The 42,989-nt window shown below is 64.0% G+C and carries 41 protein-coding genes (1 of these 41 running past the window's edge); 15 read left to right on the top strand and 26 right to left on the bottom strand.

Annotated elements, in window-relative coordinates:
• Nucleotides 1-304: 304 nt before the first annotated feature.
• Nucleotides 305-1,525 (bottom strand): alanine racemase, encoded by a 1,221-nt coding sequence (locus LCM4577_RS17575; protein WP_071072496.1) that lies wholly within the window; start codon nt 1,523-1,525, stop codon nt 305-307.
• A gap of 207 nt (nt 1,526-1,732) precedes the next feature.
• On the opposite strand from LCM4577_RS17575, the gene LCM4577_RS17570 reads away from it, so the two are divergent.
• Nucleotides 1,733-2,653 carry a DMT family transporter gene (locus LCM4577_RS17570; RefSeq protein WP_071072494.1) on the top strand — a complete coding sequence of 307 codons (921 nt, stop codon included), beginning with the start codon at nt 1,733-1,735 and terminating at the stop codon, nt 2,651-2,653.
• A gap of 369 nt (nt 2,654-3,022) precedes the next feature.
• Here the strand turns inward: LCM4577_RS17570 and metF are convergent, their stop codons facing one another.
• Together metF and LCM4577_RS17560 are read right to left on the bottom strand one after the other, a co-directional pair.
• Nucleotides 3,023-3,940: a methylenetetrahydrofolate reductase [NAD(P)H] gene (gene metF / locus LCM4577_RS17565; RefSeq protein ID WP_071032088.1), complete on the bottom strand. Its 918-nt coding sequence runs from the start codon at nt 3,938-3,940 to the stop codon at nt 3,023-3,025.
• The gene (locus LCM4577_RS17560) at nt 3,940-4,962 is read right to left on the bottom strand and encodes a metalloregulator ArsR/SmtB family transcription factor (protein WP_040988091.1); all 1,023 of its coding nucleotides are present in this window, start codon (nt 4,960-4,962) and stop codon (nt 3,940-3,942) included. Before LCM4577_RS17560 ends, metF begins: the two co-directional genes overlap by 1 nt.
• A 140-nt stretch (nt 4,963-5,102) precedes the next feature.
• Between LCM4577_RS17560 and tsaA the strand changes: the two genes are divergently transcribed.
• Both tsaA and LCM4577_RS17550 read left to right on the top strand, forming a co-directional pair.
• Nucleotides 5,103-5,609, top strand: a complete 507-nt coding sequence (gene tsaA / locus LCM4577_RS17555) for a tRNA (N6-threonylcarbamoyladenosine(37)-N6)-methyltransferase TrmO (protein WP_071032131.1) — start codon at nt 5,103-5,105, stop codon at nt 5,607-5,609.
• Nucleotides 5,606-5,920 (top strand): DUF2293 domain-containing protein, encoded by a 315-nt coding sequence (locus LCM4577_RS17550; RefSeq protein ID WP_040988087.1) that lies wholly within the window; start codon nt 5,606-5,608, stop codon nt 5,918-5,920. The genes tsaA and LCM4577_RS17550 overlap by 4 nt, the downstream gene beginning before the upstream one ends.
• Nucleotides 5,921-5,923: 3 nt before the next feature.
• Here the strand turns inward: LCM4577_RS17550 and LCM4577_RS17545 are convergent, their stop codons facing one another.
• Nucleotides 5,924-6,553 carry an MOSC domain-containing protein gene (locus LCM4577_RS17545; protein ID WP_071072492.1) on the bottom strand — a complete coding sequence of 210 codons (630 nt, stop codon included), beginning with the start codon at nt 6,551-6,553 and terminating at the stop codon, nt 5,924-5,926.
• Between the two features lie 180 nt (nt 6,554-6,733).
• On the opposite strand from LCM4577_RS17545, the gene LCM4577_RS17540 reads away from it, so the two are divergent.
• Nucleotides 6,734-7,300: an isoprenylcysteine carboxylmethyltransferase family protein gene (locus tag LCM4577_RS17540; RefSeq protein ID WP_071032132.1), complete on the top strand. Its 567-nt coding sequence runs from the start codon at nt 6,734-6,736 to the stop codon at nt 7,298-7,300.
• Between the two features lie 16 nt (nt 7,301-7,316).
• Here the strand turns inward: LCM4577_RS17540 and LCM4577_RS17535 are convergent, their stop codons facing one another.
• From LCM4577_RS17535 to ettA, 3 genes are all read right to left on the bottom strand, one after another.
• Nucleotides 7,317-8,438, bottom strand: coding sequence for a beta-ketoacyl-ACP synthase III (locus LCM4577_RS17535; protein WP_071072490.1), 1,122 nt, complete (start codon nt 8,436-8,438; stop codon nt 7,317-7,319).
• Nucleotides 8,439-8,556: 118 nt separating this feature from the next.
• A complete protein-coding gene (gene tam / locus LCM4577_RS17530; protein ID WP_071032091.1) occupies nt 8,557-9,324 on the bottom strand; it encodes a trans-aconitate 2-methyltransferase in 768 nt (255 codons plus the stop codon).
• A gap of 41 nt (nt 9,325-9,365) precedes the next feature.
• Nucleotides 9,366-11,015 (bottom strand): energy-dependent translational throttle protein EttA, encoded by a 1,650-nt coding sequence (ettA, locus tag LCM4577_RS17525; RefSeq protein ID WP_071072489.1) that lies wholly within the window; start codon nt 11,013-11,015, stop codon nt 9,366-9,368.
• 259 nt (nt 11,016-11,274) lie between these two features.
• Between ettA and LCM4577_RS17520 the strand changes: the two genes are divergently transcribed.
• A complete protein-coding gene (locus tag LCM4577_RS17520; RefSeq protein WP_083354750.1) occupies nt 11,275-12,552 on the top strand; it encodes a diguanylate cyclase in 1,278 nt (425 codons plus the stop codon).
• Between the two features lie 24 nt (nt 12,553-12,576).
• Here LCM4577_RS17520 and LCM4577_RS17515 read toward each other — a convergent pair whose 3' ends face one another.
• The gene (locus tag LCM4577_RS17515; protein ID WP_071072487.1) at nt 12,577-13,584 is read right to left on the bottom strand and encodes a ribonuclease T2 family protein; all 1,008 of its coding nucleotides are present in this window, start codon (nt 13,582-13,584) and stop codon (nt 12,577-12,579) included.
• Nucleotides 13,585-13,778: 194 nt separating this feature from the next.
• Between LCM4577_RS17515 and LCM4577_RS17510 the strand changes: the two genes are divergently transcribed.
• The 3 genes from LCM4577_RS17510 to LCM4577_RS17500 all read left to right on the top strand — a co-directional run bounded on the left by LCM4577_RS17510 (nt 13,779) and on the right by LCM4577_RS17500 (nt 17,612).
• Entirely contained in the window at nt 13,779-14,711 is a 933-nt protein-coding gene (locus LCM4577_RS17510; RefSeq protein WP_071072485.1) for an alpha/beta fold hydrolase, read from the top strand.
• 79 nt (nt 14,712-14,790) lie between these two features.
• Complete coding sequence (locus LCM4577_RS17505; RefSeq protein WP_071072483.1) at nt 14,791-15,966, top strand: CaiB/BaiF CoA-transferase family protein; 1,176 nt, start codon at nt 14,791-14,793, stop codon at nt 15,964-15,966.
• On the top strand, nt 15,963-17,612 hold the full coding sequence (locus LCM4577_RS17500; RefSeq protein ID WP_071072481.1) for a thiamine pyrophosphate-binding protein: 1,650 nt from the start codon (nt 15,963-15,965) through the stop codon (nt 17,610-17,612). The genes LCM4577_RS17505 and LCM4577_RS17500 overlap by 4 nt, the downstream gene beginning before the upstream one ends.
• A 45-nt stretch (nt 17,613-17,657) precedes the next feature.
• Here the strand turns inward: LCM4577_RS17500 and LCM4577_RS17495 are convergent, their stop codons facing one another.
• The 5 genes from LCM4577_RS17495 to LCM4577_RS17475 form a co-directional block, all read right to left on the bottom strand.
• Nucleotides 17,658-18,104 carry a CHRD domain-containing protein gene (locus LCM4577_RS17495; protein WP_071032134.1) on the bottom strand — a complete coding sequence of 149 codons (447 nt, stop codon included), beginning with the start codon at nt 18,102-18,104 and terminating at the stop codon, nt 17,658-17,660.
• Between the two features lie 165 nt (nt 18,105-18,269).
• The gene (locus LCM4577_RS17490; RefSeq protein ID WP_071072479.1) at nt 18,270-19,241 is read right to left on the bottom strand and encodes an ABC transporter substrate-binding protein; all 972 of its coding nucleotides are present in this window, start codon (nt 19,239-19,241) and stop codon (nt 18,270-18,272) included.
• A 39-nt stretch (nt 19,242-19,280) separates the two neighbouring features.
• Nucleotides 19,281-20,435, bottom strand: a complete 1,155-nt coding sequence (locus LCM4577_RS17485; RefSeq protein WP_071072477.1) for an ABC transporter permease — start codon at nt 20,433-20,435, stop codon at nt 19,281-19,283.
• The gene (locus LCM4577_RS17480; RefSeq protein ID WP_071072476.1) at nt 20,432-21,310 is read right to left on the bottom strand and encodes an ABC transporter permease; all 879 of its coding nucleotides are present in this window, start codon (nt 21,308-21,310) and stop codon (nt 20,432-20,434) included. Before LCM4577_RS17480 ends, LCM4577_RS17485 begins: the two co-directional genes overlap by 4 nt.
• A gap of 415 nt (nt 21,311-21,725) precedes the next feature.
• Nucleotides 21,726-22,517 (bottom strand): ABC transporter ATP-binding protein, encoded by a 792-nt coding sequence (locus LCM4577_RS17475; protein ID WP_071072472.1) that lies wholly within the window; start codon nt 22,515-22,517, stop codon nt 21,726-21,728.
• 116 nt (nt 22,518-22,633) lie between these two features.
• On the opposite strand from LCM4577_RS17475, the gene LCM4577_RS17470 reads away from it, so the two are divergent.
• Nucleotides 22,634-23,038 (top strand): cupin domain-containing protein, encoded by a 405-nt coding sequence (locus LCM4577_RS17470; protein ID WP_071072470.1) that lies wholly within the window; start codon nt 22,634-22,636, stop codon nt 23,036-23,038.
• An 83-nt stretch (nt 23,039-23,121) separates the two neighbouring features.
• Here LCM4577_RS17470 and LCM4577_RS17465 read toward each other — a convergent pair whose 3' ends face one another.
• The 3 genes from LCM4577_RS17465 to LCM4577_RS17455 form a co-directional block, all read right to left on the bottom strand.
• Complete coding sequence (locus LCM4577_RS17465; RefSeq protein WP_071032102.1) at nt 23,122-23,499, bottom strand: hypothetical protein; 378 nt, start codon at nt 23,497-23,499, stop codon at nt 23,122-23,124.
• A 2-nt stretch (nt 23,500-23,501) separates the two neighbouring features.
• Complete coding sequence (gene hydA / locus LCM4577_RS17460) at nt 23,502-24,953, bottom strand: dihydropyrimidinase (protein ID WP_071032103.1); 1,452 nt, start codon at nt 24,951-24,953, stop codon at nt 23,502-23,504.
• Between the two features lie 62 nt (nt 24,954-25,015).
• Entirely contained in the window at nt 25,016-26,266 is a 1,251-nt protein-coding gene (locus LCM4577_RS17455; protein WP_071032104.1) for a Zn-dependent hydrolase, read from the bottom strand.
• A gap of 121 nt (nt 26,267-26,387) precedes the next feature.
• Between LCM4577_RS17455 and LCM4577_RS17450 the strand changes: the two genes are divergently transcribed.
• Entirely contained in the window at nt 26,388-27,026 is a 639-nt protein-coding gene (locus tag LCM4577_RS17450; RefSeq protein ID WP_040988054.1) for a TetR/AcrR family transcriptional regulator, read from the top strand.
• Nucleotides 27,027-27,120: 94 nt separating this feature from the next.
• On the opposite strand, the gene LCM4577_RS17445 is transcribed toward LCM4577_RS17450, so the two are convergent.
• Entirely contained in the window at nt 27,121-28,449 is a 1,329-nt protein-coding gene (locus LCM4577_RS17445; RefSeq protein ID WP_071072468.1) for an aspartate aminotransferase family protein, read from the bottom strand.
• 235 nt (nt 28,450-28,684) lie between these two features.
• Here LCM4577_RS17445 and LCM4577_RS17440 point away from each other — a divergent pair, with 235 nt between their 5' ends.
• Nucleotides 28,685-29,314 carry a TetR family transcriptional regulator C-terminal domain-containing protein gene (locus LCM4577_RS17440; RefSeq protein WP_041012267.1) on the top strand — a complete coding sequence of 210 codons (630 nt, stop codon included), beginning with the start codon at nt 28,685-28,687 and terminating at the stop codon, nt 29,312-29,314.
• A gap of 332 nt (nt 29,315-29,646) precedes the next feature.
• Here the strand turns inward: LCM4577_RS17440 and LCM4577_RS17435 are convergent, their stop codons facing one another.
• Nucleotides 29,647-30,519 carry a helix-turn-helix transcriptional regulator gene (locus LCM4577_RS17435; RefSeq protein ID WP_071072466.1) on the bottom strand — a complete coding sequence of 291 codons (873 nt, stop codon included), beginning with the start codon at nt 30,517-30,519 and terminating at the stop codon, nt 29,647-29,649.
• 103 nt (nt 30,520-30,622) lie between these two features.
• On the opposite strand from LCM4577_RS17435, the gene LCM4577_RS17430 reads away from it, so the two are divergent.
• Nucleotides 30,623-31,468 (top strand): SDR family oxidoreductase, encoded by an 846-nt coding sequence (locus tag LCM4577_RS17430; protein ID WP_071072465.1) that lies wholly within the window; start codon nt 30,623-30,625, stop codon nt 31,466-31,468.
• Entirely contained in the window at nt 31,465-32,187 is a 723-nt protein-coding gene (locus LCM4577_RS17425; protein ID WP_071072463.1) for an SDR family oxidoreductase, read from the top strand. The genes LCM4577_RS17430 and LCM4577_RS17425 overlap by 4 nt, the downstream gene beginning before the upstream one ends.
• A gap of 43 nt (nt 32,188-32,230) precedes the next feature.
• Here the strand turns inward: LCM4577_RS17425 and LCM4577_RS17420 are convergent, their stop codons facing one another.
• The 5 genes from LCM4577_RS17420 to LCM4577_RS17400 form a co-directional block, all read right to left on the bottom strand.
• Entirely contained in the window at nt 32,231-32,689 is a 459-nt protein-coding gene (locus tag LCM4577_RS17420; protein WP_071032109.1) for a carboxymuconolactone decarboxylase family protein, read from the bottom strand.
• Between the two features lie 34 nt (nt 32,690-32,723).
• Nucleotides 32,724-33,242, bottom strand: coding sequence for an Rrf2 family transcriptional regulator (locus LCM4577_RS17415; protein ID WP_071032136.1), 519 nt, complete (start codon nt 33,240-33,242; stop codon nt 32,724-32,726).
• A gap of 332 nt (nt 33,243-33,574) precedes the next feature.
• Nucleotides 33,575-34,888 (bottom strand): NAD-dependent dihydropyrimidine dehydrogenase subunit PreA, encoded by a 1,314-nt coding sequence (preA, locus tag LCM4577_RS17410; protein ID WP_071072462.1) that lies wholly within the window; start codon nt 34,886-34,888, stop codon nt 33,575-33,577.
• 2 nt (nt 34,889-34,890) lie between these two features.
• Nucleotides 34,891-36,255: an NAD(P)-dependent oxidoreductase gene (locus LCM4577_RS17405; protein ID WP_040984178.1), complete on the bottom strand. Its 1,365-nt coding sequence runs from the start codon at nt 36,253-36,255 to the stop codon at nt 34,891-34,893.
• Between the two features lie 114 nt (nt 36,256-36,369).
• Nucleotides 36,370-37,104 carry a gamma-glutamylcyclotransferase gene (locus tag LCM4577_RS17400; RefSeq protein WP_071072459.1) on the bottom strand — a complete coding sequence of 245 codons (735 nt, stop codon included), beginning with the start codon at nt 37,102-37,104 and terminating at the stop codon, nt 36,370-36,372.
• A gap of 179 nt (nt 37,105-37,283) precedes the next feature.
• Between LCM4577_RS17400 and LCM4577_RS17395 the strand changes: the two genes are divergently transcribed.
• The gene (locus LCM4577_RS17395) at nt 37,284-38,060 is read left to right on the top strand and encodes a VOC family protein (RefSeq protein ID WP_071032113.1); all 777 of its coding nucleotides are present in this window, start codon (nt 37,284-37,286) and stop codon (nt 38,058-38,060) included.
• A 26-nt stretch (nt 38,061-38,086) separates the two neighbouring features.
• Here LCM4577_RS17395 and LCM4577_RS17390 read toward each other — a convergent pair whose 3' ends face one another.
• Complete coding sequence (locus LCM4577_RS17390) at nt 38,087-38,578, bottom strand: hypothetical protein (protein WP_071072458.1); 492 nt, start codon at nt 38,576-38,578, stop codon at nt 38,087-38,089.
• 200 nt (nt 38,579-38,778) lie between these two features.
• Between LCM4577_RS17390 and LCM4577_RS17385 the strand changes: the two genes are divergently transcribed.
• Nucleotides 38,779-39,171: a DoxX family protein gene (locus LCM4577_RS17385; protein WP_071072456.1), complete on the top strand. Its 393-nt coding sequence runs from the start codon at nt 38,779-38,781 to the stop codon at nt 39,169-39,171.
• A gap of 83 nt (nt 39,172-39,254) precedes the next feature.
• Here LCM4577_RS17385 and LCM4577_RS17380 read toward each other — a convergent pair whose 3' ends face one another.
• Together LCM4577_RS17380 and LCM4577_RS17375 are read right to left on the bottom strand one after the other, a co-directional pair.
• On the bottom strand, nt 39,255-41,684 hold the full coding sequence (locus LCM4577_RS17380) for an FAD-dependent oxidoreductase (protein ID WP_071072454.1): 2,430 nt from the start codon (nt 41,682-41,684) through the stop codon (nt 39,255-39,257).
• 65 nt (nt 41,685-41,749) lie between these two features.
• Nucleotides 41,750-42,989, bottom strand: the 3' portion of a protein-coding gene (locus LCM4577_RS17375; RefSeq protein ID WP_071072452.1) for a trimethylamine methyltransferase family protein. Its footprint extends 296 nt past the window's final position; only the last 1,240 of its 1,536 coding nucleotides appear in the window; the start codon falls outside the window, past its right edge; it ends in the stop codon at nt 41,750-41,752.

Here is a 42,989-nt window from a genome sequence, read left to right as displayed (position 1 = left end):
CTTCGCGGGAGGTGGGCATGAGCAAAGGTGCGCCTACAATCCGCCGGGGCTGCCTGCCAGAACCGCCAAATGCCCCACAAGACCGCCGAAAACCGTTCCGCTGCCCTTTTAAAAAGCTCTATTAACACACCGAACCCGACTTCGCTTCCCGTGCAAAGCCCTCCTTGTGGGAGAAGGTGGATCGGCGCGCAGCGCCGAGACGGATGAGGGGTGTTCCAGCGGAGTGAGACGTTGGCTTTCCCTGGAGCACCCCTCATCCGTCGCCTTCGGCGACACCTTCTCCCACAAGGGGAGAAGGTGGAGCCTAATCCGCCATCGTCTCCAAGCTCGCGAACCCCTGCGGCGCGTCGCCTTCGTCGAACGGCGTCGTCACCTCGACGAACGTGTCGGGGAAGAAGCCGTTGAAGCGGGTCCTGAGCGACAGCGAGTAGGCGCCGATATGGCCGATTTCGATCCAGTCGCCGGTGTCGACCGTTTCCGGCAGCCAGAACGGCCTGGACAGGATGTCGACGGAATCGCAGGTCGCGCCGCAGACCTTGAACGGCACGATGGTCTTCTCGTCGCCATTGCGCGCGCGGATCGCGGGATCGGGGATGAAGCGGGCCGGCAGCGTGATCTTGCCCGTCCATGAATCCGACAGCGAGGCCCAGATGCCGTCATTGATGTAGAGCCGCTTGCCCTTGCGCAACAGCACCCGCACGATGAGCGACAGGCAGCGCGCCACGATCACGCGGCCAGGCTCGGCGACCAACGGCATCTGGTCGAACTGATACTCTTTCAGGTCGCCGGCAAGCCGCGACATAAGCTGGCCGAGCGACGGCATCTCGACCTGCTTGCGGTTGGGATCGTGGCCGTATTCGGCGGGAAAGCCGCCGCCGACATCCAAGCCCGCAATGTCGAAGGTCAGGCGGTTACGCACCCAGTCGGCCGAGGCCAGCGCCCGCTCATAGGTGTCGGGATCCTCGATCTGGCTGCCGACATGGAAGCATAGGCCGACCCTGTAGCCGGTGCGGTTCAGGCGTTCGGCAAGCTCGACCGCATTGGCCGGCCCGGCGCCGAACTTCTTCGACAATTCGTAAGCAGCGTGGCCCTTGGTCTGGATGCGCACGAAGACGGTGATGGCGCCGGGGTCGATGTCGAGCGCCCGCACCACCCGCGTCAGCTTGGTGATCTCGTCCTCATGGTCGAGCGAGATTACCCGGATGCCGTATTTCTCCAGCGCCAGCTTGATGTCCGACTGCGCCTTGACCGGATGCATGTAGAGCATCTCGGCATCCGCCGAGACCGCGCGCACGGCCGCGAACTCGCCGGGCGAAGCGACGTCGAAGGTGCTGACGCCGGCTTCCACCAGCGTCTTCAGCACGATCTGCTCGCCGTTGGTTTTCACCGCATAAGCGGTCTTGCCTGGGAACATGCCCATGAACTGCAGGGCATCCGCCTTCAGCACCTGCGGGCGGAAACAATAGACCGGATCGTCGGGACGAAGCGCCAGTGCCGCATCACGGGCATTTTCGAATCGCTGCATGGACGAATCCTCAGGTCTGGAGCGCGCACAATTAATCCTAGCTAGCCGCCAAAGAAAACAGTTCTGTGTCTGGCGACCCGGAGCGGCCGGTCGCACATTTTGCCAACGCTAAACCAGCAGTCAGGTTTCGGGTGGTCCTTGCCGCCGAACTCGATATCGGTTGGTGAAATGTTGACGGGCTGCGATCGGCCCGGGGAGGAACAGGACATGTCCACTATGGCCGGCGCCGTGCCGACGCGCGGACCGATGACGCTCAAGGATTGGACGCAGCTTCTCCTGCTCGGCGCGATCTGGGGCGGCTCGTTCTTCTTTGCCCGCATTGCGGTGTCCGAGATCCATCCACTGGCGCTGGTGCTGTTTCGCGTCGCCATCGCCGCGATCGCGCTCCAGCTCTATCTGGCGGTGCGCGGCCCGTCGTTCCGGCTCGCCTTCCCGCATGCCGGCATGTTCTTCCTGCTGGCCCTCACCAACAATGTCGTGCCCTTCTCGCTGATCTTCGCCGGCCAGACGCAGCTCGGGGCAGGTGTCGCCTCCGTGCTCAATGCGACGACGCCGTTCTGGACGCTGGTCCTGGCCAATGCGCTCACGACCGACGAGAAGCTCTCCTGGAACAAGCTGGCCGGCATCGCGCTCGGCGTTGCGGGAACAGCCGTAATGATCGGCCCGGGCCTTGTTGCCGGTCTCGGCGGACCGGTCTGGGCCAAGTTTGCGCTGATCGGCGCCTCGGTGTCGTATGCGATCGCCTTGATGATCSCGCGCCGCTTCAAGGGTGTGCCCTCGCCGGTCATCGCCACCGGGCAGTTGACCGCCTCGACCATCATCATGATCCCCATCGTGCTCATTGCCTATGGGCCGGCGGGCTTGTTCTCGGCCTCGCCACCGGTCTGGGCCGCGGTGCTGGGGCTGGCGCTGCTCTCCACCGCCTTTGCCTATATCCTCTATTTCAACCTCGTCGCCTCGGCCGGCGCCACCAATGCCTCGCTGGTCACCCTGATCGTGCCGGTCAGCGCGGTGCTGCTCGGCTTCCTCTTCCTCGGCGAACGGCTGGCGCTGTTCGAGATCGGCGGCATGACGCTGATCGGTTTAGGCCTGATCACCATCGACGGGCGGTTGTTCGGCAAATGGTAGCGGTGTCATGCCACACCGCCGCCACAATTTATTCACAACGGCGAAGCCGGCTTTTGCCGAAGAGTTTCAACGGCTAACGGCAAATTCCAGGTCGCAAATTCCACAATCATGTCGCATTGCAGCACGTTTTCCGCTTGCCTGTGGCACAAATGACCCTAGACTCCTGCCATAGCTCTGAAGAGGAGGCTATGACATGGGACTGACGAGGCCGATCAACGCTTTGATGATTTGTGCCGCATTCGCATTCATCGGTGCCCTTATCATAGGCGTTCTTCCCTGACCCGCCAAAGCCGGGAAGACCAGCACCGAGAATAGTCCAACAGTTCGAGAAGGCCGGGTTCTACCCGGCCTTTTCCATTGCAGCCCGCCTTATGCGGCAGCCGAACCGGCCGCCTCTGCTTCATGCGAGCGGATGCCGATCATGTGGCAGACGGCAAAGACGAGATCGGCGCGGTTCATCGTGTAGAAATGGAAGTCGCCGACGCCGCGTTCGACAAGGTCGAGCACCTGCTCGGCCGCTACGGCCGAGGCCACCAGCGCATGCGTCTGCGGGTCGTTCTCCAGCCCTTCGAAACGTTCGGCGAGCCATGCCGGCACCAGCGCGCCGCAGCGCGACGAGAAATTGGCGACCTGGGTGAAATTATGCACCGGCAGGATGCCCGGCACGATCGGGATATAGATGCCGGCGCGTCGCGCCCGCTCGACATAGCGCTCAAAGAGATCGTTGTCGAAGAAGAACTGGGTGATCGCCCGCGTCGCGCCATTGTCGACCTTGCGCTTCAGCATGTCGATGTCGGTGGCGAAATCCGGGCTTTCAGGATGCTTTTCCGGATAGGCCGAGACCGAGATGTCGAAATCGCCGACGCTCTTCAGCGCCCCGACCAGTTCGGCGCCGTTGGCATAGCCGTCGGGATGCGGGCGATAGCTCGTGCCGACGCCGGCCGCCGGATCGCCGCGCAATGCGACGAAGCGCTTGACCCCCATGTCGGCGAACTCGCGGATGACCGTGTCGACCTGATCGCGCGCGGCGTCGACGCAGGTCATATGCGCCGCCGGCGTCAGCGACGTCTCGTTGAGGATGCGCTTGACCGTGCGCGCCGTGCGCTCGCGGGTCGAGCCGCCGGCGCCATAGGTCACCGAGACGAATTTCGGCTTGAGCGGCTCCAGCCTTGTGACCGTGTCCCAGAGCCTTGCTTCCATCTCATCGGTCTTCGGCGGGAAGAATTCGAACGAGACCCGGACCTTGTCGCCAATATCGGGGCGGCGGGAAAAGCGGAACTGGTTCATCAGGCGGTTTCCCCCATTGGGTATGTCTTGGCAGGTAGCGGGTCGTTGGACGGATCGGCAATCAGCAGGCGGCGGTCGCGGCCGAGCCAGAGCTTGACGGTGAGCCTTGCCTCGTTGCCGCCACGCGGCTCGAACTCCTGGCTGTCCTCGAGGTCGAGCCCGGCCTCCGAGAACCAGTCCGACATCTGCCGGTCGGAGAAGCCGAGCCGCATATGGGCGTGCTGGTCGCGCAGGAATTCGAGATTATGCGGCGCGAAGTCGACGACGATCAGCCGGCCCGATGGCCTGAGCAGCCGCGCCGCTTCGGCGATGGCGCGGGCGGGGTCGTCGAGATAGTGCAGCACCTGGTGGATGGTGACGAGATCGAAGGCGTTGCGCTCGACCGGCGGCGAGAAAATGTCGCCCTGGCGCACCTGCGCATTGGCGATGCCGGCCTTGTCGAGATTGGCGCGCGCCACGCTCAGCATCTCGCGTGACATGTCGATGCCGACGCCGCGCCGGTAGAGCGGCGCGAAGATCTCGAGCAGCCTGCCCGTGCCGGTGCCGAGGTCGAGCATCGACTGAAACGGCCGCTTGCCGACGAGCCTTATGAGCGCGGCTTCCACCGCCCTGTCCGGCACATGCAACGAGCGGATATGATCCCAGCTCGCGGCATTCTCGGAGAAATACTCGGCGGCCCGGTCCTGCCTTTTGCGCTTCACCGCCGCCAGCCGCTCGAGATCGCGCACCACCTGCGGATCGGCCTCGCTTATGCCCGACACCAGGCGCTGCACGAAATCGCGCGAATTATCGATGTCTGTCAGCCTGAAGAAGGCCCAGGACCCCTCTTGGTAGCGGCCGATCAGCCCGGCATCGAGCAAAAGTTTCAAATGGCGAGAGACCCGCGGCTGCGATTGCCCAAGGATTTCCGTGAGGTCGGAAACGGTAAGATCACCGCGCGAAAGCAGCACCAGGATGCGGAGCCGGCTGGATTCGGCAGCCGCCTTCAATGTATCTACCATTGTGTCGAGCGAGACATGCATGAGCGGGTTCTCGTTGAAAGATATAAAGATATGTTTATGTCGATTTTGAAACCCTGGCAAGTGCTATGTCGCTTCCGGACAAGAAAATGGCGCAGCCGTGATCCGCGCCTGGCAGACGGTTCTTCAGCGGGATGGTGAGGATGTTCGAGACGCGCGAAGGTGAAACGCTTCTTGCAGCCGATCCGGCAAAGTTGCGGCCGGACGGCCATGTCGTCTTCATCGGCCGCATCGTTTCGCCGTGGGCCAGTCGCGGGGATTGCCCCAAGAACATGCGCACAGCCCGCGAAACCGGGCGGGCCGCGACGGTTCTGATCGATGAGCCCTATCGTCCGGGGCTGCAGGACCTGGAACGCGCCAGCCACATCGTCATCCTGTCCTGGCTCCATCACGCGCCGCGGAATCTGATTGTGCAGAAACCGCGCCATGCGGCTGAACCGAAAGGCGTTTTCTCGCTACGCTCCCCTGCCCGGCCGAACCCTGTCGGCCTGCATGCGGCGAAGCTTGTCGGCCTCGACGTCGAGGCCGGCCGGATCGGGATCGACGCCATCGATGTGCTGGACGGCACACCGATCATCGACATCAAGCCTTATTATGCTTCCACGGATGCCTTCCCCGAAGCGACCATTGCCGGGCGCGGCGAGAAATGAGCGCCCCCACTGGCCGACGCCGCGCCATCGCCAAGGCGCTGACTGCGCTTCTTCCCCTCGCGCCCTATGCCGACATGGAAAAGATCCGCGCCGACGCCGGTTCGGTGCACATGAAGACCCTGCCGCCGACGATCGCGGTGTGGCTGGCGACCATCGCCCATGTCCGCCATGCCCACACCGACTACGAAAAACTGCTCGCCGAAGGCTATGACCGGGATTCGGCACGCTTCTTCGTCATCGAGCAGACCAATGTAGTGCTGACCCGATGGCGGGCCACGCGCCTGCTCGAGGAAGACGACGAGGACGAATAGGCGTCAGGTCCGATAGATCCACTGCTCGGGCACCCGCACGGAAATCTCTTCGCCGGCGCGAATGACGCCCGGCTTCTCGACCCAGGCGACAAGGCCGCGCAGCCGCTTCGCCTCCTTCGGGAAAAGCAGCGCCGTGGCGTTGAGATCCGCAGCGCCGACATGCTCGGCGATCGACTGTCCGGCAACGCGGCACGGCTTGTTCTGGCCGTCGACCTTGAGCGTCACGCCACCCTTGAAGAACAGGAGCGAACCGGCCGGCAGCATCGACAGATGCGGCACGCCTTCGATCACAAGATTGGCGCCGATCCACTCCGGCTTGATCTCCTTGAGCCCCATGCGTTGGGCGACGGTCTCGAGCTCGTCCGCCGCGACCAGCGACAATTGCCGTTCATTGCGCATCTCGGTGCCGCGCGGATACCAGGGCTCGCGCCCGCCGGAACGCCGCGTTGCGCCTGCATGGAAGTCGCCTGCGATACCGTCGAAGCCGAGCTTCAGTTCCTCGACTGCCTGCGTCTCGAAATGATCGTGCGGGGCGGCATAGAGCGCCGCCGCCTTTGCCGTCAGCTTGCGGCCCGGCACGATGTCGGCCGCCGGTTCCGCCACGGGGAAAAGCTCAAGGTTCGTTTCCTGCATGCCGCTGGTCTAAAGGTGCCAACGAATACGGTCCAGTCGAAAGCGCTGATGATCCGATCACACCGTTTGATAGCGATCACGATCTTCTTACCGCAAGTCCCTTTCGTCGGCCGCGGCAAGCCGCAATGCTGCCGCGCCGGCCGCATAGACGATCGCGCGCAATGGGGAGGAGGCTCGATCATGCAGGTTGGACACACTGTCGCGGCGCTCTGGCTGTTCTGGGTGGTATCCTGGCTTCTCGCCGCTGCCTGGGCAGATCCCGCGCAAAAGCGCGCAGATATCAAGTCGGAGGCGCGCTACCGCGTCTTTTGGGTGGCCGGCACCGTGCTGATGTTCGTGCCGGCACACGGCTATGTCGGCAGGCTGCGACTCTGGACGCCGACGCTCACCGAGGCCTGGATTTGCGTTGCGCTTATCGCCATCGGCATCGCCTTCGCGTGGTGGGCGCGCCTGCATCTCGGCCGCTTGTGGTCCGCCAACGTCACCGCCAAAGCCGATCACCGCGTGGTCGATACCGGCCCCTATGGCCTGGTGCGCCACCCGATCTATACCGGACTGATGCTGTCGGTGCTGGCCACAGCGGCCGTCAAAGGCACGATATGGGGTATCGCAGGCGCGGCGCTGCTGCTCGTCGGCGTCGTCATCAAGGCCAGGCTGGAAGAGAGTTTCCTGCGCGGCGAGCTCGGCCCGGCCTATGACGATTACGCCAGGCGCGTGCCGATGCTGGTGCCCTTCGCACCAGCTTGACGCTGCAGGACGTGCTTCACAGCATCCTGAGCAGCGCGCCGCCGATCGAATAACCGGCGCCGAAGGCGCAGATCAGGCCGAAATCGCCGGCCTTCATGTCGGCATGGTTCTCCGACAGCGCCACGATCGCGCCGGCGCCGGCGGTGTTGCCGAGCCGCTCCAGCACCATCGGCGCGCGGTCATGGTCGACATCGTGGCCGAAGGACAGTTTCAAGATCATCGCATTCATGCGCGCATTGGCCTGATGTAGCCAGAAGCGGCGGATGCCCTCCGGCGTCAGGCCATGCTCGGCCAGGAACTCGACAATGAATTTCTGCCCGGCGACGGTGACTTCCTTGAACACCTTGTTGCCGACCTGCTTGATGAGGTTGCCTTCCAGGTTGATCATGTAGGGATCGTTCTGGGCGGTGCGCGTGTGGTAGCCGAGATTGGTGCGGATGTTGTTCGACATCTGCGTCCAGGTGCGCGTGTCAAGCACCTCGAACCGCCCGGGCCGCTTTTCGCCCTGCGCCAGCCCCTCGACGACCATGGCGACCGAGGCGTCGCCGAAGATGAAATGCGTCTGCCGGTCGCGGAAGTTGAGATGCCCGGTGATGATCTCCGGCGTCGACACCAGGATGCGCTTGTGCGCCCCTGCCCTCACCAGGTTGACCGCGACATGCAGCGCCGCCGCGGCGGAGGAGCAGCCGAGCCCCATGTCGAAGCCAGCGCCCTTGGTCCCCAAGGCCTCCTGCATCTCGATGGCAATGGCCGGATAGGGCCGCTGATGATGCGAGGCCGAGCAGATCACCAGATCGATGTCCGACCCGTCGACGCCTGCATGGGCAAGGGCCTTCCTGGCCGAGGCGATGCCGAACTCCGCCTCCAGCGACAGCGCGTCGTCCGGCCGCGCCGGAATGCGCGGCGCCATGCGGGTCGGGTCGAGGATGCCCTCGCGCTCGATGACATGGCGGCTCTTCACGCCCGAGGCATGCACGATGAAGTCGCTGTCCGATTTTTGCAGCAGCGGCTCGCCGGTTTCGGCGCGGCGCGCATTCTCCGCGTCCACCCAGCTGTTGAAGCTTGCGACCAGCTCTTCATTGGTGATGACGGGTTCAGGGATTTCGGCGCCGATGCCGCTGATGATGACGCGATGCATGTCCTATCCGTCCGAGGGGAAGCAAGTCGTGCCGAGGCGAGGCGCTACACTTGTCGCATTTGCCGGGTTTATTCCAGCTTAATTCGACAACCGCCGCTGGCATTCAGGTGGTGGATGCTCAGGCGCGCTTAGCGACGATGAATATCCGTGGAAAGCGCAGCAGCACCTTGCCGCTCGCGGTCTTCGGATAGGCCTTGGCGATCTTGGCCGTGTAGCTGTCCAGAAACAACTTCTTCTCACCCGGATCGAGCGGATCGAGGAACGGCTTCAACCCGGTCGACTTGACCCATTCGACGATCGCTTCGGCATCGGCCAGCGGATGGTTGTAGATGGTGTGCCATATGTCGAGCCGGTCGGCGAGCGGCGACAACAGATCGTAATAGAAGGACACCGGCGGCAGCGGGGCGCGCGCGGCGCCCTTGAGCTTGGCCGCGAACGGCACTTCCGTCGCTGTCTCGCGCATCAGCTGGTGYGAGGCTTCGCCGAGATTGTCGGGCATCTGGACAGCCAACGCACCGCCCGGCGCCAGAAGTCCCATCAGCCGTTGGAACACCGCCGGATGCTCCGGCAGCCACTGGAAGACGGCATTGGCGAAGATGACGTCGACGGGATGCTCGGGCTGCCATCCGGCGGCATCCGCCAGCTCGAAATTGACGTTGGGCAGCCGCGCCCTCGCCTTCTCGATCATGTCCGGCGAGGTGTCGAAGCCGCTGACCTGAGCATCCGGCCAGCGCTCGACCAGAAGCTCGGTGGAGTTGCCCGGGCCACAGCCGATGTCGACGACGCGACGCGGAAAATCGACCGGCACCTGCGCCACCAGGTCCCGCGCGGGCCGCGTGCGCTCATCCTCGAACTTCAGATATTGGGCGGCGGACCAGTCAGCCATTTGAGAACCTCGCTCTTGTTCGCCGCCCTTTTGGACCGATGCTACCGCGTCAGCCGCTTGTGCGTCATGCGGTGCGGGGCGGCCGCTTCGGCGCCGAGGCGGCGCAGCTTGTCCTTCTCATATTCCTCGAAATTGCCTTCGAACCATTCGACATGCGCGTCGCCCTCGAACGCGAGCATGTGGGTCGCCATGCGGTCGAGGAACATACGGTCGTGGCTGATGATGACGGCGCAGCCGGCATAGGCTTCGAGCGCGTCTTCCAGCGCGCCCAGCGTTTCGGTGTCGAGGTCGTTGGTCGGTTCGTCAAGCAGCAGCACATTGCCGCCCCCTTTGAGCATCTTGGCCAGGTGGACGCGGTTGCGCTGGCCGCCCGACAGGTTGCCGACCTTCTGCTGCTGGTCGCCGCCGCGGAAGTTGAAGGACGAGCAGTAGGCGCGGCTGTTGACCTCGTGCTTGCCGAGCTTGATGACCTCGGCGCCGCCGGAGATCTCTTCCCACACCGTCTTGTTCGGGTCGAGCGCGTCGCGGCTCTGGTCGACATAGCCGAGCCGCACCGTCTCGCCCTTGCGGATCGAGCCGGCATCCGGCGTCTCCTGCCCGGTGATCATCTTGAACAGCGTCGTCTTGCCGGCGCCGTTCGGGCCGATGACGCCGACGATGCCGCCCGGTGGCAGTTTGAACGACAGGTTCTCGATCAGCAGTTCGTCGCCAAAGCCCTTGTTGAGGCCTTCGACCTCGATGACGACATTGCCGAGGCGCTCGCTCGACGGGATGACGATCTGCGTGTCGGTCGGCTTGCGGCTCTGCGACTGCTCGACCAGTTCCTCATAGGCCTTGATACGCGCCTTGGACTTGGTCTGGCGCGCCTTGGGCGAGGACTGGATCCACTCGCGCTCGCGCCAGATTGCCTTCTGGCGGGCATCGTCCTCGCGGCCTTCCTGGATCAGGCGCTTGGCCTTGGCGTCGAGATATTTGGTGTAGTTGCCCTCGTACGGAATGCCGCGGCCGCGGTCGAGCTCAAGGATCCAGCCGGTGACGTTGTCGAGGAAGTAGCGGTCGTGGGTGATGATCAGCACCGACCCCGGATAGTCGCGCAGGTGCTTTTCCAGCCATTGCGTGGTCTCGGCGTCGAGATGGTTGGTCGGTTCGTCGAGCAGCAAGAGGTCGGGCTGTTCGAGCAGCAGCCGGCACAGCGCGACGCGGCGACGCTCGCCGCCCGACAGGTTGGTCACTTCGGAGTCCGGCGGCGGGCACTGCAGCGCGTCCATGGCCATCTCGACCTGCTGCTCCAGGTCCCACAGGTTGAGGCGGTCCATCTCGTCCTGGAGCTTGGCCGACTCGTCGGCCGTCTCGTCGGAATAGTTCATCATCAGCTCGTTGTAGCGCTCGATGATGGCCGTCTTCCTGGCGACGCCGTCCATGACGTTTTCGCGCACGGTCTTGCCTGCGTCGAGCTGCGGCTCCTGCGCCAGGTAGCCGACGGTCGCGCCCTCGGCCAGCCACGCCTCGCCCTGGAACTCCTTGTCGAGCCCGGCCATGATGCGCAGGATCGTCGACTTGCCCGAGCCGTTGGGGCCGAGAATGCCGATCTTGGCGTCCGGATAGAAGGACAGGTGAACATTATCGAGCACCTTCTTGGTGCCATAGGCCTTCGACAGGCCGGACATGTGATAGATGAACTGGCGAGCCACGCGCGCTTTCCCTGGAAACTGAAGTGTCAAGGTGGATGGGGGTTTGCGCGCTATGTAGGCGATGAAGCGCCGAACGGCAATCGCTTTCGGCACGAGACGGCCAATCCGCGCATTTGCCGGTTTGCCCCAAAGTCCGTCGACAGCTTTCGTCGCCCCCCCAATCGTGCGAAAGAAGCGGTTAACCATTCGCCTTCAAAACGATGCTAGGCTGGGAAATCGCGGCCCTGCCGCGGTTTCGGGGAAGGATCGGATCGACGACGTGCTGAACGGTGCCTTGCTCCTTGCCGAAGCGGTTCTCTATTTCGGCGCCATGGTCACGCTTTTCCGCTTCCGGCGCCGCATCGGGCTTGGCGTGTTCATCTGCGCGCTCGGCGTCATGCATTTCCTCGAAACCTATCTTGCCAGCGTCTTCTATGTCGCGCTGCCGTTCGGGCTGGTGTCGCCGGGTTCCGCGGTGCTCTTCTCCGGCAAGCTGGTGATGATCCTCCTGCTCTACATGAAGGACGATGCGGCGACCGTCCGCCAGCCGATCTACGGCCTTCTCCTCGGCAACGCCCTGATGATCGGCCTGGTGCTGATCCTGCGCCTGCACGCCGTTTCCACGCTTCCCGACGGCAGAATGCCCAACATCGCCTTCATCGACGAGATGGGCTGGCTGATGGTCTGGGGCACCTCGCTGCTCTTCATCGACGCCATCCTGATCATCCTGCTCTACGAGAAGCTCGGCGCCTATCTGCGCGCCAGGCCGTTCATGCGCATCCTCGCATCGGTCGCCTGCGTGCTCACCTTCGACCAAGCCGGCTTCTTCACCGCGCTGCATTTCGTCGCCGGCGCGCCCATCGAGGTCTTCTTCGGCGGCTGGCTCGCCAAGATGGGCGCAGCACTTGCCTATAGCGGCATGCTCGTCGCCTATCTCAAATGGGTCGAGGACAATGATGTCGCGGTGCCGCGCGGCCTCTCCGACATCTTCGACACCCTCACCTATCGCGAGCGCTACGAAGCGCTGATCAAATATGTCGGCCGCGACGGCCTCACCGGCTTGCTTCATCGCGGCAGCTTCGATGCCGACGGCGAGTCCGCCGTGTCGGCCGCCATCAGGATGGGCAAGCCGCTCAGCCTGCTCATCGTCGACGTCGACCATTTCAAGTCGATCAACGACCGCTTCGGCCACGCCGAGGGCGACAAAGTGCTGAAATCGATGGCTGTGCTGCTGGCCGAGACGGCCGGCGGCAACGATCAGGTGTTCCGCATCGGCGGCGAGGAATTCGCTGTGCTGACGCAACAGTCGCACGCGCCCGCCAGGCTGCTCGGCGAGACCATCAGGAACGCCGTCAAGACCTCGGCGCACACCAACCGTTTCAACATCACCGTAAGCGCCGGCGTCTCCACCGTCAGCGAAACGACGCGCTGCCTCGCCGACATTTTCGCGCTCGCCGACCAGCGCCTCTACAAGGCCAAGCTGAGCGGCCGCGACCGCGTTGTCGGCGAGCCCGGCAGCGAGGCGATCATCTTGCAGGCGGCCCCAAAATCGGCCTGACTTCGGCCTGACCGAAACTGCCGCTTACTGGAAGCCGATCGCGTCGACCGTGCCCTTCGGGCAACCGGCCTTGGCTGTCGGCGCCGACGCCATCAGGAGATCGGCGAGCTTGCTGTCGGCGTTGATCGGACCAGACAGGCCGAGCGTGATCTCACCGATCAAACGCCTGCCGCTCGAGGGGTCGACCAGACAGGACACGCGCACGCGGTCGCCCGCGCCGGCGCCGAAGGCTTCGTTGAAAGCGCCGCGGATTTGGTCCGAGGTCAATTGCTTGCCGATGTTCTTGTTGAAGAGATCGCGCACTGCGGAGGCGTTCACCGCGCGCATCAGATTGAGCGCGTCTGAAAAATACTCCTGCTGGTTCTTGCCGTAGCAGGTGCCGTGCTTGATCCATTCGTGGCGCTCGAGCTTGGAGGCCGTGCCCGGCATCACCTGGTCGAGCTCGGCGCGCGTGTTGGCGTCGAGATCGACCGGCGGCAGGTCTCCCCAATGCGCCGGATTGTCATTGGCCTTGTCGCTCGCCGACACCTGGCAATAGAAATTGCCGTTCGGCTGCGGCCATAGCCCATGCAGGGTGAAGTGCGACGCATCGAACTCGCTCGGGCTCTGGGCCTTGCATTCGGGCTTGCTGGCCTTGGTCTCGCAGAAAGCCGGCTGCCAGCTCAGCGCAAAAACATATTCAGGTTTTCCGGAGGCTGACGACGGCTTGGTCTGGCTGGAGGGCGCCGGCGTGGCGGAAGCGCTGCCGCCGGTGACATGGCCGCAACTGATCTTCACCCAGCGCCGCTCCGGATCAGCTCCAGGCACCTGGATCAGATAATGGGTGGGCTCGTCCTTGTTGCCGGCAAGGAGATCGTAGCTCTTCCCGGCTTCGGTCGAGATGTTGCCTGGATTCTTGCCGCTCTTGATGGCCTGCGTCGCCGGACACGCGCTATCGGACACGAAAGTGCCGCTCATCTTCACGTCGGCATGCGCCACTCCGGCACCAGCCACAGTCAGCGCTATCGAACCCCACAATGCCCAAACCCGCATCCCGCTCTCCCGGCGATCATTGAACCGTATTGGATTCGTCACACTAGAACAGCCGACGTGTCAGAATTGCGATCTTTTTCGCCGCGCGAAAAAACAATCCCCAGCTGAACGCTTTCGTCGGCGTGTCCGCAAGCACGCTTGTCCACTTGACGCCGGCAAAGCCGTCGCCCAACAGTCTCCGGGGGGAGCGAGACATGCCATTCGACAAGCAAACCAGCCTGGCCTCACCGACCGGGGCTGAGCTCAACCTTTATGTGAGAGAAGCCGCCGGAAATCCGTGCGCCGTGGTCCAGATCAACCACGGCCTGGCCGAGCACGCGGCGCGCTATGCGCGCTTTGCCGATTTCCTCAGCCAAAGAGGTTTCCACGTCTATGCCCATGACCATCGTGGCCATGGCGCGACGAAGGCGCCCGACGCGCCGCTCGGCAAATTCGCGGATACCGGCGGCATCGCCAAGGTGATCGCCGATGTCGACGCCGTTCACGACCTGATCGCGACCGAGCATCCGGGCTTGCCGGTGATCGTTTTTGGACATTCGCTGGGCGCGTCCGTCGCGCTCAACTTCGTGCTGCGCCACTCCGGGCGTGTCCATGCCGCCGCGATCTGGAACGGTAATTTCTCGCAAGGCCTGCTCGGCCAGCTGGCGCTTGGCATTCTAGGCTGGGAGCGGATGCGGCTCGGCTCCGACGTGCCCTCGCGCCTTCTGCCCAAGCTCACCTTCCAGGCCTGGGGCAAGGCGGTGCCCAACCACCGAACCCTGTTCGACTGGCTGTCGCGCGACCCCGTCGAGGTCGACAAATATGTCGCCGACCCGCTCTGCGGCTGGGACGCCTCCATCTCGATGTGGCGCGATGTCGTCAATATGGCGCAGCACGCCGGTAAGGATTCCAGTTTCGCCGGCGTCCGGCGCGACCTCTTCGTCAATCTTGTCGGCGGCGAGAAGGACCCGGCGTCGGACTACGGCAAGGCCGTCCATCACCTGGCGAAGCGCATGCGGGCAATGGGCTTTTCGAATCTGGTTTCAAAGGTTTACCCGGAAACGCGGCACGAAAGCCTGAACGAGGTCAATCGAGACGTCGTCATGGACGATTTCGCCRCATGGGCCGACGGCGTGCTGAAATCCTGACGCGGTGGCCTATCGCATGGGTCGTGACACGGCGGGTGCGTGTTGATAGAGGCTGCGCTTTGTTTAACCACGGTGATCCATGGCAGAACCTCCGCTGAAAGGCATCCGCGTTATCGAACTCGCCCGCATCCTGGCCGGTCCCTGGGCCGGGCAGTTGCTCGCCGATCTCGGCGCCGATGTTATCAAGGTCGAGAGCCCGGATGGCGGCGACGATACCCGCAAATGGGGTCCGCCCTTCGTCATGAGCCATGACGGCGAGAACCTCTCGGCCGCCTATTACCACTCCTGCAATCGCGGCAAGCGTTCGATCGCCGTCGACTTCTCCAGGCCTGAGGGCGCCGAGACGCTGCGCAAGCTGGTCGCCACCGCCGACGTGCTGATCGAGAACTTCAAGCTCGGCGGCCTGAAGAAATACGGCCTCGACTATGACAGCCTGAAGGCGATCAATCCGCGCCTCGTCTATTGTTCGATCACCGGCTTCGGCCAGGACGGACCCTATGCGCCGCGCGCGGGCTACGATTTCATCATCCAGGCCATGGCCGGCATGATGTCGATCACCGGCGAGCCGGGCCGCGAGCCGCAGAAGGCCGGCGTCGCCATCTCCGATATCTTCACCGGTCTCTATTCGGTGATCGCCATCCAGGCGGCGCTTCGCCATGCCGAAAAGACCGGCGAGGGCCAGCACATCGACATGGCGCTGTTCGACAGCCAGATCGCCGCGCTCGGCAATCAGAACCTCAACTATCTGGTTTCCGGCAAGTCGCCGGTGCAGATGGGCAATGCGCATATGAACATCGCCCCTTACGAGGTCCTGCCGGTGCGGGATGGCCACATCATCCTGGCGGTCGGCAATGACGGGCAGTTCGGCAAGTTCTGCGCCGCTGTGGGCCTTACAGATCTACCCGCCAATCCGGATTTCGCCACCAACCCGGCCCGCGTCGCCAACCGCGTGAAGCTGCGCCAGACGATCGTCGAAACCCTCGCCACTTGGGATCGCGATCCGCTTTTGGCAAAGCTCGAGGCAGCCGGCGTCCCGGCGAGCCCGATCAACACGATCGGCCAGATGTTCGCCGATCCGCAGACGATCGCGCGCGGCATGCGGCTCGACCTCGACGACGGCCATGGCAATCGCCTGCCTTCGGTGCGCGCGCCGATGGTGATGTCGGGCACGCCGCTCGTCTATGAGCGCCCCTCGCCGCGCCTTGGCGAGYACACGCAAGAAATCCTTGCCGAACTGGAGAGATCAGCAAAATGAAGACCGGCGGACAACTGATCGTCGAGGCGCTCGAGGCGAACGGCGCCGACCGCATTTTCTGCGTTCCCGGCGAATCCTATCTCGCGGTGCTGGACGCCCTGCATGACTCTTCGATCCGCACCATCGTCTGCCGCCAGGAAGGCGGCGCCGCGATGATGGCCGACTGCCAGGGGAGGCTGACCGGCAAGCCCGGCATCTGCTTCGTCACCCGCGGCCCCGGCGCCACCAACGCCTCGGCCGGCGTCCATATCGCCATGCAGGATTCGGTGCCGATGATCCTGTTCATCGGCCAGGTCGCCAGCCATGCCAAGGAGCGCGAAGCCTTCCAGGAGGTCGACTACAAGCGCTTCTTCGGCGACATCGCAAAATGGGTGGTCGAGATCGACGATGCCGCGCGCATCCCCGAATTCGTCACCCGCGCCTTTGCAGTCGCGACCTCGGGCCGTCCCGGCCCGGTTGTCATCTCGCTGCCGGAAGACATGCTGACCAGCGAGGTCGAGGCACCGCAAGCGCTGCCGCACACACCGGTCGAGACACGTCCGGGCGAAGCCGAGCTCGATGCGCTGCAGATGCTGCTCGCCAATGCAAAGCGTCCCTTCGTCATTCTCGGCGGCACGCGCTGGAACGAGGAAGCCGTGGCGCATATGCGCACGATCGCCGAGGCCTGGTCGCTGCCGGTCGGCTGCTCCTTCCGCCGCCAGATGCTGTTCGACCATCTGCATCCGAGCTACGCCGGCGATGTCGGTATCGGCATCAATCCGAAGCTGGCGGAGCGGATCAAGCAGGCCGACGTGGTGCTTTTGATCGGCGGTCGCCTGGGCGAGATGCCGTCCTCGGACTACACGCTGCTGAAGAGCCCTTATCCCGACCAGGCGCTGGCGCATGTCCATGCCGATGCCGGCGAGCTCGGCCGCGTCTACCGGCCGACGATAGCCATCAACGCCTCACCCGCCGCCTTCGTCGAGGCTTTTGCCAAGCGCAAGCCCGCCGCTAGCCCTTCCTGGGCGGCAGAGACGGAAAAGGCGCATACCGCCTATCTCGAATGGTCGACGCCGCCGCAGACCGGCCCTGGCCCAGTGCAGATGGGTCCGATCATCGAGCATCTCGGAAGAATCCTGCCGGAAGACGCCATCCTCACCAACGGTGCCGGCAACTACGCCACCTGGGTGCATCGCTTCTACCGCAACCGCCGCTTCGGCACCCAGGCCGCGCCCACATCCGGCTCGATGGGCTACGGCACGCCAGCCGCGGTTGCGGCCAAATCACTGTTCCCGGACCGCACCGTGGTGGCCTTCGCCGGCGACGGCTGCTTCCTGATGAACGGCCAGGAGTTCGCGACGGCCGTCCAATATGACCTGCCGATCATCGTGATCGTCGTCAACAACGGCATTTACGGCACGATCCGCATGCATCAGGAACGGGAATATCCGAGCCGCGTCGTCGCCACCGAGCTCAGGAACCCGGACTTTGCGGCGCTGGCCCGCGCCTATGGCGGCCATGGCGAAACGGTGGAAAAAACCGCCGACTTCGCGCCGGCCTTCGAACGCGCGTGCGCCAGCGGCAAGCCGGCGATCGTCGAGATCAAGCTCGATCCCGAGGCGATCACGCCGACCCGCACGCTGACGCAGATACGCAATAAGGCCTGAGCGCCGGCCCGCCGACTTCCGAATGGATCGCGATTCTGTCGGGCGCTACATCGCTTCGCCTGACTTCTCGATCTGCCCGCGGATCTCGCCGTCCTTGTTCTTGGCGGTATGGACGTTGACGTAGTATTTGCCGGCCTCCAGGTCGGCCGCTTGCGCGTCCGTCAGCGTCGCCGATCCCTTGATCGGGCTTTTCAGCTTCTTGAACGGGATGACCGGATCCGCATTCGCGCCCATATCCGCCGGCCCGTGGATGTGGGCGGCCACGGCAGGCCCGCTGAGGCCGGAATATTTGACGTTCCAGCTGAGCTTCTTGCTGGTGGTGTCGAAGGTGAGCGTCGCGGTGCCCTTGCCCTTGGTGGTGACGGGCGGGCTCTGCTGGCTGCCGTCGAGCGTCGCCTTGAACTTCATCGTCTCGGCCATGGCCGGCGATGCGAGAAGTAAGGCGGTCGAAGCAGCCAAAGCCGAAAGCATCGGTACGGATAGGATGCGCATGAAGACCTCCGTTGATTGCAGCATCCTTGGCGGCTCCCCGGCGCACGGATGCGCCAATTAACGGCTGGATCGCAGGAAGTATCCCGGCACACGCACATTTTACCGGCGGGCACGAAAAAGGGGCGGTCGCCCGCCCCTTTCCACCTTCCGCGTTGAGAGCCGAGCTTACTTGATCGCCTTGTCGGTGATCGCGGTCGTGTAGGCGCCGCTCGCCTCCTTGCTGATGATCTTCTGGTCGAGCAGCGCCTTGGCGGTGCGCTCGTAAGCGGCCGGGATCAGCTTGCCGTCGGCATTGTCGATCAGCTTGGCCACTTCCTTCATCATGAACTTCTGGTGGTTCTCGTCCTGGCCGCCGGCGTCGACGACGATCTCAGYCGCCTCGTCGGTGTTCTCGGTGGCGTATTTCCAGCCCTTCATCGAGGCGCGCACGAAACGTACCATCTTGTCCTCGAAGGCCGGGTCCTTGAGCTTGTCCTCGAGCGTGTAGAGCCCGTCCTCCAGAAGGTCGTTGCCCATCGCCGAGTAGTTGAACACGACAAGGTCTTCCGGCTTGTAGCCGGCGTCCAGCACCTGGCCGTATTCGTTATAGGTCATGACCGAGATGCAGTCGGCCTGCTTCTGGATCAGCGGCTGCACGTCAAAACTCTGCTTGAGCACGGTGACGCCGTCCGGGCCGCCATCGGTCTTGAGGCCGATCTTGTTCATCCAGGCGTAGAACGGATATTCGTTGCCGAAGAACCAGACGCCGAGCGTATGGCCCTTGAAGTCGGCTTCCGTCTTGATCGGCCCGGCCTTGGGGCAGACCAGTTCCATGCCCGCCTTCTTGAACGGCTGGGCGATGTTGACGAGCATAACGCCCTTGTCGCGGGCCGCGAGCGCGCCGCCCATCCAGTCGACGATGACGTCGGCGCCGCCGCCGGCGATCACCTGTTCCGGCGCGATATCCGGGCCGCCCGGCTTGATGTCGACGTCGAGGCCTTCGGCGTCATAGAAGCCCTTGGCCTTGGCGACATAGTAGCCGGCGAACTGGGCCTGCGTGACCCATTTCAGCTGCAGCGTCACCTTGTCGGCGGCCATCGCCTGGAAGGCGGCCAGCGACATGGCGCCGGCCAAAGCAGAAATCAGCAGTCTTTTCATGTTGTTACCCTCTGAAGTTAGCACCCAAACCCACCGCCCCTATCCACCTCGGACAGAGGGATGCCAAAACGTGACGGCTCTCTCGACGAGAGCGACCACGCCATAAAAGACCGAACCCGCAAGGGCTGCAACTGCGATTTCGGCCCACACCATGTCGATGTTCATCCGCCCGACTTCCGTCGAAATGCGGAATCCCATGCCGACCACGGGCGTGCCGAAGAACTCCGCGACGATGGCGCCGATCAGCGCCAGCGTCGAGTTGATCTTCAGCGCGTTGAAGATGAACGGCATTGCCGCCGGAAGCCTGAGCTTCAGCAAGGTCGGCCAATAGCCCGACGCATAGGTGCGCATCAGATCGCGCTCCATATGCCCGGATGCGGCGAGCCCCGCGACCGTGTTCACCAGCATCGGGAAGAAGGTCATGATGATGACGACCGCGGCCTTGGACGGCCAGTCGAAGCCGAACCACATGACCATGATGGGCGCCACGCCGATGATCGGCAGCGCCGAGACCATATTGCCGATCGGCAGCAGCCCGCGCCGCAGGAATGGCACGCGGTCGGCGAGGATGGCGACGGCGAAGCCGGCGAGATTGCCGACGATGTAACCAATGAGCACCGCCTTGAAGATCGTCTGCCGCACGTCCGACCCCAGGATCGGCAGCGAGTTGGCGATGCGCGCGCCGATGGCGCTCGGCGGCGGCAGAAGGATGAAGGGGATGCCGGCGCCGCGCGTCACCGCTTCCCAGATGATCAGGATCCAGGCCCCGAAGATCGCCGGGATGATCAGGCGCAAGGCGTTCCTTGAGACGCTTTCGCTCGGACGTAACGAGGCGAGCAAGGCAACGCAGCGCCAGGCAAGCAGCCAGGCAGCGGCGAGCAGCAGGAAATACGGCGCCAGCGCCGTGCCTTCGAAACCGGCTATGCCCTTGATCAGGAGCCAGGCGGCGGCATGGGCGCCGACGAACAGCACGATGGCCTCGACCATCGGCGTCAGCTTTGTGACCGAGACCAGTGCCGCGAGGAGCAACAGCCCGATGATCAGCCCCTTCGCGCCCATATAAGGATACGCGAGCGTTGCGGCCGGCTCTGCCAGCGCGGCGGCTTCCGGCTTCGTCATTGCGCCGAGCGCGAAGGCGATGAGGCTGAGCGCAATCGCCAGCACCGATTGCCAGGACGGTTTCAACCAGATCATGCCGGCCTCCCGCCCATGGCGCGGTCGACAAGGCGGCCGGCGACGCCGACCACCATCACCAGCAGCGCCGCGACGATGGAGCCCGCGACCAGAGCCGACCAGATATCGATGGTCTGGCTGTAATAGGCGCCGGCGAGCAGCTTCGCGCCGATGCCGGCGACCGCTCCCGTCGGCAATTCACCGACGATGGCGCCGACCAGGCTTGCCGCCACCGCCACCTTCATCGAGGTGAACAGGAACGGCACCGACGCCGGCACGCGGAGTTTCCAGAAGGTCTGCGAAGCGCTGGCATTGTAGGTATGCATCAGGTCGAGATGCATGAGCTCGGGCGAACGCAGGCCCTTCACCATGCCGACAGCCACGGGGAAGAATGACAGATAGGTCGAGATCAGCGCCTTGGGGATCAGGCCGGTGATGCCGATCGCCRCCAGCACCACGATGATCATCGGCGCCACCGCCAGGATCGGAATGGTCTGCGAAGCGATGATCCACGGCATCAGGCTGCGGTCGAGCGTCGCCACATGCACGATGCCGACCGCGATGAGGATGCCGAGCGCCGTGCCGAAGGCGAAGCCGAGCAGCGTCGAGGACAGCGTCACCCAGGCGTTGTAGACCAGGCTGCGGTTGGACGTGACGGACCGCAGGAAGGTGTTTTCGAAGAAATTCACCGCCACCTGATGCGGCGCCGGCAGCGTCGGTTTCGGCTGCGACAGCGTCTTGCCGATGAACTCGACCGCGCCGGGCGTCTCATTGCCTCGTTGATCGAGATCGCGCTGGAACGGCGCGTTGAGGATCACGGCAAAGACGTACCAGAGCACCACCACGCCGGCGAGGATGGCGGTGACGGGGATGATTTTCGAGCGGAAGGAGTCCATCTAGCGGCGCCCTCCTCCTCTCCCCAGCGGGGAGAGGGTGGCCGGAGCGAAGCGAAGGCCGGGAGCCTTGGTTGCCATTGCGGCGGCGCTAGCGCTCTTCGTCATCCTAGAGCGGAGCAGGTATGTAGCGGCCTGCGCGACTGGAGCCGCCCACCGCCATCTCGTCATCCTAGGGCGGAGCAAGGAGCGAAGCGACGCAGCGCAGACCCTAGGATCCATGCCGTTACTTCTCCGCTCCGCAGCGGTGCAGAATACAGCTCCCCGCGCCCTGCGGCGGTTAGCGACCATTCTGCACCGTTTGGACCCTTCGGCCGGCGCCACGGCATGGATCCTAGGGTCTGCGCTCCGCTTCGCGTCGCTCCGCCCTAGGATGACGAAGGCGTGGGAGCTTCGTCCGCACTGATTCGCCCTCCCCTCAATCATCATAGCTGTGCCCAGCCCTCAGGCCATCCCGCACGCGCGCGGCGATCGCCAAAAACTCCGGCGTCTCGCGGATGTCGAGCGGGCGCTTCCGCGGCAGCGTCGATTCGATGATGTCGGTGACGCGGCCGGGCCGCGGCGACATCACCACGATGCGGGTCGACAGGTACACCGCCTCGGGGATCGAATGGGTAACGAAGCAGATCGTCTTGTTGGTCCGCGCCCAGAGGTCGAGAAGCTGCTCGTTCAGATGGTCCCGCACGATCTCGTCCAGCGCGCCGAACGGCTCGTCCATCAGGAGCAGGTCCGCATCGAAGGCCAGGGCGCGCGCGATCGAGGCGCGCTGCTGCATGCCGCCGGAAAGCTGCCAGGGATATTTCTTCTCGAAGCCCGAGAGGTTGACGAGCGCCAGCGTGCGCTTGATGCGTTCCGCCTGCTCGGCCTGGCTCAGGCCCATGACCTCCAGCGGCAGCGCCACGTTGCGCTCGATCGTGCGCCACGGGAACAGGGCGGCGGCCTGGAACACATAGCCGTAGGAGCGCTTCTCGCGCGCCTGCTCGGGCGTCAGCCCGTTGACGGAGATCGTCCCCGAGGTTGCCTTCTCCAGGTCGGCGATGACGCGCAGCAAGGTGGTCTTGCCGCAGCCGGACGGCCCGATGAAGGAGACGAATTCGCCCTTGCCGATGGTCAGATCGACATTGGACAGCGCCTGCACCGGACCGTCATTGGTCTGGAAGGTAAGGCCGAGCTTGCTTGCCGAAACGACGGCTGGCGGCTGTTCGATCATTGGCTGCAGCCTGCCTTTCGCAGCCGCCGCGGCGCTGTCCGCAATCCGGTTGATTTTATGATAGCGTTGCTTTCCACTCGTCCTGTCCCACCCGATCGACGCCCGGAGCCTTGCCGATGCCGCCTAAACCCACCTGTCATCTCATTCGCCCGGAAAGCACCTATCAGGGCAAACAGGGGCTGAGTTATTTCGCCGGCATCGCCGCCGAGACTGTCGGCTCGTCCGGCATCTGCATGCATCTTCTCACCATGCCGCCCGGCGCCCGCGCCAAGGCGCATATGCATGAAAGCCATGAGACGGCCATCTACGTGCTCTCGGGCGAAGTCCACACCTGGTACGGCGACCGGCTCGAGCATCACATCGTCGTCAAGGCCGGCGACCTCTTCTATATTCCGGCGGGCGTTCCCCATCTGCCGGCCAATCTGAGCGGCGCCCCGTCCTCGGCGGTCATCGCCCGCACCGATCCCAACGAACAGGAAAGCGTCGTCCTGCTGCCGGAGCTGGATGGGCTTGTTGCCTAGGGCATTTTGCAGCCAAGCGGCGCTTGGCGTCGCATAAATGCGGCCGGAACGAATACGTCTCACAGGAACTGACGGGATCGCCGTCATTTGCATCGCGCGACTTCGCCCATCACATTGCCGTCCTCGTCGGACACCACCAGCTTCTTGGCATTCTTCGCACTGCGCTTGATGGTGAATTTGGCCGGCGCCTGTCCCTCTTCGCCTTCGGCCTCGCATTTTGCCGTCACCACCAGCGATCCGTCGGCCTGGGCCTGCTTGTCGCTGAAGGTGCAGGCGCTGGCCGCCGTGATCAGTTCCTTGTCGGTCAAAAGCAGCATCTTGTCGGCAGCCACTTCCTGGCCGTTCTTGTTGATGCAGCCATATTTGTCGCCATAAGGCTTGCTGAGGTCTATGCCCCCAGCGACTGCCTGGCTGGCGGCCAGCACAGCAGTCGCCGCGATCGCAAGATGAAGAGCCCGCATGGTCAGACGCCGGTGGCCGGAATGCCGGTCCGCTCCACCTTGCGCGGCGCGGAAATCTCTTTCCAGGTCGACAGCGCCCGGTTGACCGCGGCGTTCGGCTCGCGAGCGACGAACTCGCCATGGCCGGCCTTGGCCTTGACGTCCGCTTCCTCGGTCGAGAGTTCGCCGCGCGAGAAGACGAAGCGCGGCAGGCCGGTCACCTCGACGCCTTCGAAGACATTGTAGTCGATCACCGATTGCTGCTTCTTGGCCGAGATCGTCTTCTTGCGCTTCGGGTCCCAGACGACGATGTCGGCGTCGGCCCCTTCGACGATCGCGCCCTTCTTCGGGTACATGTTGAGGATCTTGGCGATGTTGGTCGAGGTCACCGCGACGAACTCGTTCATCGTCAGCCGCCCGGTGTTGACGCCTCTGGTCCACAGCACCGGCAAGCGGTCTTCGAGCCCGCCCGTGCCGTTCGGGATCTTGGTGAAGTCGCCGACGCCGTTTCTTTTCTGCTTGGTGGTGAAGGCGCAGTGGTCGGTCGCCACCACCTGCAGCGAGCCGGCCTGCAGGCCGGCCCACAGCGAGTCCTGGTGCAGCTTGTTGCGGAAGGGCGGGCTCATCACACGGCGCGCCGCGTGGTCCCAGTCCTTGTTGAAATACTCCGTCTCGTCGAGCGTCAGATGCTGGATCAGCGGCTCGCCGAACACCCGCATGCCCTTCTGGCGGGCGCGGCGGATCGCTTCGTGGCTCTGCTCGCAGGAGACATGCACGACATAGAGCGGCACACCGGCCATGTCGGCGATCATGATGGCGCGGTTTGTCGCCTCGCCTTCCACCTCCGGCGGACGCGAATAGGCATGGCCCTCGGGGCCGTTGTTGCCGGCGGCCAGAAGCTTTTGCGAGAGCGCCGCGACAACGTCGCCATTCTCGGCGTGGACAAGCGGCAGCGCGCCGAGATCGGCGCAGCGCTGGAACGACGCATACATCTCGTCGTCGTCGACCATCAGCGCACCCTTATAGGCCATGAAGTGCTTGAACGAGGTGATGCCCCGGTCGACGACTTGAGCCATCTCGTCGAACACCTGCTTGCCCCACCAGGTGATCGCCATGTGGAAGGAATAGTCGCAGGAGGCTTTCGACGTCTTGTTGTCCCACATCTGCAGCGCTTCGAGCAACGACTGCTGCGGCGCCGGCAGGCAGAAATCGACCACCATCGTCGTGCCGCCGGAGAGCGCGGCGCGCGTGCCGGATTCGAAATCGTCGGCCGAATAGGTGCCCATGAACGGCATTTCGAGATGGGTGTGCGGATCGATGCCGCCCGGCATGACATAGCAGCCCGTGGCGTCGAACTCGTGGTCGCCGTGCAGATTGGAGCCGATGGCGACGATCTTGCCGTGCTGCATCAGCACGTCGGCCTTCCACGTGCGGTCGGCGGTGACGACGGTGCCGTTGCGGATGACTTTGGTCATATCTGTTCCCCTGTTCTTTCGCGCTTCTTGGCGAGCGGCGTTTCGAGGTGACGTCTATTCGATCATTCGACGATCCCCGCCGTTTCGACCACCGCGTGGAACAGCACGTCGGCGCCCGCCGCGGCCCATTCCTTGGAGATTTCCTCGGCCTCGTTGTGGCTGAGACCGCCCACGCAGGGGCACATGACCATGGTCGCGGGCGCGACCTTGGCCGCCCAGCAGGCATCGTGGCCGGCGCCCGAGATGATGTTCATGTGGCTGTAGCCAAGCTTTTCGGCGGCGGTGCGCACGCGGCCGACCAGCGTCGGATCGAAGGTTACCGGATCGAAATGGCCGACCGCCTCGACCGAGCATTTAACGCCGAGCGCCTCGCAGATCTTCGGCGCTTCCTTCTCGATGCGGGCGCGCATGCCGTCGAGCTTCGCCTGGTCCGGCGAGCGGATGTCGACGGTGAAGATCACCGTGCCCGGCAAAACGTTGCGTGAATTGGGTGCAAACTTCACCTGTCCGACGCCGCCGACGGCCCCGGGCTGGCTCTCCATGGCCACCGTCTGCACCATGTCCAGGATACGGGCCATGGCAAGGCCGGCATTGACGCGCATATTCATCGGCGTCGAGCCGGTATGCGCCTCCTTGCCCGTCAGCGTGAATTCAAGCCACCACAGGCCCTGGCAGTGCGTCACCACGCCGATCTGCTTGTTCTCGGCCTCCAGAATCGGTCCCTGCTCGATGTGGTACTCGAAATAGGCGTGCATCTTGCGCGCGCCGACCTTCTCGTCGCCGACCCAGCCGATTCGTTTCAGCTCATCGCCGAAGGTCAGGCCGTCCAGATCCTTGCGGGCATAGGCGTAGTCCTGCGTATGCACACCGGCGAACACGCCGGAGGCAAGCATGGCCGGGGCGAAACGCGCGCCCTCCTCGTTCGTCCAGTTGGTGACGACGATCGGATGTTTCGTCTTGATGCCGAGATCGTTGAGCGAACGCACGACCTCGAGGCCCGAGAGCACGCCGAGCACGCCATCATATTTGCCGCCGGTCGGCTGGGTATCGAGATGGGAACCGACATAGACCGGCAGCGCATCCGGATCGGTGCCGGCGCGCGTCATGAACATGGTGCCCATCTGGTCGACACCCATCGAGAGCCCGGCCGCATCGCACCAGGACTTGAAAAGCGCGCGGCCTTGCTTGTCGGAATCGGTGAGCGTCTGGCGATTGTTGCCGCCGGCAATGCCGGGGCCGATCTTCGCCATCTCCATGATGGAATCCCACAAACGGTCCGAATTGATTCGCAGATTTTCGCCGGGTGCGGCCATTTGCGGTTCCCATTTTCACCAGGGGTCTTGTCGCCCCTTGAGTGGTTTGCATCCTGACCGTATGGTCAACTTTCAGACTACACAAGCTGACCAAGCGGTCAACGAGAATCTTGGGGGAGACATGACCGAATCCACCCGTCCGATGCGGCGGCAGGATATAAGGCGGGAGAATGAAAAAGCCATCCTGCTCGCCGCCGAAAAGGTGTTCGCGGAGGCTGGGTTCGGTGGCGCCACGATGCAGTTGATCGCCGACCTGGCGGGGCTGCCAAAGGCAAATCTCCACTATTATTTCGCCACCAAGGAAGAACTCTACCGGTCCGTCGTCCAGAACATTTTCGAAATCTGGCTGCAGGCGGCCAATTGCTTCGACGCTGCGCGCGGCCCGGTTGACGGCATCAGCGCCTATATCGACGCCAAGATGGAAATATCGCGCCGTCATCCGGACGGTTCGAAGGTCTGGGCCTCGGAAGTGATGCACGGCGCGCCGGTGCTTCAGGACTATATGGAATCGACTTTGCGCGAATGGACCGATGGCCGCGTCGAGATCATCAGGCGCTGGATCGAGGAGGGCAAGATGGACCCGGTGGACCCACGGCATCTCCTTTACATGCTCTGGGCCACGACCCAGCACTACGCCGATTTCGGCCACCAGATCGAGACGCTGAACGGCGGCAAGTCGCTCTCCGACCGGCAATGGCGGGAAGCCAAGGAAAACATCAAGCGGGTGATCCTGACCGGCATCGGCGCGCAGCCAGCCTGAATCAAGATTACTCAAGACCGGCGCTCCCGCGCCGACCTCACCTGCCGTGCCGCGGACACCCTCCCTCGACGGGGAAGATGCCCGCTCCGGTTTGTCAGTCGATCGACCTCAGAACATCGCGAACATGGTCGATCAGCTCGTTGATCTGGCCCTTGGTGATGATCAGCGGCGGCGACAGCGCGATAATGTCGCCGGTGGTGCGGATCAGCGCGCCGCGCTCGAAGGCCTTGACGAAGGCCGAGAACGCCCGCTTGGTCGGGCTGCCGGCGATCGGCGCCAGCTCGATCGCGCCGATCAGGCCGATGTTGCGGATGTCGATGACATGCGGCTCGCCCTTGAGCGAATGCAGCGCGTCTTCCCAGTAAGGCGCGAGTTCCTCGCCGCGCGTCAGCAGACCTTCTTCCTTATAGGTGTCCAGCGTGCCGAGCGCCGCCGCGCTGGCGATCGGATTGCCCGAATAGGTATAGCCGTGGAAGAACTCGATCATGTGCTCGGGGCCGGTCATGAAGGCGTCGTGGATCTCCTTCCTGACGAACACCGCACCCATCGGGATGACGCCGTTGGACACGCCCTTGGCCGTCGTCATGATATCCGGCGTGACGCCGAAATAGTCCGCCGCGAACGGCGTGCCGAGACGGCCGAAGCCGGTGATCACTTCATCGAAAATCAACAATATGCCGTGCTTGGTGCAGATTTCCCGAAGCTTCTGCAGATAGCCCTTCGGCGGCAGGATGACGCCGGTCGAGCCGGCGACCGGCTCGACGATGACGGCCGCGATGGTCGAGGCATCATGYAGCGCGACGAGCCGCTCGAGATCGTTCGCGAGCTCCGCGCCATGCTCCGGCACGCCCTTCGAGAAGGCGTTCTTCTCCGGCAGATGCGTGTGCGGCAGATGGTCGACGCCGCCGARCAGCGTGCCGAACATCTTGCGGTTGGAGACGATGCCGCCGACCGAGATGCCGCCGAAATTGACGCCATGATAGCCGCGTTCGCGGCCGATCAGGCGGGTGCGCGAGCCCTCGCCGCGAACACGGTGGTAGGCGATCGCCATCTTGAGCGCGGTCTCGACCGATTCCGATCCGGAATTGGTGAAGAAGACATGGTCCATGCCCTTGGGCGCGATATCGACCAGGCGGTTCGCCAGCTCGAACACGACCGGGTGGCCCATCTGGAAGGCCGGCGCGTAATCCAGCTCGGCGGCCTGGTTCTGGATCGCCTCGGTGATCTTCGGCCGGCAATGGCCGGCGTTGACGCACCAGAGGCCAGCGGTGCCGTCGAGCACCTTGCGGCCGTCGCTGGTGGTGTAATGCATGTCCTTGGCGGACAAGAACATGCGTGGCGCCTGCTTGAACTGACGGTTTGCCGTGAACGGCATCCAGAATGCGCTGAGATCGTTCGGCGTGACTTTCAGCCGGTTGGACATGACCAAGACTTCCCCTTGTAACCTGTTTCGGTGCGGCCAACGCTTGGTCTTTGCTGCGTTTTCGTGCTACGCAAATTTTTGACCGGTTGGACAAACGTTAGCACCGCCTGTCGGCGGTCAGGGGATTACTAGCGGAAATGCCGCATAAAAAGCGCGCTCCACAGCCCAAGGAAAAACTGGTCCAGACAATTGGTCCAGACGGTCGGCGCGACGGATTGYAAGGATGACGGCCACGATGGAAGGCTCCGCTCCCCGCCGCACCCGCATCCAGCAGGAAAAGCGCGAGCTGATCCTCGAAGCCGCGCTCGAAGTCTTCTCCGCCAACGGCTTTCGCGGCTCGACCATCGATCAGATCGCCGAAGCCGCCGGCATGTCGAAGCCGAACCTTCTCTATTACTTCCGCCGCAAGGAAGACATTCACGAGACATTGATGCAGCGCCTGCTCGACACCTGGCTGGCGCCATTGCGTGAGCTGGACGACATCGGCGACCCGCTGACGGAGCTCAGAAGCTATATCCGCAGGAAGCTGGAGATGGCGCGCGACTTCCCGCGCGAAAGCCGGCTTTTCGCCAACGAGATCCTGCAGGGCGCGCCGCGCATCAAGCCGATGCTGGAGGGCGAGTTGAAGACCCTGGTCGACGAGAAGGCCGCCGTCATCAAGGGCTGGATGCGCGCCGGCAAGATCGTCCGCACCGATCCCTGGCACCTGATCTTCTCGATCTGGGCGACGACGCAGCATTATGCCGATTTCGACGTCCAGGTTCGCGCCGTGCTCGGCGCCGACCGCGGCGGCGACGGGCGCTTCGAGGACGCGGCGCGGTTTCTGGAGCAGCTGTTTCTGGATGGGCTGAAGCCGAAGGGTTAGCGTCGACGAGATGCTAGCGGGTGGACCGAACGTGGGGCCAGCTTGTCCGTCGTCTGGTCGTACTGACCTCGGAGATTAGCCGAGGCGCCCATCATCTCGTCATCCACGGGCGGAGCAAGGAGCGTAGCGACGCAGCGCAGACCCGAGGATCCATTCCGTGACTTCAATGCGCCACTACGGTGCAAATTCTGCCCTGCGGCACCCCCACGCCCGAGGTAACGGAATGGATCCTCGGGTCTCCGCGTCCGCTTCGCTCCCGCTGCGCCCGTGGATGACGAAGCTGAGGGGCTGACGCTGCTTTCTCGGACGGCGCCTCCTGCCGCCAATCGACGTCAGGCGCTGCGCCGCTCGGCCGTCTGTGCCTCCAGCAGCTTCCGCAACTTCGCAACCGAGTTCTGCTCGGCAAGCGGCGTGTAGACGATCAATCGCATATCCGAGCCGTCGTCGATCGACAGGCTCATATGCTCGAACGTCATCGCGCCGGCGATCGGATGGCGCAGGTGCTTCAGGCCGGAAAGCCGGTGCACGACGTCGCGTTGCGGCCACCACTCGCGGAACTCGGGGCTCGAGCGCATCATCAGCGTGATCAACCGCTCAAAATCCGGATCGCCGGTGTATTTCGCGCTCTCGGCGCGGAACGCGGCAAGGGTCGCGCGCGCCAGTTGCTCCCAGTCCACCAGAAGGCGCCGCCGGTGCGGATCGGTGAACACGCCGTGGATGATGTTGCGGGCATCGCCTTCCAGAAGCCCATAGTCGCCGAAAATGGCGACCGCCGCGTCATTCCATGCCAGCACGTCCCAGCGAGGGCCAACGACATAGGCGGGCTGCAGCACCAGGCTCTGCAGCATGTGCAGCAAGGGTCCTTCGACCTTTGTCTGCACGATGCGCCGCCGCTCCGGCTGCTGGCGGCCGGCGAGCGTGAACAGATGCCGCTGCTCGGCGCCGTCGAGCCGCAATGCCTGGCAGAGCGCGGTCAGCACCTCGACCGAAGGCCGCACATCCCTGCCCTGCTCCAGCCAGGTGTACCAGGTCGCGCCGACGCCGGCGATCATCGCCACTTCCTCGCGCCGCAGCCCGGGCGTGCGCCGCCGCTGGCCGGCGGCAATGCCGGTATCCGAGGGCGATAGCCTCTCACGGCGAGAACGCAGGAAGGCGCCAAGCTCGCGCCGGCGGTGATCTTCGGGGGAATGGGCGATGGCATCCATTCGCCTATTATAGCAGTACTGATACCAGGATAAAGTTTGAACTGTTTGAGATGCGCGCCATGTCCCATCTTTGCGTTCAGAGCAGCGCAAGGAGGCTCTGGACATGGAACTCAAGGACAAGACAATTCTGATCACCGGCTCGACCGACGGCGTCGGCCGCGTGGTCGCCGAAAGGCTCGGCGCCGCCCGCGCCCGCGTGCTGGTGCATGGCCGCGACGCAGGCCGCGGCAAGGCGACGGTCGCCGCGATCGAGGCTAAGGGCGGCAAGGCGGAATTCCTCGCCGCCGACCTCGCTTCGCTTGCCGAAGTGCGCCGCCTCGCCGAAGCGGTGCGCGCAAGGACGGACCGGCTCGACATCCTGATCAACAATGCCGGCGTCGGCACCGGCGGCCAGGGCGCCAAGCGGCAGGTCAGCGCCGACGGCTATGAGCTGCGCTTCGCCGTCAACTATCTCGCCGGCTTCCTGCTGACGTCGGAACTGCTGCCGCTCATCAAGGCAAGCGCGCCGGCGCGCATCGTCAATGTCGCGTCGGCCGGCCAGCAGGCGATCGATTTCGACGACGTCATGCTGACGCATGGCTATAGCGGCGTGCGCGCCTACTGCCAGAGCAAGCTGGCGCAGATCCTGTTCACCATCGATCTGGCTCAGCAACTCGACGGCACCGGCATCACCGTCAATGCCTTGCATCCAGCAAGCTACATGGACACCACGATGGTCCGGCAGGCGGGCGTCACGCCATGGAGCTCAGTCGAAACCGGCGCCGACGCCATTTTCAACCTCGCCGCATCGCCGGCGCTCGACGGGCGCAGCGGTCTTTATTTCGACGGSCAGCGGGAATCGCGCGCCGACGCCCAGGCCTATGACGAAAAGGCCCGCCACCGGCTGCGGGCGCTGAGCCTCGAATTGACCGGACAATCTTTTGCAACATCCAAGGAACAGCACCCATGAGCGAGACCATCGAACATTGCGTCATCATAGGCGGCTCATCCGGCATCGGCTTCGCGACGGCCAAAAAGCTGGTCAGCCCCGCCATGAAAGTCACGATCACCGGCCGCAACGAGGAAAAACTCAAGACAGCGTGGAAGAGCCTGGGCGGCTCAGCCGACAAGGCTGCGTTCGATGCCGGCAATCCAGATGAGGTGCAGCGGTTTTTCAAAGACCTCGGGCCGTTCGATCACCTGGTTCTCGCCGCGAGCGGCGGCAAAGGATTGGGACCGTTCGCGACGCTCAACCTCGCCGACATCGGCAGCGGCGTCGACGAGAAGATCCGGCCGCAATTGTCCTGCCTGCAGGCGGCCTTGCCGACCTTGAACAAGGCCGGATCGGTCACCTTCATCTCGGCCGTCTCGGCGCAGATCGCGGCGCCCGGCGTCGCCGGCATCGGCGCCATCAACGGCATGCTTTTGACCGTCGCGCCGATCCTGGCAGTCGAGCTGAAGCCGCTGCGCGTCAACGTCGTGGCGCCCGGCGTCATCGACACGCCCTGGTGGGACTTTTTGCCGGACGATCAGCGGCAGGCGGTGTTCGCCGACTATGCCGGCAAGACCCCGGTCGGCCGCATCGGCCGTGCCGAGGATGTCGCCGAGGCAATCGCCTTCCTGGTCTCCAACAGCTTCATGACCGGCCAGGTGCTGACCTGCGACGGCGGTTTGAGGTTCGCGGCCTAAAATGAGAGGAGGCGCGCGGATTTCCATCCGCGCGCCCTACGGATCATGCCGCCTTGGCGGCCGGCATCGGATGGATGGCGTGGAAGGGAACGCAGAGCCGGTTCCAGGTGTTGATCATGCCGAGCGCGACCGAGAGCTTGACCAGTTCCTCCTCCGAGAAATGTTCGAGCGTGCGGGCGTAGAGCTCGTCCGACACGCCATTGTCGGCGATCAGCGTCACCGCTTCGGTCCAGGCAAGTGCGGCGCGCTCGCGCTCGGAAAACAGCGGCGATTCCTTCCAGGCGGCGACCAGATAGAGCCGCGTTTCGGTCTCGCCGTCGCGTCTTGCCTCACGGCTGTGCATTTCGACGCAATATGAGCAGCCGTTGATCTGGGAGGCCCTGAGCTTGATCAGATGCAGCAGGCTCGCTTCCAGCCCGCACTCGTCCACCGCCTTGTTGAGCGCCGACACCGCCTTCATGATCTCGGGCGCTTTAGCAAAGAACTGTAATCTCTGTTTCATCGTCTTTCCTTCCGGGTTTTGGGTGGGTTAGGGTTCAAGGCTGCTTCGGTGAAGCGGATTTCTGCGGCCGCTGGTGACGCTCGACGAAGGCGCAGCTCGCGGCATAGGACCGCGGATCGCCTTCAGCCGCATACTCCGCCACGATGTCGGACAGCTTCACTTCGGCGAGCGCCGCCCGGTAGGCGCGCTCGGCCTTGAGCATCGCGACATTGATGCCGCAGGGTTTGACGTAGGCCGACGCGTCGATCTTGACCGGACCGCGCTGGCGAATTTCGCCGCAACGGAACGCAGGTTCCCTGCCTTCGACGGCCAGCACGATATCGAGCAGCGTGATGCGTTCGGCGGGCCGCGCCAGCCGGTAGCCGCCCGCCGGCCCCGGCACCGATTCCAGGATGCGCGCCGCCGTGAGCTGGTTGAGATGCTTCAACAGATAGCTCGGCGATAGCCCGAAACACTCCGCAAGCGCCGCGCCCGGCATGGTGCTGTTGCCGTCGACGCTGGCCAGCGTCGCCGCGCAGTGGATGGCCGCTTCGACGCCATCGCCCAGTTTCATTGTGCCGATCTCCAATTCATGGATATCTCTTATCGTGGATATTTTTTATCTGCAATAAGAAAAGAGAAAATTGCCCGCCAATTCGCAATGGCAAGAGAACGACGCCTCGCAGAACCTGGGTTCCTCGCACCCCGCAAAGCGGGGGAGAAGTGGCCCGGCGAAGCCGGGACGGAGAGGGGGATACCCTCTGCGAAGTCAAAACCGGTCAAGGACGAGGCGCAGGGAAAAAAGCAATCAAGGGCCGCGGCGTGTCCAGCCGCCGCGAAGGCCCCTCTCCGTCCCGGCTTCGCCGGGCCACCTCTCCCCACTGTCGTGGGGCGAGGAACCCGAGCTTATTCCGCAGCCACCTTGGCCATCGGATTGTTCGGATGCGTCGTCCAGTTGGCGTAGATCGGCGACACCGGCTTGCCGGTGCGCTGGTCCACGACGCCGGCAGCCAGCGGCTCCATGGTGATGCAGCCTTCGACCGGGCAGACATTGACGCAGAGGTTGCAGCCGACGCATTCGGCCTCGATCACCTCGAAATACCTGGCCCCATTGACCATGCTGGTGATCGCCTGGTGCGAGGTGTCTTCGCAGGCGATGTGGCAGCGGCCGCATTTGATGCAGGCGTCCTGGTCGATATGCGCCTTGGCGACATAGTTGAGGTTGAGATACTGCCAGTCGGTGACRTTGGGCGTGGCGCGGCCGATGATGTCGGAGAGCGACGCATGGCCTTTCTCGTCCATCCAGTTCTCCAGGCCCGCAATCATCTCCTGCACGATCTTGAAGCCGTAGGTCATCGCCGCCGTGCAGACCTGCACGTTGCCGGCGCCGAGCGCCATGAATTCGGCCGCGTCGCGCCAGGTGGTGATGCCGCCGATGCCCGAGATCGGCAGGCCGTACGTTTCCGGATCGCGGGCGATCTCGGCCACCATGTTCATGGCGATCGGCTTCACCGCCGGGCCGCAATAGCCACCATGCGAGCCCTTGCCGTCGATGGTCGGCTGTGGTGCGAAACTGTCGAGATCGACGCCGGTGATCGAGTTGATCGTGTTGATCAGCGACACGGCATCTGTTCCACCTGCGCGCGCTGCCCTTGCGGGCTTGCGGATGTCGGTGATGTTGGGCGTCAGCTTGGTGATGACGGGCATGCGCGTATACTGCTTGCACCAGCGCACCACCATTTCGATATATTCCGGCACCTGGCCGACAGCCGAGCCCATGCCGCGCTCGCTCATGCCGTGCGGGCAGCCGAAATTGAGCTCGATGCCGTCGGCGCCGGTCTCCTCGACCAGCGGCAGGATCGCCTTCCAGCTTTCCTCGACGCAAGGCACCATGATCGAGGCGACCAGCGCCCGGTCCGGCCAATTCATCTTGACCTGCTTCATCTCGCGCAGATTGGTCTGCAGGTCGCGATCGGTGATCAGCTCGATGTTGTTCAAGCCCAGCAGGCGGCGGTCGGCGCCCCAAATCGCGCCGTAGCGCGGACCGTTGACATTGACGACCGGCGGGCCTTCTTCGCCGAGCGTCTTCCACACGACGCCGCCCCAGCCCGCCTTGAAGGCGCGCTCGACATTATAGGCCTTGTCCGTCGGTGGCGCGGAAGCCAGCCAGAACGGATTGGGCGACTTGATGCCGATGAAATTGTTGCGGATGTCTGCCATGCTCATGCCCTCCCGTTAGAGGTCAGTGCCCGGTGGATGCTCTCGGCCGCGTCTCGGCCCTGCGCCACCGCCGAGACGGTCAAATCGTCGCCGCCGAAGATGCAATCGCCGCCGGCCCAGACCTTGGCCAGCGAGGTGCGCCCTTCCGCATCGACCTTGATGCGGCCGCCCTCCAGCTCAATCTGCTCGCTGCTGCCGTTGAGATGCGCCGGCACAAAACTCTGGCCGATCGCCTTGAACACCTGGTCGGCGACGAGCGTGAGCCTTTCGCCGGTGCCGACAAGCTTATCGCCGCTCATCGCGGTGTATTCGAGCTCGATCCCGGAGACCTTGCCGTTCTCGGCAATGACGCGCTTGGGCTGCAACCAGTGGCGGATGGTGACGCCGTTGGCGGCGGCCAGATCCTGCTCGAAGCCGGAAGCGTTCATATGCTCCTGGCCGCGCCGGTAGCAGATCGTCACCTCCTCGGCGCCGAGCAGCTTCGATTGCACCGCGGCGTCGATCGCCGTCATCCCGCCGCCGATGACGACGACGCGCCGGCCGACCGGCAGGCTGGAGAGATCGCTTGCCTGGCGCAGTTCCGAGATGAACTCCACCGCATTGGCGACACCGTCCGCGTCCTCGCCCTCGGCGCGCAGCGCATTGACGCCTCCCAGCCCGAGCCCGAGAAACACCGCATCGTAATTCCGCATCAGGTCCGCCAGCTGGAAATCGCGGCCGAGCGCCTTGCCGTTCTGGATGTCGATGCCGCCGATCGCGGTGACATAGTCGACCTCCGCCTGGGCGAAATCGTCGACGCTCTTATAGGCGGCGATGCCATATTCGTTAAGGCCGCCGGCCTTGGGCCGCGCCTCGAGGATCGTCACCTCATGGCCGTGGCGGGCAAGGCGATGCGCCGCCGCCAGCCCGGCCGGTCCGGCGCCGACCACGGCAATGCTTTTCCCGGTCGGCTCGGCGCGCTTGTAGAACTGCTTGCCCTCGCTCATGGCGACATCGGTGGCGTAGCGCTGCAGCCGGCCGATCTGCACCGGCTTGCCTTCGGCCACCTCGCGCACGCAGACCTCTTCGCACAGCGTCTCGGTCGGGCAGACGCGGGCGCACATGCCGCCAAGGATGTTCTGGTCGAAGATCGTCTTGGCCGAGCCCAGCGGATTGCCGGTCGCGATCTGGCGGATGAACAGCGGGATGTCGATCGAGGTCGGGCATGCGTTCATGCACGGCGCGTCGTAGCAGAAATAGCAGCGATCGGATTCGACCAGCGCCTCGTGGTGGTCGAGCGGGGGATGCAGGTCGGAAAAATTATCGGCATATTGATCGGAAGACAGCCGGCCGCCGGCAATGCCCTCGATGAAATGACCAGTCGCCATTCCAGTTCCCCTTGTTGTCGTTTTGGGGAAGGCTAGCACGTTTTATTTTTTTATCAATTGGTCAATTTTCGGCCAAGTCACTGTATTGACTGGATAAAAATATGATAATTATAGTCATGTTATAGCCATTACCGCCTCATCGGATGGCTCCGCATTTTCAAACCTCGCGGGATGTATCGACCGGATCTCGTGCGCCACCAGTTCCTGCAGCCGCCACAGATTGCGGTCATGGATGCCGAAGGTCTCGAGATGGCTGACGGTGTTGTAGAGATATTCGGCGCCGGAGCCGACATGGCCGCACGCGCGTGCCAGCACCCAAGCGACCTTCTCCAGCGGCTGCCCGAGAGACGTCCCTCTGCCGGTCACGCCAACCCAGAAGCCCAGCGCCCGCAGCCGGCCTTGCGCCGTACGCACCGGAACCCACCTGACGGAGGCAACGGCCTCGTGATCGTCGATCTCGCGCCGCAACAGCCTTTCGATCTGGGCGGCCTTGTCACCGTCCGGCAGGCGGTAGATCACGCCGTCGCAGCGTCCGCCGCGTTCGAGCGCCATCATCAGTCCGGGCTGCGCGGCGCTGCCCCTCCAGCGCACGAGATCCAGGCAGAAGGAGCGATGCCAGCCATGCGCCGAGGCGCGTTGCTGCTCGACCGACTCGAAGGCCGGCTTCCAGATCAGCGAGCCATAGGCGAACACCCAAAGCGGTCCGGCGTCGGCTTCGCCGGCGAGACGCGCGCCGAGCGCGCGGAAATCGTCGTCGCTGAGCTGCGTCCACTCCCCGCTCGGACCGGGATCGATCTCCTCGCGATGGCAAAGAGCGACAAGCTCGGGCGTGAGCGACATCTGACGCATGGAAGAACGCGACCCCCTCTTTGACGGCAGCAAAGTCGAAAAGCACCGGCTATGCAAGATCAGGGGAGTGCAGCGCCTTGCCGTCCAGGATTTTCGGCCCATGTCGGATTTCTGTCGCCAGGATCGTCCTAGGATGGATCGAACCGCGATCGCTGCCTGAACCGGTGAGGAGACCGACCATGCCGAAATCCCCGCAACCTTTCTTCTGGTACGAACTGATGACCACCGACCTCGACGCCGCCGAGGCCTTCTACACCGCCGTTGTCGGCTGGAAAGCCGAGCCCTTCGACAAGGCGCCCGGCATGCCCCGCTACATCGTCGTGAATTCCGCCGTGCGCGGCGTCGGCGGCTTGATGACCATGCCGGAAGAACCTGCGAAGATGGGCATGCCGCCGGCCTGGATGGGCTACATCTACACCAAGGATGCCGACGCCTCGACGCAAGCGCTCAACAACGCCGGCGGCGCGGTCCATCGCGCGCCCGACGACATTCCGGGCGTCGGCCGCTTCGCCGTCGTCGCCGATCCGCAAGGCGCGGCCTTCATGTTCCTGCAGCCCAATCAGCCTGAACAGCCGCCGGTGCCGGCGACCACGCTTGGCCATGTCGGCTGGCATGAGCTCTACACGACCGACTGGAAAGCCGCCTTCGATTTCTATTCCAGCCAATTCGGCTGGGAGAGTGCCGGCGAGTTCGACATGGGCGAGATGGGTATCTACAAAACCTTTGGCGCCGGTCCCGAATCCGGCGGCGGCATCATGAACAAGCCGCCGCAGATCCCGGTTCCCGTCTGGCAGTTCTATTTCAACGTCGACGCCATCGACGCCGCCGCCAAGCGCGTCACCGACAATGGCGGCAAGGTCATCATGGGTCCGATGGACGTGCCGAGCGGCCAGTGGATCATCCAGTGCCAGGACCCGCAGGGCGCGCATTTCGCCTTGCTGGCGCCGGTGAGGTAGACCGCCTACCGCTGGCTGGCGCCGGGTCACTCCGGCGTCAGCACCGCCAGCTTCAGATCGGCCTTTTTCGCACCGCTGACCTGGATGATCGCCGCGCCGCCCGCGAGCTTGAAGCGAACGCTCTTGCGGATTCCCGGGCAGGTCCTCGCGCCGCTGAATGCCGACGATTTCACGGTCTTGCCATCCTGCACGACGTCGATCCAGGCCTCGTCGGACAGGCTGAGCTGCAGCTCCCCATCAGGCGGCACGGTCACATTTGCGATCGCGCCGAACGTGCCGGCTTTCGGTGCACGGTCTGGCGGCACTTCGAAGCTGACCATGTCCACGGCTTCAAGCGAGAAATCCGCCGCTTGCCCGACCGTGAGGGTAGCGCCGGACTGAGCCGCGGGCGCTGTCGGAAACAGGGCTTGCTCGCGCGCGACCGGCCATTTGAAGGCATCGCAACCCGCGTCTGCGGCTGCGGCGAAGCTGGTGCCTGCGAGGATTGCGAACAGGCTGACAATGACGACTTTTTTCATGGCAAAGCGGATCCGTGCGGTTGATGCCTCCATCCACAAATACAACTTTAAGGATAGATATGCAACCATTGCGAGAATGGTTCTGGGAAAAATGAAACCATTTCCACTCACCGATTGTTGATGGCGAGCCATGGGAAGTGAGTGGTCCACTGCCGGGCGATAATTTATGGCCGGACGGGGAGGCTAAAATGGAGTTTTAGATGAAGCTTTTCGAAGGCCTCACCCGGTACCGTCCGCAAGCGCTGGGCGTGTTGCGCATCATGACTGCCTTGCAGTTCATCGAACATGGCTCGCAGAAGCTGTTCAACTTCCCGGYCAGCGCCGAGCCGCACGCCCTGACCGGGCTGACGACGGCTGCCGGCATCCTCGAATTCGCCGGCGGCATCCTGTTGGCGCTCGGCCTCTTCACCCGCCCGGTCGCGTTCCTTCTGGCCGGCGAAATGGCCATCGCCTATTTCATGGCGCACTTCCCGCGCGGCTTCTTCCCCGTCAACAACGGTGGCGACTTGGCGATCTCCTTCTGCTTCATCTTCCTCTACCTGATCTTCGCCGGGTCCGGCGCTTTCGCACTGGACAACCGCCGCGGCGCTTGAAGCATCCAGGTTGCGCCCGGGAGCTTTTTGTTTTTACGCAATTCCGGACGGGAAACCGCTTCGCACTTTTTCCTGGAATTGCCCTAGCCGCGCATCCGCTCGAAATTGGCGTCGAACAGCGGCGCCGCCTGAATGCGCGCCGTGTGGCGCTTGCCGAGGATCTCGATTTCGAAACCGTCCGGTCTGTCGGCGATCTCCTTCGGCACATAACCCATGGCGACCGACGTCTTCGCATTATGCGCATAACCGCCGGACGTGACCCAGCCACGCACGACGCCGTCGTGCCAGATCGCCTCGTCACCGATCACATCGGCATCAGCGGCCTCGACGATGAAGGCGCGCAGCCTGAGCTTGCCGCCCTCTCTGCGTTCAGCCAGCGCTGCTTGCTTGCCGATGAAATCCGCGTCCTTGCCATAGGCGACGAAACGGTCGAGCCCGGCCTCGACCGGGCCGTAGATCGGCCGGTACTCGCGCGCCCACGAGCCGTAATTCTTTTCGAGCCTCAGCGCGTTGAGCGCGCGCGAGCCGAACAGGCCGATGCCGAATTCCTCGCCGGCTTTGACCAGCGCCTGATAGGCGGCACGCTGGTATTCCGGCGCCACCCAGATCTCGTAGCCGAGATCGCCGGTATAGCTGACGCGGCCGACGAGGCACGGCGCCATGCCGATATCCATTCGCGCAACCGCCATGAACGGGAACGCGGCGTTGGAGATGTCGGCGCGGGTAACCTTGGCCAGCACCTCCCTCGCCTTCGGCCCGGCGATCGCAAGGCCGGTGAGCTTCTGGCCCAGCGCCTCGATCCGCACCAAGCCATCATCCTTGGGCAGATGCGCCTCGAACCAGCGCATGTGGTACTGCTCGGCGATGCCGGAGCCGGCGATGAACCACTCTGCGTCGTCGATGTTGRCCAAAGTGAAATCGCCGATCAGCTTGCCGTCCTCCTTCAGCATCGGCGCCAGCGTCATGCGGCCACGCCTGGACAGCTTGCAGGCGAATATGCGGTCGAGCCATCCAGCAGCTCCCTCGCCCGTCACCTTGTATTTGGCGAAGTTCGAAATCTCCGACAGGCCGGCGCCGTTGCGCACCGTCGCGACCTCCTTGCCGACATGATCGAAGTCGGTCGAACGCCGCCAGGAAAACTCGTCGGTGACGCCTTCCGGCGCATACCAGAGCGGCACTTCGAGCCCATAGGATACGCCCCATTGCGCGCCCCTGGCGGCAAGCGTGTCGTAGAGAGGCGTCGTCTTGAGCGGACGGCCGGCAGGCAGCTCCTCGTTCGGGAAGCGGATCGAAAAACGCCGCGAATAATTCTCGCGCACCTTGGCATTGGTGTAGGCCATCGTCGCCCAATCGCCGTAGCGCGCCACGTCCATCGCCCAGATGTCGGCGCCCGGATCGCCCTCGATCATCCAGTTGGAGAGCGCAAGGCCGACGCCGCCGCCCTGGCTGAAGCCGGCCATGACGCCGCAGGCGAMCCAGAAGCCCGGCAGGCCGCGTACCGGACCGACCAGCGGATTGCCGTCGGGCGCGAAGGTGAAGGGGCCGTTGATGATCTGCTTGATGCCGGTCTTCTGGAAAGCGGGGAAGTGGCGGAAGCCGACTTCCAGCGACGGCGCGATGCGGTCGATATCCGGCTCCAGCAGTTCATGGCCGAAATTCCAAGGTGTGCTGAACTCCGACCAGACCTTGTTCGCCTTTTCATAGGTGCCCATCAGCATGCCGCCGCGCTCTTGGCGCAGATAGAGCTCGCCGTCGAAGTCGACCGCGTGGATGATCTCGGTGCCGGTCTTCTTGTTCCAGTCGGCGACTTCCGGCATGTCCTCGGTGATCAGGTACATATGCTCCATGGCGAGCACCGGCAGTTCCAGCCCGACCATGCGGCCGACCTCGCGCGCCCAGAGCCCGCCGGCATTGACGACATGCTCGGCAATGACATCGCCCTTGTTGGTGATGACGCGCCATAAGCCGTCGGGCCGGCGCACGATGTCCTCGACCTTGGTGAAGCGCTCGACCTCGGCGCCGAGTTTCCGCGCCGCTTTGGCATAGGCATGCGTCACGCCGGACGGGTCGAGATGGCCGTCCTCCTTGTTGCGCACGGCGCCGACGAATTGGCTGGGATCGATGAGCGGCATCAATTCCGCCGCCTCCTTCGCCGAGATCACCTCCAGGTCGATGCCGAGATAGCGGCCCTTGGACACCACGCCGCGCAGCCAGTCGAGCCGCGCCTCGGTCGCCGCCAGGAGCACGCCGCCGGTCAGGTGCACGCCGGTCGCCTGTCCCGAAAGCTCCTCGATCTCCTTGTAGAGCGAGATCGTGTATTTCTGCAGCTTGGCGACGTTGGGATCGCCATTGATGGTGTGCATGCCGCCGGCCRCATGCCAGGTCGAGCCCGACGTCAGCTCATCGCGTTCCAGCAGCACGACATCGGTCCAGCCATGGCGGGCAAGATGGAACAGCACCGAGCTTCCGACGACACCGCCGCCGATGACCACGACCTTTGCATGCGACTTCATGGACTTTTTCTCGTTGGTTCAGTGAGTTGAGAGATTGAAATGAATCAGGATGGGAAGCTGTTCCCTCACGGCTCGCCTTGCCCGATCGCTTCCTTGCGACGCGCCATATAGGCTTCGAGCGCTTCGCGCACGGCGGGATCCATAACCGGCTGGACATATTCCTCCAGCGCCTTCTTCCAAAGCCTGGTCGCGCGCGCCGTCGTGTCGAGCGCGCCAGCCTCCTGCCAGGCCTCGTAATTCTGCCAGTTGGAAAGCATCGGCTGGTAGAAGGCGGTGGCATAACGCTCCAGCGTGTGCGGCTCGCCGAAGAAGTGGCCGCCCGTCGGCACCGCGCCCAGCGCCTCGACCGCGAGCTCCGCCTCGTCGACCGCGATCGGCCGCAGGAACTCTATCATGTGCTGGATCAGCTCGACATCGATGATGAGCTTCTCGAACGAGGCCGTCAGCCCGCCCTCCTGCCAGCCGGCGGCATGATAGACGAGGTTGCCATGGCCGAGCACCGCGCCCCACAGCGCCATCATCGTCTCATAGGCGCCCTGCGCGTCGGCGGCGTTGGAGGCCGAGCCCGGCGTCGTGCGGTAGGGCAAGTTGTAGCGTCGCGCCAACTGCCCGGAGGCGATGTTGGCCTTGGTGTTTTCCGGCGTGCCGAAGGCCGGCGCGCCCGACTTCATGTCGACATTGGAGGTGAAGGCGCCATACATCACCGGCGCGCCGGGGCGAACCAACTGTGTCAGCACGATGCCGAACAACGCTTCGGCGTTCTGCTGCGCCAGCGCGCCGGCAAGCGTCACCGGGCTCATCGCGCCCATCAGCGTGAATGGCGTCACCGCCACCGATTGGCCGTATTCGGCCATGGTCATCAGCCCTTCGGCCATCATCTCGTCGAAGCGGCGCGGCGAGTTGACAGAAATGATGGTGGTGACGCCGGGGTCCTGCGCCATCTGATCCAGCGTCAGCCCACGCGCGATCGCCATCATCTCGATGCCGTCGAGCGCCCTCCCCCGCCCGATCGCTGAGACATGGAAACATTTGTCGGTCAGCGTCAGATTGGCGAAATAGGTGTCCATATGCCTTGTGTTCGCCGGCAGCTCGATCGGCGCGCAGACCTGGTTTCCCAGCATGTGGATGCAGTTGAAATGCTGCGCCAGCCGCACGAGGTCCGAATAGTCGTCAAGGTTGCCGGCGCGCCGGCCGCGTTCCATGTCGTGCACATTGGGCGGGCCGGCGACGAGTGTGAAGTTGATGGTGCTATCGCCGAGATGGATGGCGTTGTTCGGGTTTCGAGGCATCAGCATGTAGGTCGAA

The organism is Mesorhizobium sp. LCM 4577 (assembly GCF_001854795.2).
Classification (GTDB): domain Bacteria; phylum Pseudomonadota; class Alphaproteobacteria; order Rhizobiales; family Rhizobiaceae; genus Mesorhizobium; species Mesorhizobium plurifarium.
The sequence above is the reverse complement of the archived record's forward strand: the minus strand, read 5'-3'. Positions and strand labels throughout refer to the sequence as shown.

What these genes read in the sequence shown, in the direction of transcription:
- LCM4577_RS17495 (WP_071032134.1), bottom strand. Translation starts at nt 18,104, where the DNA reads ATGCGCATCCTATCCGTACCGATGCTTTCGGCTTTGGCTGCTTCGACC.
- LCM4577_RS17390 (WP_071072458.1), bottom strand. Translation starts at nt 38,578, where the DNA reads ATGAAAAAAGTCGTCATTGTCAGCCTGTTCGCAATCCTCGCAGGCACC.
- LCM4577_RS17575 (WP_071072496.1), bottom strand. Translation starts at nt 1,525, where the DNA reads ATGCAGCGATTCGAAAATGCCCGTGATGCGGCACTGGCGCTTCGTCCC.
- LCM4577_RS17465 (WP_071032102.1), bottom strand. Translation starts at nt 23,499, where the DNA reads ATGCGGGCTCTTCATCTTGCGATCGCGGCGACTGCTGTGCTGGCCGCC.
- LCM4577_RS17515 (WP_071072487.1), bottom strand. Translation starts at nt 13,584, where the DNA reads ATGCGGGTTTGGGCATTGTGGGGTTCGATAGCGCTGACTGTGGCTGGT.
- LCM4577_RS17500 (WP_071072481.1), top strand. Translation starts at nt 15,963, where the DNA reads ATGAAGACCGGCGGACAACTGATCGTCGAGGCGCTCGAGGCGAACGGC.
- LCM4577_RS17395 (WP_071032113.1), top strand. Translation starts at nt 37,284, where the DNA reads ATGCCGAAATCCCCGCAACCTTTCTTCTGGTACGAACTGATGACCACC.
- LCM4577_RS17405 (WP_040984178.1), bottom strand. Translation starts at nt 36,255, where the DNA reads ATGGCGACTGGTCATTTCATCGAGGGCATTGCCGGCGGCCGGCTGTCT.
- LCM4577_RS17415 (WP_071032136.1), bottom strand. Translation starts at nt 33,242, where the DNA reads ATGAAACTGGGCGATGGCGTCGAAGCGGCCATCCACTGCGCGGCGACG.
- LCM4577_RS17475 (WP_071072472.1), bottom strand. Translation starts at nt 22,517, where the DNA reads ATGATCGAACAGCCGCCAGCCGTCGTTTCGGCAAGCAAGCTCGGCCTT.
- LCM4577_RS17545 (WP_071072492.1), bottom strand. Translation starts at nt 6,553, where the DNA reads ATGCAGGAAACGAACCTTGAGCTTTTCCCCGTGGCGGAACCGGCGGCC.
- LCM4577_RS17455 (WP_071032104.1), bottom strand. Translation starts at nt 26,266, where the DNA reads ATGGCCGCACCCGGCGAAAATCTGCGAATCAATTCGGACCGTTTGTGG.
- LCM4577_RS17535 (WP_071072490.1), bottom strand. Translation starts at nt 8,438, where the DNA reads ATGCATCGCGTCATCATCAGCGGCATCGGCGCCGAAATCCCTGAACCC.
- LCM4577_RS17420 (WP_071032109.1), bottom strand. Translation starts at nt 32,689, where the DNA reads ATGAAACAGAGATTACAGTTCTTTGCTAAAGCGCCCGAGATCATGAAG.
- LCM4577_RS17485 (WP_071072477.1), bottom strand. Translation starts at nt 20,435, where the DNA reads ATGATCTGGTTGAAACCGTCCTGGCAATCGGTGCTGGCGATTGCGCTC.
- LCM4577_RS17425 (WP_071072463.1), top strand. Translation starts at nt 31,465, where the DNA reads ATGAGCGAGACCATCGAACATTGCGTCATCATAGGCGGCTCATCCGGC.
- LCM4577_RS17435 (WP_071072466.1), bottom strand. Translation starts at nt 30,519, where the DNA reads ATGGATGCCATCGCCCATTCCCCCGAAGATCACCGCCGGCGCGAGCTT.
- LCM4577_RS17470 (WP_071072470.1), top strand. Translation starts at nt 22,634, where the DNA reads ATGCCGCCTAAACCCACCTGTCATCTCATTCGCCCGGAAAGCACCTAT.
- LCM4577_RS17560 (WP_040988091.1), bottom strand. Translation starts at nt 4,962, where the DNA reads ATGCATGTCTCGCTCGACACAATGGTAGATACATTGAAGGCGGCTGCC.
- hydA (WP_071032103.1), bottom strand. Translation starts at nt 24,953, where the DNA reads ATGACCAAAGTCATCCGCAACGGCACCGTCGTCACCGCCGACCGCACG.
- LCM4577_RS17540 (WP_071032132.1), top strand. Translation starts at nt 6,734, where the DNA reads ATGCAGGTTGGACACACTGTCGCGGCGCTCTGGCTGTTCTGGGTGGTA.
- LCM4577_RS17400 (WP_071072459.1), bottom strand. Translation starts at nt 37,104, where the DNA reads ATGCGTCAGATGTCGCTCACGCCCGAGCTTGTCGCTCTTTGCCATCGC.
- LCM4577_RS17550 (WP_040988087.1), top strand. Translation starts at nt 5,606, where the DNA reads ATGAGCGCCCCCACTGGCCGACGCCGCGCCATCGCCAAGGCGCTGACT.
- LCM4577_RS17450 (WP_040988054.1), top strand. Translation starts at nt 26,388, where the DNA reads ATGACCGAATCCACCCGTCCGATGCGGCGGCAGGATATAAGGCGGGAG.
- metF (WP_071032088.1), bottom strand. Translation starts at nt 3,940, where the DNA reads ATGAACCAGTTCCGCTTTTCCCGCCGCCCCGATATTGGCGACAAGGTC.
- LCM4577_RS17440 (WP_041012267.1), top strand. Translation starts at nt 28,685, where the DNA reads ATGGAAGGCTCCGCTCCCCGCCGCACCCGCATCCAGCAGGAAAAGCGC.
- tsaA (WP_071032131.1), top strand. Translation starts at nt 5,103, where the DNA reads ATGTTCGAGACGCGCGAAGGTGAAACGCTTCTTGCAGCCGATCCGGCA.